The organism is Rhodovastum atsumiense (assembly GCF_937425535.1).
In the GTDB taxonomy this organism is placed as follows: domain Bacteria; phylum Pseudomonadota; class Alphaproteobacteria; order Acetobacterales; family Acetobacteraceae; genus Rhodovastum; species Rhodovastum atsumiense.
Genome location: NZ_OW485601.1, coordinates 57,358 through 110,000, shown reverse-complemented (window position 1 = coordinate 110,000; position 52,643 = coordinate 57,358). Strand labels below are relative to the sequence as shown.

Annotated in this window: 47 protein-coding genes, 1 tRNA gene and 2 rRNA genes (2 of these 50 only partly in view); 31 read left to right on the top strand and 19 right to left on the bottom strand. The window is 67.3% G+C overall.

Going from position 1 to position 52,643, the window contains the following annotated elements:
* The 3 genes from NBY65_RS00495 to NBY65_RS00485 all read left to right on the top strand — a co-directional run.
* Positions 1–2,639: ribosomal RNA gene (locus tag NBY65_RS00495) — 23S ribosomal RNA — on the top strand; it begins 98 nt to the left of the window's first position.
* Positions 2,640–2,766: 127 nt separating this feature from the next.
* Positions 2,767–2,881 (top strand): 5S ribosomal RNA (rrf, locus tag NBY65_RS00490).
* A 65-nt stretch (positions 2,882–2,946) separates the two neighbouring features.
* Positions 2,947–3,023, top strand: a tRNA-Met gene (locus NBY65_RS00485).
* Positions 3,024–3,084: 61 nt separating this feature from the next.
* On the opposite strand, the gene NBY65_RS00480 is transcribed toward NBY65_RS00485, so the two are convergent.
* The 13 genes from NBY65_RS00480 to NBY65_RS00420 all read right to left on the bottom strand — a co-directional run bounded on the left by NBY65_RS00480 (position 3,085) and on the right by NBY65_RS00420 (position 13,286).
* Positions 3,085–3,678, bottom strand: a complete 594-nt coding sequence (locus tag NBY65_RS00480) for a magnetochrome domain-containing protein (protein WP_150045748.1) — start codon at positions 3,676–3,678, stop codon at positions 3,085–3,087.
* The gene (locus NBY65_RS00475; RefSeq protein ID WP_150045747.1) at positions 3,675–4,259 is read right to left on the bottom strand and encodes a hypothetical protein; all 585 of its coding nucleotides are present in this window, start codon (positions 4,257–4,259) and stop codon (positions 3,675–3,677) included. The genes NBY65_RS00480 and NBY65_RS00475 overlap by 4 nt, the downstream gene beginning before the upstream one ends.
* Entirely contained in the window at positions 4,256–5,176 is a 921-nt protein-coding gene (gene mamB, locus NBY65_RS00470; RefSeq protein WP_150045746.1) for a magnetosome biogenesis CDF transporter MamB, read from the bottom strand. The genes NBY65_RS00475 and mamB overlap by 4 nt, the downstream gene beginning before the upstream one ends.
* Entirely contained in the window at positions 5,173–5,424 is a 252-nt protein-coding gene (locus NBY65_RS00465; protein WP_162530920.1) for a helix-turn-helix domain-containing protein, read from the bottom strand. The genes mamB and NBY65_RS00465 overlap by 4 nt, the downstream gene beginning before the upstream one ends.
* Before the next feature lie 38 nt (positions 5,425–5,462).
* The gene (locus NBY65_RS00460) at positions 5,463–6,323 is read right to left on the bottom strand and encodes a LemA family protein (RefSeq protein ID WP_150045744.1); all 861 of its coding nucleotides are present in this window, start codon (positions 6,321–6,323) and stop codon (positions 5,463–5,465) included.
* A 44-nt stretch (positions 6,324–6,367) separates the two neighbouring features.
* Positions 6,368–7,018, bottom strand: coding sequence for a tetratricopeptide repeat protein (locus NBY65_RS00455; protein WP_150045743.1), 651 nt, complete (start codon positions 7,016–7,018; stop codon positions 6,368–6,370).
* Positions 7,019–7,044: 26 nt separating this feature from the next.
* Entirely contained in the window at positions 7,045–7,920 is an 876-nt protein-coding gene (gene mamP, locus NBY65_RS00450) for a magnetosome magnetite formation protein MamP (RefSeq protein ID WP_150045742.1), read from the bottom strand.
* 54 nt (positions 7,921–7,974) lie between these two features.
* Positions 7,975–8,163, bottom strand: coding sequence for a hypothetical protein (locus tag NBY65_RS00445; protein WP_150045741.1), 189 nt, complete (start codon positions 8,161–8,163; stop codon positions 7,975–7,977).
* Positions 8,160–10,199: a ferrous iron transport protein B gene (feoB, locus tag NBY65_RS00440; protein ID WP_150045740.1), complete on the bottom strand. Its 2,040-nt coding sequence runs from the start codon at positions 10,197–10,199 to the stop codon at positions 8,160–8,162. Before feoB ends, NBY65_RS00445 begins: the two co-directional genes overlap by 4 nt.
* Positions 10,200–10,256: 57 nt before the next feature.
* Entirely contained in the window at positions 10,257–10,544 is a 288-nt protein-coding gene (locus tag NBY65_RS00435) for a FeoA family protein (protein ID WP_162530919.1), read from the bottom strand.
* 186 nt (positions 10,545–10,730) lie between these two features.
* Positions 10,731–11,060: a hypothetical protein gene (locus tag NBY65_RS00430; RefSeq protein ID WP_150045738.1), complete on the bottom strand. Its 330-nt coding sequence runs from the start codon at positions 11,058–11,060 to the stop codon at positions 10,731–10,733.
* Positions 11,061–11,063: 3 nt separating this feature from the next.
* On the bottom strand, positions 11,064–11,537 hold the full coding sequence (locus NBY65_RS00425) for a magnetic particle specific iron-binding protein (protein WP_250265607.1): 474 nt from the start codon (positions 11,535–11,537) through the stop codon (positions 11,064–11,066).
* 372 nt (positions 11,538–11,909) lie between these two features.
* Positions 11,910–13,286 carry an IS701 family transposase gene (locus NBY65_RS00420; protein ID WP_150045838.1) on the bottom strand — a complete coding sequence of 459 codons (1,377 nt, stop codon included), beginning with the start codon at positions 13,284–13,286 and terminating at the stop codon, positions 11,910–11,912.
* 147 nt (positions 13,287–13,433) lie between these two features.
* Between NBY65_RS00420 and NBY65_RS00415 the strand changes: the two genes are divergently transcribed.
* The 15 genes from NBY65_RS00415 to NBY65_RS00345 all read left to right on the top strand — a co-directional run bounded on the left by NBY65_RS00415 (position 13,434) and on the right by NBY65_RS00345 (position 30,564).
* Positions 13,434–14,075, top strand: coding sequence for a hypothetical protein (locus NBY65_RS00415; protein WP_150045837.1), 642 nt, complete (start codon positions 13,434–13,436; stop codon positions 14,073–14,075).
* Between the two features lie 587 nt (positions 14,076–14,662).
* Positions 14,663–14,944, top strand: coding sequence for a hypothetical protein (locus NBY65_RS00410; protein ID WP_150042969.1), 282 nt, complete (start codon positions 14,663–14,665; stop codon positions 14,942–14,944).
* Positions 14,945–14,996: 52 nt separating this feature from the next.
* A complete protein-coding gene (locus tag NBY65_RS00405) occupies positions 14,997–15,320 on the top strand; it encodes a hypothetical protein (protein ID WP_150042968.1) in 324 nt (107 codons plus the stop codon).
* A 15-nt stretch (positions 15,321–15,335) separates the two neighbouring features.
* The gene (mamH, locus tag NBY65_RS00400) at positions 15,336–16,703 is read left to right on the top strand and encodes a magnetosome biogenesis transporter MamH (RefSeq protein ID WP_150042967.1); all 1,368 of its coding nucleotides are present in this window, start codon (positions 15,336–15,338) and stop codon (positions 16,701–16,703) included.
* A gap of 32 nt (positions 16,704–16,735) precedes the next feature.
* The gene (locus NBY65_RS00395; RefSeq protein ID WP_162530721.1) at positions 16,736–16,897 is read left to right on the top strand and encodes a hypothetical protein; all 162 of its coding nucleotides are present in this window, start codon (positions 16,736–16,738) and stop codon (positions 16,895–16,897) included.
* 101 nt (positions 16,898–16,998) lie between these two features.
* Positions 16,999–18,999 (top strand): trypsin-like peptidase domain-containing protein, encoded by a 2,001-nt coding sequence (locus NBY65_RS00390; protein ID WP_150042966.1) that lies wholly within the window; start codon positions 16,999–17,001, stop codon positions 18,997–18,999.
* Between the two features lie 157 nt (positions 19,000–19,156).
* Positions 19,157–20,770 carry a hypothetical protein gene (locus NBY65_RS00385; protein WP_150042965.1) on the top strand — a complete coding sequence of 538 codons (1,614 nt, stop codon included), beginning with the start codon at positions 19,157–19,159 and terminating at the stop codon, positions 20,768–20,770.
* Positions 20,771–21,150: 380 nt separating this feature from the next.
* A complete protein-coding gene (gene mamK / locus NBY65_RS00380) occupies positions 21,151–22,248 on the top strand; it encodes a MamK family actin-like protein (RefSeq protein ID WP_150042964.1) in 1,098 nt (365 codons plus the stop codon).
* A gap of 126 nt (positions 22,249–22,374) precedes the next feature.
* Entirely contained in the window at positions 22,375–22,611 is a 237-nt protein-coding gene (locus NBY65_RS00375) for a LapA family protein (RefSeq protein WP_150042963.1), read from the top strand.
* A gap of 15 nt (positions 22,612–22,626) precedes the next feature.
* Positions 22,627–23,586: a magnetosome biogenesis CDF transporter MamM gene (gene mamM, locus NBY65_RS00370; protein WP_150042962.1), complete on the top strand. Its 960-nt coding sequence runs from the start codon at positions 22,627–22,629 to the stop codon at positions 23,584–23,586.
* A 2-nt stretch (positions 23,587–23,588) separates the two neighbouring features.
* On the top strand, positions 23,589–25,598 hold the full coding sequence (locus NBY65_RS00365) for a TSUP family transporter (protein WP_162530728.1): 2,010 nt from the start codon (positions 23,589–23,591) through the stop codon (positions 25,596–25,598).
* Positions 25,599–25,610: 12 nt separating this feature from the next.
* Positions 25,611–26,942: a magnetosome biogenesis transporter MamH gene (mamH, locus tag NBY65_RS00360; RefSeq protein WP_150042960.1), complete on the top strand. Its 1,332-nt coding sequence runs from the start codon at positions 25,611–25,613 to the stop codon at positions 26,940–26,942.
* Between the two features lie 412 nt (positions 26,943–27,354).
* A complete protein-coding gene (locus NBY65_RS00355) occupies positions 27,355–28,188 on the top strand; it encodes a hypothetical protein (protein WP_239002937.1) in 834 nt (277 codons plus the stop codon).
* Positions 28,189–28,648: 460 nt separating this feature from the next.
* On the top strand, positions 28,649–29,593 hold the full coding sequence (locus tag NBY65_RS00350; protein ID WP_150042958.1) for a protein phosphatase 2C domain-containing protein: 945 nt from the start codon (positions 28,649–28,651) through the stop codon (positions 29,591–29,593).
* Complete coding sequence (locus NBY65_RS00345; RefSeq protein ID WP_150042957.1) at positions 29,590–30,564, top strand: protein kinase family protein; 975 nt, start codon at positions 29,590–29,592, stop codon at positions 30,562–30,564. Before NBY65_RS00350 ends, NBY65_RS00345 begins: the two co-directional genes overlap by 4 nt.
* A 3-nt stretch (positions 30,565–30,567) precedes the next feature.
* Here the strand turns inward: NBY65_RS00345 and NBY65_RS00340 are convergent, their stop codons facing one another.
* On the bottom strand, positions 30,568–31,461 hold the full coding sequence (locus NBY65_RS00340) for an NAD(P)H-binding protein (protein WP_150042956.1): 894 nt from the start codon (positions 31,459–31,461) through the stop codon (positions 30,568–30,570).
* Between the two features lie 131 nt (positions 31,462–31,592).
* Between NBY65_RS00340 and NBY65_RS00335 the strand changes: the two genes are divergently transcribed.
* Entirely contained in the window at positions 31,593–32,549 is a 957-nt protein-coding gene (locus NBY65_RS00335; RefSeq protein WP_150042955.1) for an AraC family transcriptional regulator, read from the top strand.
* Here NBY65_RS00335 and NBY65_RS00330 read toward each other — a convergent pair.
* Positions 32,546–34,645, bottom strand: coding sequence for an Hsp70 family protein (locus tag NBY65_RS00330; RefSeq protein ID WP_162530727.1), 2,100 nt, complete (start codon positions 34,643–34,645; stop codon positions 32,546–32,548). The two genes, NBY65_RS00335 and NBY65_RS00330, sit on opposite strands and share 4 nt — an antisense overlap.
* Positions 34,646–34,716: 71 nt before the next feature.
* Positions 34,717–35,742: a hypothetical protein gene (locus tag NBY65_RS00325; RefSeq protein ID WP_162530726.1), complete on the bottom strand. Its 1,026-nt coding sequence runs from the start codon at positions 35,740–35,742 to the stop codon at positions 34,717–34,719.
* Positions 35,743–36,024: 282 nt separating this feature from the next.
* Here NBY65_RS00325 and NBY65_RS00320 point away from each other — a divergent pair, with 282 nt between their 5' ends.
* The 5 genes from NBY65_RS00320 to NBY65_RS00300 all read left to right on the top strand — a co-directional run bounded on the left by NBY65_RS00320 (position 36,025) and on the right by NBY65_RS00300 (position 43,700).
* Positions 36,025–37,014, top strand: coding sequence for a TRAP transporter substrate-binding protein (locus NBY65_RS00320; RefSeq protein ID WP_203330613.1), 990 nt, complete (start codon positions 36,025–36,027; stop codon positions 37,012–37,014).
* 21 nt (positions 37,015–37,035) lie between these two features.
* The gene (locus NBY65_RS00315) at positions 37,036–39,039 is read left to right on the top strand and encodes a methyl-accepting chemotaxis protein (RefSeq protein ID WP_250265606.1); all 2,004 of its coding nucleotides are present in this window, start codon (positions 37,036–37,038) and stop codon (positions 39,037–39,039) included.
* A gap of 234 nt (positions 39,040–39,273) precedes the next feature.
* Positions 39,274–40,161, top strand: a complete 888-nt coding sequence (locus NBY65_RS00310) for a hypothetical protein (RefSeq protein WP_162530725.1) — start codon at positions 39,274–39,276, stop codon at positions 40,159–40,161.
* A 4-nt stretch (positions 40,162–40,165) separates the two neighbouring features.
* On the top strand, positions 40,166–42,139 hold the full coding sequence (locus tag NBY65_RS00305; RefSeq protein WP_150042950.1) for an Hsp70 family protein: 1,974 nt from the start codon (positions 40,166–40,168) through the stop codon (positions 42,137–42,139).
* A 628-nt stretch (positions 42,140–42,767) separates the two neighbouring features.
* Entirely contained in the window at positions 42,768–43,700 is a 933-nt protein-coding gene (locus tag NBY65_RS00300; RefSeq protein ID WP_162530724.1) for a glycoside hydrolase family 16 protein, read from the top strand.
* 89 nt (positions 43,701–43,789) lie between these two features.
* Here NBY65_RS00300 and NBY65_RS00295 read toward each other — a convergent pair whose 3' ends face one another.
* The gene (locus NBY65_RS00295; RefSeq protein ID WP_203330614.1) at positions 43,790–43,954 is read right to left on the bottom strand and encodes a DUF6726 family protein; all 165 of its coding nucleotides are present in this window, start codon (positions 43,952–43,954) and stop codon (positions 43,790–43,792) included.
* Positions 43,951–45,762 (bottom strand): ABC-F family ATP-binding cassette domain-containing protein, encoded by a 1,812-nt coding sequence (locus NBY65_RS00290; RefSeq protein WP_150042948.1) that lies wholly within the window; start codon positions 45,760–45,762, stop codon positions 43,951–43,953. Before NBY65_RS00290 ends, NBY65_RS00295 begins: the two co-directional genes overlap by 4 nt.
* A 308-nt stretch (positions 45,763–46,070) precedes the next feature.
* Here NBY65_RS00290 and NBY65_RS00285 point away from each other — a divergent pair, with 308 nt between their 5' ends.
* The 6 genes from NBY65_RS00285 (at position 46,071) to NBY65_RS00260 (ending at position 51,537) form a co-directional block, all read left to right on the top strand.
* Positions 46,071–47,090, top strand: a complete 1,020-nt coding sequence (locus NBY65_RS00285; protein ID WP_162530723.1) for an ABC transporter substrate-binding protein — start codon at positions 46,071–46,073, stop codon at positions 47,088–47,090.
* 46 nt (positions 47,091–47,136) lie between these two features.
* Complete coding sequence (locus tag NBY65_RS00280; RefSeq protein WP_150042946.1) at positions 47,137–47,754, top strand: GNAT family N-acetyltransferase; 618 nt, start codon at positions 47,137–47,139, stop codon at positions 47,752–47,754.
* Positions 47,751–48,632 carry a carbon-nitrogen hydrolase family protein gene (locus NBY65_RS00275; protein ID WP_150042945.1) on the top strand — a complete coding sequence of 294 codons (882 nt, stop codon included), beginning with the start codon at positions 47,751–47,753 and terminating at the stop codon, positions 48,630–48,632. Before NBY65_RS00280 ends, NBY65_RS00275 begins: the two co-directional genes overlap by 4 nt.
* Positions 48,629–49,060, top strand: a complete 432-nt coding sequence (locus NBY65_RS00270; RefSeq protein WP_150042944.1) for a ketosteroid isomerase-related protein — start codon at positions 48,629–48,631, stop codon at positions 49,058–49,060. The genes NBY65_RS00275 and NBY65_RS00270 overlap by 4 nt, the downstream gene beginning before the upstream one ends.
* Positions 49,061–49,241: 181 nt before the next feature.
* A complete protein-coding gene (locus tag NBY65_RS00265; RefSeq protein ID WP_162530722.1) occupies positions 49,242–49,787 on the top strand; it encodes a peptidoglycan-binding domain-containing protein in 546 nt (181 codons plus the stop codon).
* A gap of 100 nt (positions 49,788–49,887) precedes the next feature.
* On the top strand, positions 49,888–51,537 hold the full coding sequence (locus NBY65_RS00260) for a Na/Pi cotransporter family protein (protein ID WP_150042942.1): 1,650 nt from the start codon (positions 49,888–49,890) through the stop codon (positions 51,535–51,537).
* 9 nt (positions 51,538–51,546) lie between these two features.
* Here NBY65_RS00260 and NBY65_RS00255 read toward each other — a convergent pair whose 3' ends face one another.
* Positions 51,547–52,467 (bottom strand): LysR substrate-binding domain-containing protein, encoded by a 921-nt coding sequence (locus NBY65_RS00255; protein WP_150042941.1) that lies wholly within the window; start codon positions 52,465–52,467, stop codon positions 51,547–51,549.
* A 124-nt stretch (positions 52,468–52,591) separates the two neighbouring features.
* On the opposite strand from NBY65_RS00255, the gene NBY65_RS00250 reads away from it, so the two are divergent.
* On the top strand, positions 52,592–52,643 hold the 5' portion of the coding sequence (locus NBY65_RS00250; protein WP_150042940.1) for an ABC transporter substrate-binding protein. It continues 992 nt past the right edge of the window; only the first 52 of its 1,044 coding nucleotides appear in the window; it begins with the start codon at positions 52,592–52,594; the stop codon falls past the right edge of the window.

Below are 52,643 nucleotides of genomic sequence, written 5' to 3'. Positions count from 1 at the left end.
GTTGATCCGTGGATATCCGAATGGGGAAACCCACCCTTAGGGGTATCCTGAACTGAATCCATAGGTTCAGGAGGCAAACCCGGGGAACTGAAACATCTCAGTACCCGGAGGAAAAGACATCAACAGAGATTCCGCTAGTAGTGGCGAGCGAACGCGGAACAGGCCAGTGGCCTGGCGATTGTAAGCAGAAGGGTCTGGAAAGGCCGGCCAGAGCGGGTGATAGCCCCGTATGCGTTTAGATCGTTGGGTCCTTGAGTAAGGCGGGACACGTGAAATCCTGTCTGAACATGGGGGGACCACCCTCCAAGCCTAAATACTCCCTGGTGACCGATAGCGAACAAGTACCGTGAGGGAAAGGTGAAAAGCACCCCGATGAGGGGAGTGAAATAGACCTGAAACCGAATGCCTACAAGCAGTCGGAGCCGCATCTGCGGTGACGGCGTACCTTTTGTATAATGGGTCAGCGAGTTTCTGTTCGCGGCAAGCTTAAGCCGATAGGCGTAGGCGCAGCGAAAGCGAGTCTGAACAGGGCGTTCAGTCGCGGGCAGAAGACCCGAAACCGAGTGATCTAGCCATGGCCAGGCTGAAGGTGGGGTAACACCCACTGGAGGGCCGAACCCACGCCTGTTGAAAAAGTCGGGGATGAGCTGTGGCTAGGGGTGAAAGGCCAATCAAACTCGGAAATAGCTGGTTCTCCGCGAAATCTATTGAGGTAGATCGTCGTGTGATCACCCTCGGGGGTAGAGCACTGGATGGGCTAGGGGGTCCCAAAGACTTACCAAACCTAACCAAACTCCGAATACCGAGGAGTGCAGCGCGGCAGACAGACGGTGGGTGCTAAGGTCCATCGTCGAGAGGGAAACAGCCCAGACCGCCAGCTAAGGCCCCCAAATCGTGGCTAAGTGGGAAAGGATGTGGGAATTCCAAAACAACCAGGAGGTTGGCTTAGAAGCAGCCATCCTTTAAAGAAAGCGTAATAGCTCACTGGTCTAATAGAAATCCTGCGCCGAAAATGTAACGGGGCTCAAGCCACGTGCCGAAGCTGCGGGTGCAGAGCAATCTGCGCGGTAGCGGAGCGTTCCGTAGGCCTGCGAAGGGAGTGGGGTGACCCCTCCTGGAGGTATCGGAAGTGCGAATGCTGACATGAGTAGCGACAAACAGTGTGAGAAACACTGTCGCCGAAAGTCCAAGGGTTCCTGCGCAAGGTTAATCCGCGCAGGGTGAGCCGGCCCCTAAGGCGAGGGCGAGAGCCGTAGTCGATGGGAACCAGGTTAAAATTCCTGGGCCTGCTGGAAGTGACGGATGTGAAACGTGGTGGGGGCTTATCGGATTGTCCCTGCGGCCGGAACATCCCGGGAAACAGCTCCAGCGTATAGACCGTACCCGAAACCGACACAGGTGGACTGGTAGAGTATACCAAGGCGCTTGAGAGAACGATGTCGAAGGAACTAGGCAAATTGCCCGCGTAACTTCGGGATAAGCGGGACCCGGCTGTGGGCAACCATGGTCGGGTGGCACAGACCAGGGGGTAGCGACTGTTTAGTAAAAACACAGGGCTCTGCGAAGTCGAGAGACGACGTATAGGGTCTGACGCCTGCCCGGTGCCGGAAGGTTAAGAGGAGGTGTGCGAGCACTGAATTGAAGCCCCGGTAAACGGCGGCCGTAACTATAACGGTCCTAAGGTAGCGAAATTCCTTGTCGGGTAAGTTCCGACCTGCACGAATGGCGTAACGACTTCCCCACTGTCTCCGGCATCGGCTCAGCGAAATTGAATTCCCCGTGAAGATGCGGGGTACCCGCGGTCAGACGGAAAGACCCTATGAACCTTTACTGCAGCTTTGCAGTGGCATTAGGAGAGCACTGTGTAGGATAGGTGGGAGGCTTTGAAACCGGGGCGCCAGCTTCGGCGGAGCCAACCTTGAAATACCACCCTGGGCGCTTCTGATGTCTAACCGCGATCGGTCAGCCCGATCCGGGACCCTGCATGGCAGGCAGTTTGACTGGGGCGGTCGCCTCCCAAATGGTAACGGAGGCGCGCGATGGTGGGCTCAGGCCGGTCGGACATCGGCTGCTGAGTGCAATGGCATAAGCCCGCCTGACTGCGAGAGCGACAGCTCGAGCAGAGACGAAAGTCGGCCATAGTGATCCGGTGGTCCCGCGTGGAAGGGCCATCGCTCAACGGATAAAAGGTACTCTAGGGATAACAGGCTGATCTCCCCCAAGAGTCCACATCGACGGGGAGGTTTGGCACCTCGATGTCGGCTCATCACATCCTGGGGCTGGAGCAGGTCCCAAGGGTTCGGCTGTTCGCCGATTAAAGTGGTACGTGAGCTGGGTTTAGAACGTCGTGAGACAGTTCGGTCCCTATCTGCCGTGGGTGAAGGAGACTTGCGAGGAGCTGTCCCTAGTACGAGAGGACCGGGATGGACGCACCTCTGGTGAACCGGTTGTCGCGCCAGCGGCACCGCCGGGTAGCTATGTGCGGACAAGATAACCGCTGAAAGCATCTAAGCGGGAAACTTCCCTCAAAACCAGGTCTCCCCGAGGGCCGTGCAAGACCAGCACGTCGATAGGCCGGATGTATACGCGCGGCAACGCGCTCAGCTAACCGGTCCTAATCGCCCAACAGGCTCGATCATCTCCCCCATCACGCACAGCAGTCATCCACACCAACCGCCACTCAGGCCTCACCACGCACACACACCGACGCAAACACCAGAACCTGCCCCCACACCCTGACACACACAATCAGGGTGGGTTTGACGACCTGGTGGCTCTGGCGGGGTCCCCCCACCCGATCCCATCCCGAACTCGGCCGTGAAATACCCCAGCGCCCATGGTACTGCGTCCTAAGACGCGGGAGAGTAGGTCGCCGCCAGGTCTTCAAACCCACCCTGACCCCACCACACCAACAATACCCATACACCCCTCAGTCGACAGCTTCACCGCGGGGTGGAGCAGCCCGGTAGCTCGTCAGGCTCATAACCTGAAGGTCATAGGTTCAAATCCTATCCCCGCAACCACCACTCCAACCGCCGCCAACGCACACGCGTCGGCGGCGGTTCGCGTTTGCGCCCATCCCTGTCAGTATTGCCAGATGAAATGGCTCACGTTCGGATCGATGGGTTGTTTCACGACGATGTCGTGGCACTTGATGCAGCGACCGGCTGGCGGATGAGGCATCCGGGCATCGGGCCAGATCGGCGGGCCCAGTTTGTGCAGCCGTGACAGTTCTTCAATGATCGCACCGACCGGTGTCTTGTATTGCGATCCCGGACCTGGCCCTCCGACATAAAGATGACAGTTGGTGCAGGGGCCAACATAGGGATGCGGCATTCCGGATCCTGCCTGGACCGGTGGGATGCGACGAATCCTCATCAGCTTGTAATCGGCGTCCTGATGGAACAGGCGCAGGACCGGGTCGAACAGCGCGGGGTCGACCGGGTGGGGCAGGGTACCGAGGTATCCACCGCTGATGACCCGCAATGACTCGTCCCGGGGCGGGCTGAAGATCGCTCGGCCGAACGTGAAGAAAAACAGCCCCACCATCACGATCATCAGCCCGGTAACGAGCGAAACCGTCAGCCAGCCTTGGTGTCGTTGCCAGTGCTGCTGGACTGCCTTGCCGAAAGCCGAGCCCGTCAGCCGAAGCCAGCCAACTCCTTCCCTTGGGATCACCGAGGCTGTCCAAGCCGATTGGACCACAAGGCAATCCCTTCATCCGAACGCAGTTGGCAGGGACGCCCGTTCACGCTGACGCTGCGCGCGTAGATCGGAACATCGGGGCCGACCGCATCGAAGCGGAACGCCAGGCCCGAGATGCGGTCATTGGGCGCCACGGTGCAGCCAAGGTGCAGCAGGAACCAGGTCGGCGCCAGCGACACCAGGGACGTGTCGCGCCGGGCCTCGTCGACGATCTGCACATGGACCTGTCCCCAGCCGATATCGCTCCCCAGCGTGTTGACCTCGACCACGCGCCCGGAAAAGCGCTCCGTGCGGGCCGTGGAGAACGGCACCAGGCCCTGCATGGCCACCGTCTGCATCTGCGCGCCGGCGGCCGCCTCGGCGGGCAACTGGGGCGCATTGAGGCCAGGCGTGCCGACCCCGGCTCCGGCCCCGACCGCCTCGGCGATCAGCCGGCCGGAGGGATCGAAGTCCGGGTCGTCGTCCAGCACGTCGTCGCTGACGATCACCGCCGCCAGCAGCACGGCGATGCCCAGGGCGGCCCCGACCAGGAGAACCAGTTTCTCGGCCTTCATGGCACGCTCCCCGGCAGGGCCTTCGCGATCCTGGTCGTCCGGCGTACCGGTGCAGGCGTCACGCCGACGCGCACCTCCCGCACATGCTCGACAGTCGCGAAAACCTTGTCGCGAATGGCCGAACAAATGAAATCCGACTCGAAGACCCTGCACTCGGCATCGAGGTAGACATTGATTTCAAGATGGATGTCCTGGCCGATGTTGCGACCCCGGATGAAGCGGATGCCCTGCACATGCGGTGTCGCCGCGGTCAGGCGATGAACCGTCCGCAGCGTCTGGGGGTCCAGCGAGGAGTCCATCAGCCCCCTGACGGCCGAGACGTTCAGGTCGAGCCCGATCTTGGCGACCATCAGGGCGACGAAGATCGCGGCGACGGCATCTGCAATAGGGAAGCCAAGGATCGCGACGACAATGCCGATCAGCACGCCGACCGAGGAGATGGCATCGGAACGATTGTCCCAGGCCACCGCGATCAGGGCCGGGCTGTTGTTCTTGCGGCCGGCACAGGCCTCGTAACGATACATGATCTCGTTGGTCACGATCGATACCAGCGCGCCCACCACTGCCAGCAGTGACGGCGCCTCCTGCGTGCCGCTGACGATCTTGCCGAAGGATTCGTAGATCCATGCCACCGAGCCGACGAACAGGATCAGGCCCACCACGGCCGATGAAATGAACTGGATGTTGCCAAGGCCGTACGGATAGTTCTCCCCGGGCTGCCGCTTCGAGACCCAGACGCTGGCCAGGGTCACCCAATCGGCGACCACGTCGGCCGCGGAATGCATCGCGTCGGCGACCAGCGCGGCACTGCCGCTGACCAGGCCCAGCACGCCCTTGAACACCATCAATGTGGCGTTCGCGGACATGCCCCACCAGACCACGCGATCCCCACAGGCCCTGCACTGGTTGCTTGTCATCGCTTGAGGAAATCCAACAGGCTTTGTCCCAGGACACGGTAATGGCCGCTGACCTTCATGCCGGGGATCGTCCCTTGCCGGATCAGCCGAACCAGGGATCTTCGCTCCAGGCGCAGCAGCCGGGCGGCTTCATCCACGGAATAGATCCGGTTCGGACGGATCTCGCGATAGAACTGGTCGTAAAGTTCGAAGACCGCCAGCGCGAGGGATGCGACCGCGCCGCCGCGCAACACCGCTGTCCAGATCATGGGTGCAACCGCTCCGCTGCGTAAAACGACTGTCCAGATCATTTGCGATCCCCCATGGTGCGTACCAGCGGGACCAGTTGCTGGAACAGCTCGGGTGTGATCTCCGTTGCGGTCATCGCGGATGCTGTCGCTTGGTTGTACTCGATCCGCCGGAAATTGCCCGCCATGGCCAGGTAGCGCCAGGGAAACGACGTCACTGCCGTGTTGTACTGGCGGAGCGCGCTATTGAATTCGATCCGGCGTTCGGTGATCCGGTCCTCCATCTCCACCAGCGCGGTCATGAGCTGCTTGTAGGTTTCCGAAGACTGGATGTTGGGATATTGCTCGGCCATCGCCAGCAGGCGGCCCATCATCCCTTCGAGCCCCTTGTCCCCGGAAAGGGTTTTCAGGATGTCCGGCCAGTTGGCATGACCCGGATCATCGGGCTTGTCAGAGCCGGGGGAAGGGGCTGTCGGCACGGCGGTCGATTTGCTGCCTTCGCGGATGAGCGCTTCGACGATGGCTTCGGGCAACTGGCCGTTCCTGGCGAGTTCCGTGCGCATCTCGGCGGTGTGCGAGAAAACCGCATGCTCCAGCGCCGCATGATTGAGCGTGAGCTTGACCAGATTGGCGAGCAGGTTGCTGCGCCGCTGCAGGGCCGCATCGAGATTGGCCGAGCGGGAGAGCGTTTCCTCCCGCAGGGTGATGAAGGAATTGATCATGTAATACACGACGCTCACCGCGACGGAGACGGTGATCAGCGAGATGACCAGCAGCGTCCGCACCCAACGGACCGGGCGCTGCGGCCGCTTGGCGGGGGGGCGATAGAGTTCGGACAGCAGCCGCTCGGAACGCTGGAGGCGATGCAACTGGATCCCGAACGTGTCGTCGTTCGATGGGTCCGGGGGAGGTTTTGCCATGGTTCAGGTTCCAGATGCGTCGGGCATGCCGGGACGGCGGCCTCTCAATCGGTCCTGGTGTCATCAAGCCGGTCGGCCTGACTGAAATAGCTCATGGCCTTTTCCCGTTCTCCGAGCTGCTCATGGGCATAGGCGAGGCGGCGCATCACCTTCACCGCATAGGGCCGCAACTGCAGGGCGCGCTCGAAGCCGGGGATTGCCTCGGCGTACCGGCCGAGCTTGTCCAGGGTCGATCCCAGGCGAAACTGCACGCTGAAATTGTCGGGGAAAACTTCCGCAGCCAACGCCAGCAGCGGCAAAGCGCGCTCGTGCTCCTCGATCTGCGCATAGGCAATGCCGAGGATCTTGGCGATGGCGGGATCGCTGCCTGCCCGTGTCCGGGCCTCTTCCAGCAACGCCATTCCCGCCTCCTTGCTGCCGAGGCGCAGCAGGCACAGGCCGCGGTACAACATGATGGTCGCATCTTCGGGCTGGATCCCGGCCACGACGTCCAGCAGCGGCAAGGCACGGGCGAACCTGCCTTCCCTGGCGTGCTCGATGCCCCGTTGGCGGTAATAGGCAAAGCGGGTGTCGTCATCGATGGAGAAGGCCGACTGGAATCCGGCGATCAGGTGGTTGGTCCACCGGCTCACCAGCGTCGAGGAGTAGTCCCAATAAAGACCGACGGCATCGGGAAATGGTATCTTTGGGCTCATGGGCTCCCTCGTCTGGGCGGGCGTCGTCACCGGGTGATCACGTGGCAGGCCTCGCAGGGGCCGCGATCCTCGTGGGGGCGATTGCTGCCGGCAGCGAGACGCGAGGAGATCGGCGGCGGCGGCAAGGTGATCAGGTCGGGGTCGGGGCGCAGTTCGAAGCCGGTGCCGATGTTGTGGCACTGGGTGCAGGGGCCGCGGCTGGCATGGGGCCTGGGATCCCCGGCCTTGATCATCGGGGCCCCTTCCGCCTGGGCGAATCCCAGCTCCCGGTCGCCGACGATCATCAGCGTCTGCCGGACCATCGTGAAGCGGTTGCTCGCCGGCTCTGTCGACCGGGTCTTGCGGAGGAACGTCACTGTCGTCTGCTTCAGGTTGGCAATGGCACGGGTCGCGTCCTGGAAGCCGGCGAGCGTGGTGACCGGCTGGCCGGCGACGGCGATGATGACATCGCCCCCGAGCAGGCCGGCCCGTGCCGCCGTGAGCGTCACTTCACCCACCAGGATTCCCTCCAGTCCCTGGGGGTAACGCAGCTTCCGGCGCAGCTCGGCGGTCAGCTCGCGCCCATCCAGTCCCTGCCAGTGCACTTCGAACAGTTGCACCGTGGCGGGAAGGTAGTTGGGCGCGACCTGGGACGATGGCGTGACGTCCGGATCAAGCGGCAGGGCCACCGGAACGGGAACTGCCGCCGCCATGACCGGGGGCGTGGCGTTGACCGCGGCAACCGGCACGGCGCGCCGCAGCCCCTCGAGGCCCAGACCGCCGCCCAGCAGATCGGAGGCGGTTCCCTGTGCCGATGGGTCCGTCGCACGCCGGAACCAGCCGAAGCCCTGGGTCCCGACGCCGATCACCACCAGCGTAGCCACCGCGAGCATTGTCACACTGATCAGTTTCTCCTGTTTCACGCTGCAGACTTTCCAAGGGACGTGCTTGCCAGGCGTCCTGGCACCACCGGGGCGTCAGGCCTGGTCGGGCCGACCCGGCATGGTTCTGGCGGTGCCGCAGGCTTTCGCGCAGCCGCAACCGCGGGCGCAGCCATTGGCGCGCGAGGTCAGGAAGATCAACCGCAACCGGCGCAGGATCAGGCCCAGGCATCCCAGGCCGATCACCGTCAGCCCGGCCACGTCCCACCAGGATTGCGACATCATGGCAAAATCCATCCTCCGATGGTGCTGGCGGCGAAGGCCAGCGTCCAGGCGATCACCAGCGAGGCCGCCAGCGAGAGGCCGGCCCAGCGCCAGCTTCCCGATTCCCGGCGGATCACCGCGAGCGTGGTCAGGCACGGCGTATAGAGCAGCACGAAGACCATGAAGGCGAGCGCCGTGGCCGGCGACATGCTGTGGCTGATGGCCTGGCGCAGCCCGTCCGATCCCTTTTCCTGGGCGTTCAGCACGGCGAAGGTGCTGACCACGGTTTCCTTGGCGACCAGGCCGGTGAGGATGGCCACGGTATCGGTCTGGCCGAATCCCAGAGGTGCGAGCACCGGGGAGATCGCCGCGGCGATCCGGCCGAGATAGGTCGTGGCGAAGCGCGCCTGGCCGGAGACGGATTCCGGCACGGTCGGATATTGCTGCAGGAACCAGATCGCCACCGCCCCGATCACGATCACGCCCCCGACCTTGCGCAGGAAATCGAGCGCGCTGTCCCAGACCTGGTAGCCCAGCACCGCCAGGGCCGGGCGTCGGTACGGGGGCAGTTCCATGGTGAAGCTCTCCGCTTCGCCTGCCACGATCAGGCGATCGAACATCACCGCGGCCCCCAGCGAGACCAGCATGCTCAGGCCATAGAGCGCGAACACCACGCTTCCCGCCCAGCGATCGAAGAAGCTGCCGGCGAACAGCACGAATACCGGCAGCCGGGCCGAGCAACTGACATAGGGGGCGGCCAGGATGGCGATCAGGCGGGAGCGTGGCGTCTCGATGGTGCGCGTCGCCATGACCGCGGTGGCGTTGCAGCCGAATCCCATGATCAGGGGGATCATGGCCTTACCGTGCAGGCCGAAGGCCCGCATGGCCCGGTCGAGCAGGAAGGCGATCCGGGCCAGGTAGCCGGTCTCGCTCAGCACCGCCATGAAGAAGAACAGGATGACGATGTTGGGCAGGAACACGATGGTTCCGCCGATTCCGGCGAGGATGCCGTTGCAGATCAGGTCGTGCAGCCGGCCGGGCGGCAGGACGTCTTCCACCAGGCCGGTCGTCCCCTGCACCGCATCGCTGATCCAGCCGCTCGGGATCGCGCCCAGGGTGAAGGTCGCCTGGAACATCATCCACATCAGCATGGCGAGGATCGGCAGGCTCCACCACCGGTGCAGCAGCAGGCGGTCGAGATACTGGGCCAGGTGGGCGAAGGGTGGCGGTGTTGCGGTGGTGCGCTCGACCTGTTGCAGCGTCTCGTCGATCCAGCGGAAGCGGGCATGGGCGATCATCGCGGCGCATTCCTCGCCCTGCTCCCGCTCCATGGCGGCACAGAGATCGCGCACCAGGGCGATCAGCGCGGGATGGTCGCCTTCGCGCTCCAGCAGGGCGCTGTCGCCTTCCAGCAGCTTGACCGCCAGCCAGCGGCTTTCCTGCCGCCCCAGTGAGGTGGGATGGAGCTCGGCCACCGTGGCGGCGATGCGGTCGATGGCGGCTTCGAGGGCAGGGGGATAATGGACCGGCGTGGCCGGTGCCGACGGCGGCTGTCCGGCCACCGCCATGACGGCGTCGAGCACTTCCGGCGTGCCGGCGCCGATGACGGCGATGGTTTCCACCACCGGTCCGCCCAGCGCTGCTGCCAGGGCGGCGGTGTCGATGATGATGCCGCGGCCGCGCGCCTCGTCGCACATGTTCAGCGCGAACACGCAGGGCCGTCCCATTTCCAGCAGTTGCAGGCTCAGGAACAGGCTGCGCCGCAGATTGGCGGCATCGAGCACGTTGACCACCACATCCGGCCGGTCACGCTCGATGGCCTCGCAGGCGGCGCGCTCTTCCGGCAGGCGGCCATTGAGGGTGTAAAGCCCCGGCAGATCGACCACGCGCAGCGTCAGGCCGCAGTGCCGCAGCCTGCTCGCAAGCGGCGTCACCGTCACCCGCGGGTAATTGGCCACCATCCCGCGCGCGCGGGTCAGGTGGTTGAACAACGCGGTCTTGCCGCTGTTGGGATTGCCGGTGAGGGAAACAGTGATGGATGCAGCCCCGCCGTCCATGGACTCCTCATGACCGCATGCAGGAAACGCGCTGGCGGTACCCGATCGTCGTGGCGGTCAGGGCCTGTGCAGGCGGGGCGTGTGCGGGCGGGGCACCGGCTGCCACGCGGCCGACAACAGCACGTTCCGGGCGTCTTCGTTGCGCAGCGACAGGCGATAGCCCCGCAACCTGTAGGCGCAGGGATTGCCCATCGGCGCGACCCAGTCGAGCACGATCTCGGCGCCGCGGATCATTCCAAGCGCGGTCAACCGGCGCTTCAATGTTTCATTTTCCCTGGTGATGCCGAGTACGACGCCGTGTTGACCCGGCTCGAGGTCGGCCAGGGTCAAAGGCAGCGGCAACAATGTTGGTAATTCCCGGGCATCACGATTGAACCATGACATCGTGGAAGGTCCTTACGGGGCGGCGGGACGGAAGAGAGCGAGGCGGAAAGATCCGGCATTCCGCCTGGCCTCGATCGAGGTCTGCCTGCAAGGAATTTTCATTCGCAACAACCTCCCGACCACCCCGGTGAGCCCGGCGCGAAAGCGTCACAACTTCGCAGCCAGATCGTAAATCAGGGGAAACTTCCAGGTTTTTCCCAACAGAACCGAAATCACGCCGGCGACCGACAGGATCAGGATCAGGTTGGCGGAAAAGTGGAAGAACCAGCCGCCGAATCCGGGCAACGACAAAGCCATCAGGGCAAGCACGCCCCACGCCCAGATTACCAGGCCCTGGCGTGCGTGGAACTGAACGAAGGGAGAGCGGTTTCCGAACAGGAGCGGGATGAAGCAGAGAATGCCCAGATAGCTCATGATCGCCAGAAGTATGGGCCGGGTCGCTGCCGTTGGTTCGGCATCCTCCTCACCCGGGATCATGGTTCAGCTCCGGGACAGCGTGGGTTCGTCATCGGAGAAGGCATCGTTCAGCTCTTCGCCTTCCTCGCCCGGTTCCGCATGCTGTTCGCGCTGCTTGTAGTATTGGACGCAGCCATAGACGATGGCGGCTCCCCCGGCCAGGACCAGCAGCGGGCCCATGGCCCCGAGGCCGATCCCCAATCCGAGGCTCAGTCCCTTTCCGGTCCAGATCGTGCCGCCGGTGGCCAGGGCCTTGGCGCCGGTCAGCGCCGATCCTCCCGGTGCCGCGGCATGGCCGACCAGCCCGGTGCCCTTGCCGGCGACAATGGTGGCGCCTTTGCCGGCGGCCCCCCCCAATGTCTTGGTGCCAGCTATTTTTGCACCCGCGATATTAGCGCCGCCGGTTCCTTTTGCGGCCGCCATCTGGCGGGCAACCTCATTTTCCACTTCGCCGACCGGAGGTACGGCTGCTGCAGCCGCCGTTTGAGGGGTGGCCATCGTTATTGTTCTCCTCGGCTTCAGTCTGGGGGGTGTTGCCCAAAACTGGTGATTTCACGATCTGCATGCGTTCGCAGCCGTGTCGGATCATGAGCCGGTAGGTTCAGCGGAAATTAAGGAAGAACAATTTCATTGGAAAGTCAATATCTATCAGAAGTTATCCCAGTTAATTGTTAATATCGCGTGAGGGTCAATTATGTGCTTTGTTCAATTCGAGCGTTGGTCGGGTTCTAATTTATGCAGTTAATATAATATAACGTGATCAAAACCTAATGTGGCAAATTTTCTACAAACTTTTGATGCATGCGCATTCGTTCTATGAGTGACGAATCACCGATAAAGGTGTGTAGCCTTAGCTGGACATTCGCCATTTCAAGCGGCGTAGCAGGCCAAGTCTATCAAGGTGTTGAGTGTGGCTGCAGGAATTTTTGTCGGATCGAACATCTGCCGGGACCCTCGTAAATTGCCATGAGTCCATAGCTGCCGCCGCACGGCGGCAAGGGCGTCGCTGAAGGTTGGCAGTGATTTCCGGTACCAGCTCGCGAGCCGAACCGCAGGTGGGCGCGTGGCGTACAGGTTATTGGCCCACAGCGTGACCAGCGAAAACAAGCTGAGCAGGAACGGCGTGGTACGGGCGATCGCCAGGTCGGACCACTGCCGTTGGGTTTCGACGCCGAGGTGACGACGGACCTCGGAAAAAGTGACCTCGACCGACCAGCGGCGAACAAACCAACGGAGGATGTCGAGCGGATCAGCCTGGAGGTCGGTGCAGAGGAACGCTTGCGGCTCGAGTTTGCCCTTCGGGTCGCGCACCAGGACGTAGCGGATCGGAACGCGGTGGCCGGGCTTGTGCCATAGGGCGGTGCCGGAGACGATCTCGAGGGTTCTTTCGCCACGACCATACCATCCGGTCACCTGCAGAGGACACCAGCGTGTTCTCGGGTTGGCGAGGCGTTGCTTCAATGTGGGTTGGCGCTTGCCGACGAGGCGCGGGCGCCCGCGCTGGCCGGGCCTTCGCCGCGGTGGTGGGTGGTAAAGTCCGGCGTCGAGCCGCAGGCGGGTGATCATGGTGACCCAAGGGCGCACGTCGTTGAGCAGCTCGATGGCAGCGAAGCTGGCGTCGCCGACGCCGATGACGCGCCGGTCCGGGAGCCAGAGGGCCGCCTGGATCAGACCCTGCCGCGCCCAATCGGTGAGCTTTTTGTACTGGCGCTCTCCCGGCCTGTGCGTCTGCCAATACCGCAGCGAGGGGGCCAAGATGGTCAGGAATGGCAGCGCCCAGACGCGCCCGGCCCACGGGATCTCAGGCAGCACCATGAACGAAAGCCAGCGCAGGCCGCTCGCCTTGACGAAATGGCCGCGTGAGGAGCGTACCGGATCGCGGTAAATGCCACGTGCCTTGATTTTGATCCCCCATCGCCGCTCGATCGTGTCGTCGGGGCCGATCACGACCGGCTCGCCCTTCGGGACGAAGGTGTCGACGAGGAGGCGGAGCAGGCAGCCAGACAACCAGCGGTCGGACCATGTGTTGCGGCTCAGCACGCGGTGGTAGTTGCTGAAGCGTCGGACCTGGCCCAGTCCCATGACGCGCAGCACGGACGCGATCGTCCGCCGACCCGGGACGAGGATCGCGCCCGCCACCAGGACCAGCACGCGCTGCCAGGTCGGCGCGGTGAACGCCGCCTCGAATGGCTGCATCCAGGTTCCCAGCCTGCCTGCTGCGAACCCCCCGGCGTCAGTTGCCGACATCTGGTTCTCCCCGTACGACGCGCTGGCAAGCTTCGGCACAGACGGGCTGGCGGGGAATCCCGGCGTCTCTCAAAATCGGGTCACCGGCGTTGCGCCGTCCTGTCGCGCCGGTCGCGTTGCGTGAGCTTGTCGCCTCGGGAGGCAGGAATGACACGCCGGGAAATCCTCCATCGGTATCGCCGCCTGCGCGCGATCACTACCGACCATCACAGGGCCGCGCTGCGGTTCCTGGCCGCGGACACGATGCTCGACCAGGCGCGGCGCCTGGGAATGCGGGCCGGGCCATCGCTGGTTGTCGACGACGTCAAGGAGCTCTCGGTGCTCTACGAGTTTGCTCTTTACACTGCCAGGGCAGGTCGTTCGCGCGCCATCGACCGCTACGCGCGTGCCACCCCGCTGCCGGTCGGTTCCGATGAGGCACTCACGCTCGAGGCATTGCGTCTGGCCCGCTTCTCGCTTTGGCGTGTCGAGCGCCGCCACGACGTCACCGGCCTCATGGTGAGCGATCTTCGGAATGGATCCGCGCTGTGGCTGATCGACGAAGGCATGCAGGCGAGCGTTGCAAACGGCTGGGTATTCGCCGCCCGGATCTTGCAGCCAGACTGCTTCGCCATGACCAATGGCTTGATCGTGCCGGTGCAGCAGCAGACTATCGACAAGCTGGTCACCGGCGGGCAGGTCTCATGCCGGTCGGATCAGGCAGGCGCAGCCGACGAAAGCCGCTTCGCCGCCGAGGTCTACCGTGACGCTCTCGACAACCGGCTTCTGGATCGCGTCGCCTTCAAGTGACCCCATCCGTCAGCCGCAGCGAGCATCCCGAAAATGGCGAAAGTCGAGCTTAGTTCCGCGCTGGTGTGAGTGGTTCAATGTAATGCGTGTTCAGATTTGATATATGTGACATCTTGTTGGCGGGATCTCTATTTGATGCTTTCGGTAGAATTTTAATCGGACGAAATAATCATTCTTCATCAGCGTTATTATCTTGGTGCGATTATCGCCTAGCATATGCATGATAATGAGGAGAAATAGAAATATATTTTGGCAATACAGCTCTGTTGAGTGCGGCGCCGTAATAAAGCCCTTGCTATCTCATTGGTTTCGCGGTGATGAAATTTTGCGAAGCGCCCCGCAACTGTTATATTAAATGTGGCGTAGTATATTTTTGATTATTTGGTGACTATCTTGATTTTGTTGAAGACGTTTTGATAAAATCTGGACGGTGATAGAATAGAAATACGTTTTGCCAGAATATCCGATCTGGTAATGCGGCTGGCAACGAGATCTGCATTGAGTGTGATGTCCGGGGTGGAACGCCGGCAGGGGCTTTCGTCGCCGGGTTCGCACCGGGCAAGGGTGCGTCGGAAGGCGTTGCAGCAATGATCGAAATGGCGGGACCGCTGGCCTCGGCCGGTAGGATGACGCATGGCACAGCCAAGGCGGCAATGACCAAGGGGGCGATTGCCAAGGGTGTCGTGGCCGGGGCCCCATGGCTCGGGGGCAAGGGACTCTGCCTTGGTCTGGGGATCGGCCTGGGTGTCTGGGGGCCGCTGGCACTGGTCGGGCTGGGGGCAGCTGCGGCCTACACACTCTGCAAAAGCCGTCATGCTGCAAAATCGTTGGAAAATCATAATGAATATGTCCCCGAGGGCGCCGGGTGAGTCAAAGGGCGTGCCGGCGCCTGGGCATATTCCCTCATGAGGAGGAGCAGACATGGATTCCGCTTCGATCGGGACGTCAGGCGGCTTGCGGTCCCGGCTTCTGGCAGCCCTGAGCTATCTTGGAATCCTGTGCTTCGTGCCCTTGCTGTTCAGCCGTGACGACGAATTCGTCCAGTTTCATGCCCGGCAGGGCCTGGTGCTGTGGATGTGGGGCGTGCTGGCGATCTTCGCGCTCAGCCTGCCGGGAATCGGGCGCTGGTTCTTCAGTTTTTCGAGCATGGTGATCATGCTGCTCTCGGCGATCGGGCTGATCTCGGTGCTGCTGGAAAAGGCCTGGCGGCTGCCGTTCATCTATGGTCTCGCGGCGCGGCTGTGATCCACGCATGACGCGATGGCCGGATCCCGCACGGCAGGCTCCGGCATGGTGATCGCCCCGCATCGCTGGAACGCGCTTTATCTGCTGGCGGCCATCACCATGCTGTTCATGACCCTGGCCACGGCCATGCAGCCGCTGTACTTGCGCAACGTCCTCGGCATTTCCTTCAGCAGCGCCGGCGTGATCAATGCGAATGTCCAGGTCGTCACCGAAGTCCTGACCCTGGTGGTGATCGGTTATCTCGGCGTCCTGTCCGATCGCTTTGGCCGGGTGCCGATCGTGGTGGTGGGCTTCCTGGTCGGGGCCGTGGGGGGCGTGCTGGCGCCGTTCAGTCGCGAACTGGGGGCACTGATCGGTATCGGCGGTCTCGTGCTCTACTACTTCGCCCGGATCGTGATGGCGATCGGCAGCAGTGCGGTCTGGCCCCAACTGGCAACCCTGGCCGGTGACTTCACCACATACCAGAACCGGCCGCAGCAGATGGCCAATGCCGCCTTCATGATGGCATTCGGCAGCACGCTGGTGTTCGCGGTGCTGATGCAGCTTCCCGGCCATGCCGGGATCGTCCCCGTCATGCTGCTGAACGGCGCGATCGGGGCGATCGGGGCGATGCTGGCCAGCCGGTTCCTGGCCGACGTGGCGCCCCGGCGCCACGGGCAAGCGCTGCCATGGCGCAGCATCCGGCTCCTGTTGCAGCAGGAGCCGCGATTGCGGATCGCCTTCGCCGCCGCGCTGTTCTCGCGCAGCGATATCATATTGATCGGCCTTTTTTTCATGTTGTGGACGATCTATTTCGCCGATCTGGTGGGGCTGGACCAGGCCGCCGCCGCGGCCCATGCCGGCAGGATGATCGGGCTGGTGGGGCTGGTGGTGATGGTGACCACATTGCTGTGGGGGCAGTTGATCCAGCGCCTCGGCCGGGTCAATGCCATCATCGTTGCCCTGGCCGTCTCCGGCGCTGGTTTCGTGGCGATGGGCTTCGTGGTCACGCCGTTCGGCTGGTACGTCTTCGTGCCGATGGTGGTGATGGCGCTGGGCCAGGCCGGGGCGTTGCTGGCGCCGGATATCCTGGCTTTCGATCTGGCCCCCGACGACCTGCGCGGCGCCGTGATGGGGCTGCTCAATGTGATGGGCGGAATCGGCCTGGTGATCATCCTGCAGGTCGGCGGCATCCTCTTCGATGCGGTCGGGCCTTATGCGCCCTTCGTGTTCGCGGGATGCGGCAATCTGCTGGTGGTGGCCTATGCGCTGTTCCTCTCATACCGCCATCGCGGTGCCGCCATCGTGGAGGGTCCCGCCCGTGCCGGTGGCGACGAGGGGATGGAGGAATTCGGCCCGGACGTCGATGCGCGCGGCCGTTTCCTGAACGGTGGTCGGGCCTAGGTGTCAAGGGAGGGACAGGAATGCCAAGTATCATGATTGGATTGCTCGCGATTGCCCTCGGGCTGGCGGGACTGAGTGCCTGGTGGTGGTCGGTGGTCGAACTGATCCGTGGCGTGCTGCCGCTGCTCCTGGTGGCATTCGGCGTCCTGGCGCTGGCGGCGGGCCTGTCGGCGGCGCGCCACGAATCGCTCTGATCCTGCCGGGCGCGCGGCGGCCGGCGTGGAGGGTTGCCCCGGTGAGCTGCCCCCGTGAGGGCGGGCACCAGGCCCAATGAGGAGCTGTCAGGCAGACGCAGATGGCACCCGACGAGACCGATATCGACATCGAGGACAACGAGCAGACTCCGAAGGACTGTGCCCGTGGATTAAGGAAATACCTGTTCCTCATGGCGTTCGTGGTGGTTTGCACGCTCGTCGGAATGGCCTGGTACCAGCTTCGGACCCCCGGGCCTCCGGGCTTTGCCGCCGGGCGGGGCGGACCTGTTGCGCGGCCCGCCGCGGGCGCGGGCGCGGGCGCGGGACCGGCACCGCTGGCCGGGCCGCCGGCACCATTGGCGGAGCCCGGCCAGGGGCGCCGCGCCGAGGTGATGGCAAGGCCGGTGGCTTTCGCCGGGACGCCTGGGGATTTCGCGACGATCGCGGCGCAGTTGCGCGGCAGCATCGTCGCGATCGGGCGGGCGCAGCCGGATATCATGGCCGGGCGGGTCGCCGGCGTGCCGGTGGATCCGGCGCCTGCCGCGAAGGACGCCGTGCCGGCTTCGCCCCCCGACGGTGCGTTGCAGTTCGCCACGCCGACCGTGGGCGCGATGCTCGACAGCATCGGCACCGGCATGGTGGTGCGCAACGACGGCTACATCCTGACCAACTACCATGTCGTGCGCGGCGGCAACGCCATGGTCGTGACCGTGTTCGACGAGACCGGGGCCGTGCGCTATCCGGCCGAGGTGATCAAGCTCGATGCCTCGGTGGATCTGGCGCTGGTCAAGGTGCAGCCCCAGGCGCCGCTGGTGCCGGTCGTGCTCGGCGACAGCGACCAGGTCAGGATCGCCGAGGAGGTGATCGCCATCGGCAGCCCCTTCGGCCTGGACATGACGGTCAGCCGCGGCATCGTCTCCGCCAGGCGCAAATCGCTGGTGATCGAGGGGACCACGCATCGGGACCTGCTGCAGACCGATGCCGCGATCAACCAGGGCAATTCCGGCGGGCCGCTGGTCAACCGCGCCGGCGAGGTGATCGGGGTCAACACCGCCATCTACACGCCCACCGGTGCCTTTTCCGGGGTTGGCTTTGCCATTCCCAGCAACCAGGCCCGTCGGTTTCTGCTCGATGAGCTGGACCGGCTGCCTGAGGCCGCGGCCACGGCGGTCGGGGTGCCTGCCGCCTTGCCCGGGCCGGCGCCCCGGCCTGGCGTCGGCATGGCCGGGCCGCCGATCCTGGCCGGGGTGACGCCGCTGCACCGCGATGGGCGCGAGACCATGGACTGCGCCATCTGCCACCAGATCATTCCCCGTCCCGGGGCGGCGGCCCAGGGCAGGCCGGTGGCGGGGGGCGGCGTCAGCTTTGCCCGGCCTCCGGCCAGCGCGGCCCTGAACGTGGCCATGCCGTCCCTGCCCGCCGCGGGCGAGCCGGCCGGGGCGGGGGGCGGGGGGATACGTGTCCTGGGGGCCGCCATCCTGCCGGTCACCGCGGCGATGGCGCCGCAGCTGGCGCAACCCGAAGGCAAGGGGGTGGCGGTGACGGAGGTGACGCCGGGGACGGAAGCGGCCGATGCCGGTTTGCAGGCCGGGATGGTGATCGAGAAGGTCAATGGCCGGCGCATCCGCGCCCCGCGGGATCTGTGGGCCATGGTGCAGCGCTGCCGGGCCGGCGAGGGGCTGCGTCTGTCCGTGGTGCAGGGGGGCACGCGTCAGGAGCTGCGCCTGCCGGTGATGTCCCGGCCGGGGGCGCCCCTGTCGATGCCGGTTGCCGGAACCGGCCCTGCGGTTGCCGCTCCGGCGCCGAAGGTGCCGACGGAGTTCAGTTGGAAGGGCCTGGAAATCGAAACCTTTGCCCCGTTCCTGCCGCCCGGGGCGCCGGCAGGGTCCCGGTTGCAGGGGGCCGTGATCGCTGAAGTGGTGGCCGGCTCCCCGGCCCAGCGGATTGGCCTGCAGGCGGGCGACATCGTGCTTGAAATCGGGGGGTGGCCGACTGCGTCCGCGGCCCAGGCCAACCAGGCCATCCAGGCGCAGACCGGAAAGGTCGAGATACCGATGCGCATGGCGCGCAACAATCGGGAGTTTTTCGTTGTAATGCCATAATATACGACTGCGTGATGCAGCTATCGTATTATCTTGGTAGTTGGATTGTCTTCAGCAAAGACTATAATCCGGCACGAGGATAACGATGGCAAAACGGAAAAGGGCCAGGATGTTGCCTCCCGATCTCGCTTCGGGTGCCTCTGAACGGAGAGCCGAGGTGGAACCGGAGCCCGGGTTGACCGATGGCGAGCCGGAGGCCGGGGCTGAGTCGATGTCCCGGGAGGAAGACCAGGATTCCGGCCCCGTGGAGCCTGTCGCGTCACAGGAGGCGGTTGCCGCCGCCACGGAAGCTGGTCCGGCGGCCGGATTGCAGGCGCAGAGCTGGGCCGATGTGCTGGCCGCCACGTCGGCGTCCACGGACGAGGGGGGCGGCAACACCGGCAACAAGGACGATCCGGCCGGGGCTGCCTCCGGGCCGCCGCAACAGGCCGCGGTGCGCCGGCGCGAGACCGTGCAATCGCCGTTGTCCGACGCGGAACTGGCCCTTTTATGCGCGCTGCCCCCTCTTCGTGCGGCAGTGAGTGCGGGGCCGCCTCCGACAGAGCCAGCCCCCCTTCCTGCCACGGCGACCGATCATGCGGCGGCATCTCCGGCCGTCGAGGCGGAGGCGATGCCGCCCGAGCCGGCGGAGGGGCCCGCGTCATCCCCGGAAGACGGCAATGCCGTGGCGGCGTCAGGGCCAGGGGAAGCGGCCGTGACGGAGGGCGCGGTGTCACCGGAGCCCACCATGCCCGTCCCGTTGCCTGAGGCCGAGGCAAGAGCGGCGCCTGAACCGGAAGAGGTGACGCCGGATGTCGAACCGGTGCCCGAAGCCGTGGCGGTGGCGGCGGAGGAAGCTGTAACGCTCGTGGAAGACGGGACGGCGACGGCGGCATCTGTCCCGGAAGAGGTAACGGCGGAGGTCTCCACGGCCGGGTCGGCGCCTGAAGCCGAGGCGACGGCGGCGTCCGCATCGGAGGAAGTGGCGGAAGAGGTTCAACCACCGCCGGAGGTCCCCACGGCCGGGCCGGTGGCGGAAGCCGTGGCGGTGGCAGCGGAGGAAGCTGTACCGCTCGTGGAAGACGGGACGGCGACGGCGGCATCTGTTCCGGAAGAGGTAACGGCGGAGGTCTCCACGGCCGGGGCGGCGCCTGAAGCCGAGGCGACGGCGGCGTCCGCATCGGAGGAAGTGGCGGAAGAGGTTCAACCACCGCCGGAGGTCCCCACGGCCGGGTCGGCGCCTGAAGCCGAGGCGACGGCGGCGTCCGCATCGGAGGACGTGGCGGAAGAGGTTCATCCATCACCGGAGGTCCCCACGGCCGGGCCGGTGGCGAAAGCCGTGGCGATGGCAGCGGAGGTGGCTGTACGCCCCGTGGAAGATGGGACGGCGGCCCGGCCAGCGGCGCCGGCTTCCCGCGCACGGTCGCGGAGCAATGGGGTGAAGCCGACCCGCAAGGGGCCCCCGGCGTCCCGGGTGCGGTCGTCGTATCCGTCGGGTGGGACGCGCAAGTCCCTCCCTGTGCGTCGGATCCCTGTCGAGGGCATGCTCCGGGGCATGGCGATGACAGTCGATCACGGCCTGCACAACGCCTTGGCCCTGATCCGGGGCATCGGCATCAGCATCGCCGAAGGCGCCAGGGCGGTCCTGTCCGGGGCAGGGGCCCCGAAAGCGCCGGGGAAGAAGCCGGGCCGCGAGGGCTGGCGCGGGGAGATGCGTGGCAAGCCCGGGAAGTCCTCTCACCATCCAAGGGAGCGCCCGGCATCGCCGCAGCCGCCTGGGAGGCCGACATGAGCCGCTCCCCCCGGCGGCGCGTGACGGGCCGTCCGGCCCACCACGATCCAGCATGCGACAGAAGGAACAGACGCCAAGCTTCGGCCTGACTGCGTCCGGTGACGTTTCGGAGATGTCGTCCGCATCTTCGTCGCGGCCTGCCTCCGGACCGCTGCGTCAGCCCCCCGCATTCCGTCCGGCGCTGATGTTCGCCCGCACCGCGCCTTGCCGTCCCGGGCCCCGCCCGGGAGAAGCCGGCGGTCCGCCCCGACCGCCATTCCTGCAGTCCTGCCTTGCCCCTCGCCGCAAGGCGCGTCGGGTGCCTGCGCCGGTGCTCTCGTTCGGATGAGCCGATTCCGACCGCCCCGCGCATCCGACAGGAACCTTAGGAGGATGTCGCCATGAGTGATGAACAGACCGACATTGCCACCCGGGATGCGGCTGGCGAGTCAGGCAAGGCCACGGGAGATGAGGCAAGCCGGCTGATCCTCGGCATCGACCTTGGCACCTCGCGCACGTCGGTTGTTTCCAGTCGCGGTGAACGCAAAATATTCCACTCCGTGGTTGGCTATCCGCGGGATGTGATCGGCGTTCGCCTGCTGGGCGCGCCCTTCGCCGTTGGCGACGATGTGCTCGAGAAGCAATCGTTTCTGGAATTGCGCTATCCCCTGAAGGATGGCGTGATCAACGAGGCCAATCCACAGGATCTCGTGGCGGCCCGGCAGATCCTCAAATTTGCCGTGGACGCCACCGCCCCCCAGCCGGGCCAGGAGATCCGCGCCGTGATCGGCGTGCCCGCCCGCGCGAGCCTGGGCAACCGGTCGGCGGTCCTGCAGATCGCCAAGGAACTCGTCAATGCGGCAGTGGTGATTTCCCAACCATTCCTGGTGGCCTATCATTATGGCAAACTGGTCAATGCAATGGTCATCGACATCGGAGGCGGGACGGTGGACATTTGCGTGCTCAAGGGCATGATTCCATCGCCGGACGACCAGGCCACCATCAACAAGGCCGGCAACTACATCGATACCCTGTTGGCCGAGGCGATCATCCAGCGCTATCCGGATGTGCGGGTCAGCCAGACCACGGCGCGCACGATCAAGGAGGCCCATGCCTTCGTGGGCGAGACGCCGCGCGATCCGATCCGGGTGGAACTGCGCGCCAATGGCCTGCCGGTCCAGTGCGACATCACCGAGGAAATACGCCAGGCCTGCGAGGCCATCGTTCCCGATGTCGTCGAGGCGGCGGATGTCCTGATCAGGCGCTTTCCCCCTGACGATCTGCCGAAGCTTCTGCAGAACATCCTCCTCGCCGGGGGCGGGTCGCGCATCACCGGGCTTGCCGGAATGATCGCTCACCGTCTGCGCGCCTATGGCGATGTCAAGGTGACCGTCGCGCGTGACGCCGATTTCGACGGTGCGGCGGGGGCGCTGATGATGGGACAGGAACTGCCGCTGCAGTTCTGGGACAAGCTCGGCGATGTCGTCGGCAAAGACTGACGCCGTGCCGCGGCATCGCCATGAAGGTGGCGGGAACGCGTGGCGGGTTGCGGCCACGCCGGCGCCGATGCCGTGCGCGGGTGGATCGGATCGGCCCCCCCGTCCCGCGGCGGGCCGGAAGGCGGCATGCCGATGCGGGTAATCTGGATCCTCGTCGGCTTCCTGATTTTCCTTTTCATCTCGCAAAATCTGAACTTTGTGGAAATATCGCTGCTGCTGGGGCGGCCGGTGGCTGTTCCGCTGGCCCTGGTGATCCTTGCCGCCTTCAGCCTGGGCTTCCTGGCCGGGCTTGGCATCCTGGCCAGAAGGCGCCGTCGCAGGCAGGCGGCGTTCGAGGATGGCGACGTGGATTTTGGCCCATGACGGCGGACCGATGCGATGAGATACCGGAATTGCCTGACGTGCTCGAAATACATTGGCTGGTTTGGTCTGGCGGGCAACTTCGCCCTGTTCCTGATGAACCTGCTCGTCGGCCTGGTGGCAGGGTCGCAGGCGCTGGTGGTCGGGGCGATGTACGCGCTCAAGGACATGGCGACCTCGGTCTTCGTCGTGGTCGGCGTCACGCTTGGCCGCAAGCCGCTCGACCGTGAACATCCTTATGGACACGGCAAGATCGAATTCATCATGTCGCTGGTGTTCGGCCTGGTGCTGCTGTTCCTGGCCGTGTACCTGCTGTATCATGCGGTCAACACCCTGCTCGTGGTGGAACACCACGTGGCGCCCCGGTTGATCGCGGTCTGGGCGGCGTTCGTCTCGGTCCTCGCCTATGTCTACGGATTCTACTACGCGAGCTGCGTCGCCATCGAAAGCAACAGCCCGGTGGTGCGCATCATGGCCCGCCACCACCATTCCGACGCCATCACCGCGGGCGTTGCCGGGCTGGGCATCGTTGCCGCCCATCTCTTCGGCCTTCCCTGGATCGATACCGTGGTGGCTTTCTTCGAGGCGCTCGACCTGAGCCTGCTGGGCTTCAAGGTCTTCTGGGATTCTTCCAAGGGATTGCTCGATCGGGGCCTCGATCCCGGGATGCGCGCGGTGATCCACGGCGTGGTCGGCGCCACCGAGGGGGTGCGTGAGGTGAAATCGCTCAGGACACGGCTGGTGGGGCACCAGATCTGGTCGGAGATCGTGATCGGGGTCGATGCCGACATGACGGTGGAGCAGGCGCACGGCATCTGCGAACAGGTGAAGCGACGGGTGGCCGAGCGGGTGCGCCATATCGGGTCGCTGACCGTCGACGCCGAAATCTGCGAGGCCGAGATCGGGAAGAATCGCGAGCTCCATTCGCAATGGCGGTCCGGCCTTGCCCGGTTGCCATCCGTCGCCGGCGAGGGATGAGGATGCAGCACGAATCGGTCGCGGAGGGCGAAAACCCGATTGTGTTCTGCCAGCGGCCCTGGCGCATTCTCGGTGCCGCGATTGTCGCGCTGATGGCGGTGACGGTGCTGTGCGGCGTGCTGGTGCTGGGCAACTACCAGGACGACGATCGCTTCGGTGACGAACACCATCTCTCGGTCACCGACTTCATGATGCGCAACGTGGCGCTGACCGGGTCGATGTCGCTGATCGACGCGATCGCGCCGGCGGTGGTCGGGATCGAGGGCGGCCGGGTCAATGGCGGTGCCGTCGCTTCCGGGGCGATCATCGGGGCCAGCGGCTATGTGCTGACCACGCTCCACGCCGTCGAGGCGCTGCGCGAGATCAATGTCCAGGTGCGCACGGCCTCGGGGCTGCACAGCATGCCGGCGCAGATCGTCAAGCGCGCGCCCACCCACGACCTGGTGCTGCTGAAGATCAGGTCGCCCGACAGTTTCCTGTATCTGTCCCTGGCCAACACCACGACCGGGCTGGGCGGCCAGCCGGTCTTCGTCTTCGGCCAGGGCGAGCAGGGCACGCCGGTGTACCGGATCGGCACGATGTCGGCCCTGCCGACCGAGCTTTCGATCGACGGCGTGACCATCGCCCATCTGCGTCCGACCGATGCCGTCACGTCCTGGGAACAGGGGGGTGGCCCGGTCATCAACCGGGATGGAGCGCTGCTGGGGATCGCGCTGGCGGTCCAGGAGGCCGGCGGCGCGGTCCGCGGCTATGTCGTGCCGGCCGACGTGATCGACGCGCATTTCCAGGATGTCGTCAGGTTCAGGATGGCCGGGGCGGCGGGCATGGTTCCGGCCGCCTCCGCCACGCCTGGGCCGGCCGTTGCGGTCGCGACGGCCGGGGCGGGCCAGGGACCGGGCGTGCCGGATCCGGCGGGACGCCCGGCCCTGGGCGGGGCAGCGGCCTGGTGGCTGCGCGCGGCCAATCAGGTCGCGGCCGAGCGGGCACGGGCCGGGGGCGGGAAGGAAGGCGGCCCCATCGCCGCGGGCAACATCGCCGCGGGCAACGGGCCGCCGGGAAGCGGTGCCCTGGCGGTGGCGCCGGGCCTGCTGCCCTCGCCCGATCGCGCCCATGCCCTGGGCACGCGGATCGCCGGGTTCGCGCTCCGGGACCTGCTCGGGCTGATGCTGCTGGCGATCGTCAAGGGGGTGATCGGCGGGATGATGACCATGGGCGGCGGCGTGTTCCTGGTCGCCGGCATGATGATGTTCTTCGGCTACGGCCTGTTCCTGATCCGGCCGGTGGCCTACCTCACCAACATCTTCGTCTACGGCGCCTCGACCCTGAAGCATGACCGCAATGGCCTGATCATGTGGGACAAGGTCCGGTCATTGGCGCCCTGGGCGATGCTGGGGGTGGTGGCGGGCTACTTCATCGGCAATGCCATCGGCGATCGCCTGGTCGAGGTCCTGCTGGGGATGTTCGCGACCCTGATTGCAATCAAGGGCGCGCATGAGGCATGGTCCAACTCCCCCGACGAGCTGCTGCTGTCCCGGCAGGGGGCGGCCCAGGCGGCGGCGCCACGCCCGGGTGCCGAGGAGGATGACGAGCCGCGCGAGCGGACATCCGGCCTGTCCGGCCTGGGCGCGGGAGAGCTGGCGCCCTCGGCCCTGCTGGGGCTGCCCATGGGGGTGATCAGTGGCATCCTCGGCATCACCGGCGGCGTGGTGGAGGTGCCGCTGCAGCATTACATCAGCAAGGTGCCGCTGAAGAACGCCATCGCCAACAGCGCGGCGCTGGTGTTGTGCGCCTCGCTGACCGGCACCATCCTCGGCTTCTCCCACGGTGTCAGCACCGGCCTGATCGACTGGGCGGCACCGCTGACCCTGGCGCTGGTGCTGATCCCGGCCTCGTTCATCGGCGGCATCGTCGGCGCGCATCTGACCCGGCTGGCGCCGCGCCGGCCGTTGAAGGCGATCTTCTCCGCACTGATGCTGGCGGTGGCGGTGCGGATGTTCATCGGCGGCCACTGATCCGGACAGGACATGGCGTATCCCTCCCTTCCGGCGACGATGCCTGCCGATCCGCAGGCGCTGCCGACCTCGCGGCAGTGGAACGCGCTCTATCTGGTCGGCGCGGTCGCGATGATGTTCATCACCCTGGCGACGGCCATGCAGCCGTTGTTCCTGCGCCGGGTGCTCGGCGTTTCCCTCGACAGTGCCGGCATGGTCAATGCCAGCCTCGCCGTGGCCGCCGAAGTGCTGACGCTGCTGGTGGTGGCGGGGGCGGCGGCCCTGTCCGACCGCTGCGGCCGCGTGCCGGTGCTGGTGGGCGGCTTCCTGGTCGGCGCCGCGGGTGCGCTGCTGGCGCCGTTCAGTGCCACGCTCGGGGCGGCGCTGGGGCTCGGGGGTGTCGCCTGCTATTTCGTCGCGCGCATGGTGATGGCGCTGGGCGGCTGCGCGATCTGGCCGCAACTGGTCATTCTCGCCGGGGATTTCACCGATCGGGAGGGCCGGGCGCGGGGCATGTCCAATGCGACCTCGATGATGGCCTTTGGCAGCACCCTGGTGTTCGCCGTGGTGATGCAGATGCCGCGCCATGCCGGAATCACCCTGGTGATGCTGTTCAACGCCGCGCTGGCCCTGGCCGGTGCATGGCTGGCCGCCGGCCTGCTGGGCGGCATCGCGGCCGGGCCGGACGGGCGCGCCGCGCCACCGCGGCGGGGGGGCTGGCACCTGATTCCCTGGCAGGCGCTCGGGGATCTGGTGCGGCACCGGCCGCGCCTGCGGGTGGCGCTGGTCGCGGCCCTGCTGGCACGCGGCAACGTCGCCATGGTCGGCTTGTTCACCATGTTGTGGACCATCTATTTCGCCGAACTGGCCGGCAGGAGCCAGGAACAGGCGGCCGCCCATGCCGGCCTGGTGCTCGGCCTGCTCGGTCTGCTGCTGATGCTGACCAGCCTGGGCTGGGGGCGGGTGGTCGATCGCCTGGGGCGGCTGAATGCCATCGGCATCGGGATGGCGGTCTCGGCGGTCGGCTTCGTGTCGATGGGGCTGGTGGTCAATCCCTTCGGCTGGCTGGTGCTGCTGCCGATGTCCCTGATCGCCCTGGGGCAGGCCGGCGCGCTGCTGGCGCCGGATGTGATCGCCTTCGACGAGGCGCCGCAGGACATGCGCGGGGCGGTGATGGGGGCGCTCAATGCCGTGGGGGGGCTCGGCATGGTCGTCCTGCTGGAAGCGGGCGGCGTGCTGTTCGACCGGATCGGCCCGTTCGCGCCCTTCGTCATGATGGGCGCCTGCAATCTCCTGGTCATGGCGTATGTCCACCAGGTCGCCCGCGGTGAGCAGGCCGGCGGAGGCTGTGTGCTGGAGGACTGATGCCGCCGCGCGGTATCGGCACGCGGCAGGGGCAGCTTCCGGGACTATCTTTCTCTGGCGCTGCGCCAGATTCTTAAATAATTACCAAACATCATAAACAGATTACCGAGTCGGTAGCAAATTTTCGTCGGTTTTTTGCGTCAAGGTACATGTTGTGCGCCAGGAGGAACGGAATCATTGGGGTCAAGGGCGCTCCAGAACCGTGGTTATTGCTCAAAAAATAGCCAAATCTCATTATCAGAGGTGAGGTGACTTCTTGTCTTTTGTCAGCATCAGATGATAGTTTGCCGGCGGGAAAACGAGAATCGACCCCGGACCGGTATGGTTGAAGTGGTGACATATGGCATATTCACAGGAAATTAGCCGCGATCGTCGCGGCGTCTTTTTGTTTTTGATTGATCAATCGAAATCGATGGGCCAGACGTTCAGCCATGACGACAACGATGGCGCGCTCAGCCGGGCCACCGTGGTCGCCGATGCCCTGAACGCCACGCTGGAGGAACTGGTCAACCGCTGCATGCGCGACGAGGGTGTGCGGGATTATTTCGATATCGGTTTGATCGGCTATGGCCGGACCACGCGCCCTGATTTCTGCTGGCAGGGCCGCCTGGCCGGCAAGCGGCTGGTGCCGATCTCCGAAGTGGCCGAGAGCGCCCAGGCGGTGGAAAAGGAAGTCTCGGTCGATGTGCGCGGGCAACTGGTGAACGAGCGCATCACGGTTTCCCGATGGGTCGAGCCGATCGTCGGCGAAAGCACCCCGATGAATGCCGCGTTTCGCCTGGCGACGGTGACGCTGGAGGAATGGATCTACGAACATCCCACCTCCTTCCCGCCGGTGGTGATCAACATCACCGACGGCATGGCCAACGACGTCAACACCGAGGAGGAATTGCTGGCGACCACGCGCCGGCTGACCGCCCTGAAAACCAGCGACGGCCAGGCTCTGTTGATCAACTGCCACATCTCCGGCGGCGGCGATGCGCCGGTGGTGTTCCCTTGGAACCCCATGCAGTTGCCCCGGGCCCCCTATGCCAAGTTGCTGTTCGAGATGTCGAGCGAGCTGTCGGATCGTCACCGGGCGATCATCTGCGAGATCTTCGGCCGTGATTTCGAGAAGACGCCGACGATGCGCGGCATGGCCTTCAATGCCGATGCGGTGGCGCTGATCAAGCTGCTGGACATCGGCACGCGCCAGGCCTTCACCTTCGTGGCGCCGGAACGGGGGCGGGCGGCACGCCCCTATTGATGCGCCGCGTGGGCAGGACAGGGCTTTGCCCCGGACCGATCAAGGGCGGCCCCGTCGTTCGCTTCGCCACCCGGGCCGGATTGCGCTTCGCCGCATGGTGAAGGGGTCCCGGATGCCGGCGTGCCCCCGTCGGCCTGCCGCGGCAAGGCAATCGCATGTTGTTCCGGGGGGGGCGCGAGCGCGGCCTCGGCTGCGGGCGCGGCGTGATCCGGTGCGGCCGGATGATGCCCGGGGGCTGATCGCCGGCACCGGACCCGATGCCTTCATGTCACCCTCGGTCACGGGGGGAATGGCCGTGACAAAGGAACCGGTGTCGCCGGAACCGGACAACGGACCTGTCGTGACCGGTGGGACTGCTCAGGCCGGTGCGCCGGTGACGCCAGCCCCCGATCCGGCGACGTTCGGGGGAGAAGGAGACAACGCTTTGGATCGCTCTCTTGCCGGATCCGGAATTCGCCGCGTGCGAGGCCAGTCCGTGGTCAAGCCGCGCAACGACAGCTTCACCCACGGGCAGAATACGGTCTGGCGGCAGAACGAAGATCGTTTCCGCCTGTCCTCCGGCAAGCACGGGATGCTGGCGGCGGTGGCCGACGGCGCCGGCGGGTCCGGGTTGTTCTGCGGCCCCTGGGCCGAGACGCTGCTCACCCGGCTGCCGGATCAGCCGCTGACCGGCATCGCCGCGCTGAACCAGTGGCTGGAAGGGTTCTGCCTGGAGTTCCAGCGCAGCTTCTCCGAACGTGCGAAGGCGGAGCCGCGCAAGCACAGCAAGTTCATGCGCGAAGGTTCGTTCGCGACGTTGACGGCCTGCTGGCTGGAAGAATCCGATCAGCACGGGGTGTCCTGTCGCTGGACCGTCTATGGCGACAGCCCGATGCTGGTGTTCGATCGCACCGGGCCGGGCTGGGCGTTGCTGGTGGGTCACCCGGGAAGCCTGCGGGCCTTCGACCAGGACCCGTCATTGCTGAGCTGGAAGATGCTGCCGACCGCGGCGGCGCTCAGGAGCGGTTCGCTGCAACTGCCCGCGCGCGCCACCGTGGTGCTGGCCACCGACGGCGTCGGGCAGTTCCTGTTCCTGCGCTATCTGGCCGCGCTGGATCGTGGCCTGGCCGGGGCCACGCTGTCCGAACCGGCCGCGGCGCTGCTTGACGAGTTCCGCTCCCTGCGCACCAGTCCGGGCAGCCGGGTCGGGGCTGCGATCGGCCGGCATCTGGCGCGCTCGGTGCCATCCTTCGCCGAGGAAATGGACACGCTGGCGGACAGCCTGGCGAGCGAAGCCGGGTTCGCCGCCGTGGTGGCGGCACGCCATGGCGAGGGCGTGCTGGCCGATGATGATTCCACGCTGATTATGATCGACATCGCGCCGTCCGATCCGTCTTCCGGATCCGGTGCCGGGGAGGGATTGTGAGCTTTCCCTTGATTACCGACTATCGGAAGGCGCTGGCCAATGCCAAGACCCGGTTCACCACTCTCGAGATAACCCCCGAGCTCGACCAGTTCCAGCAGCCGTTGTTCTTCGCTGGCAACTTCGCCGGCGTGTTCAGGGTCCGTGACCTGCAGGGCCACCCTTTGGCGCTCAAGTGCTTCACCCGGGCGATGCCGGAGCTGGAACGGCGTTACCGCGCCATCGCCCGCTACATCCGCACCAACCGTCCTGCCTGCATGGTCGACCTGAGCTACCTGCCGCGGGAGGTCTACGTCACCTCCACCGTGGCCACGTCCGGCGACTACCCGGTGGTGACCATGCCCTGGCTGGAGGGAAGGTCGCTCGGGGCGGCGATCCGGACGATCTGCAGCAAGGGAAACCGTCAGGCGCTGGCGGCCCTGACCAGGGCCTGGGCGCGGCTGTGCCTGGACCTGCTGGAGCGCGGGGTCGCGCATGGCGACCTGAAGCATGACAACGTGATCATCGTTCCGGGCAGCAAGCTCAAGCTGATCGACTACGATTCGATGTTCCTGCCCGAAATGAAGGGGCTGGCGGCGAACCTGCTGGGTGGCGTCAACTTCCAGCATCCCGCCCGCAAGCCGAGGCATTTCAATGCGACCCTCGACCACTTCTCGATGCTGGTGATCCTGCTGTCGCTGCGCGCGCTGACCTTCGATCCGGATCTGTTCGAGGCGCATCACAACGGCGAAAACATCATCCTGAGCCGCGATGATTTCCTGGATCCGGATTCCTCGAAAAGCATGCTGCGGCAGTTGCTGCGCACCCGTGACCGCTACACGCGGGAATGCGCGATGGCGCTGATCAAGTCCTGCAAGCAGGAAGGCATCATGATCCCGGGGATCAGGAGCATCCTGACCGCGGGGCTGCGCGTTGATACCGTCGAGCGGGCGGCGGAACCTCCCCGGCTGTTCAGTTTTCTCCCTCTCCGGTAGCGGTCAGGGCGCAGGGTCCGTCACGGCGGGCCTGAGCGTGTCCTCGCACCACTGGCGGAAGCGCGTCGGCGTGGAATTTTCCGGCGTTCTCGGGACAGTCAGGTCGATGCCGAGATCCTTGGCCCGGGCCATGTCGGCCATGCCTTGCGCCATGGCGCCGGACAGGCCGGACTGCAGGAAGCGGGCCTTGTAGGCGTCGAAGCCGATCTGCTGGAAACGGATCGGCCTGCCGAGCACCTCCGACATGATCCCGGCCATCTCGTTGAACGAGATGTCTTCCGGGCCAAGGATCGCCACGTCGCCCTGGCCGCTCCAGCCATCGTCCAGAAGCCAGCGCGCCGCGACCGCGGCGATGTCGCGGGTGGCGCAGCCCGGCAGCTTGCGATCGCCCGAAATCGGCGAGAAGAACCTGCCCTGGTCCCGGATGGCCGCCGCCTGGCGGAGGATGTTGTCCATGAAGGACGGCATAGCCAGTGCCCGGAAGGCGACGCCGGTGCTGGCGATCAGGTCGTCCATCGCCAGTGAGCCCGTCACGTGGCCGGCCTTGTCGGCAAGCGGGCTGCCCCGGCCGAGGGCGGTGATCCCGACGACGCGGCGGATCCCCCTGGCCTTGAGGGCGGCGGCGGCCGGCCGGGTGAAGTCGACATAGGCGGCCGTCACGGAGGATGCCGCGGGATCCGGCGGCGCGAGCCAGAACAGCGCCTCGGCCCCCCTGAACGCCTTCTCCACGACGGCGGCCTCGCCATGCGAGCCTTCCACCACCTCGATCTTGTCGCGAACCTTGTCCGGCAGATGCCCTGGATTGCGTGCGATGACGCGGATCGGCGCGCCGGCCCTGAGCAGGATTTCGAGGACCTGGTGCCCGATGTTTCCGGTCGGGGCGGTCACGACGATCATGGTGGGCTCCTGTGCGCGTCCCGTGCGCGCGACGGCGTCGGCGTTCGTGTTCGGGCGGCAGGGTAGGTGGGCGTTCCAGGACGATCCATGCTAGATGATCCGCAATACCTTCGCGATCGTCCGAAATGCCGATGGATCCGCTGTCCGACGTTCTGTCGCTGCTCAGGCCTCATGCCTATGTGTCGTCCGGCTTCGAGGCCGGCGGGGACTGGGCCGTCCGGTTCGGTGACCAGCACCGGCTCATCAAATGCTACGCGGTCGTGTCGGGGGGCTGCTGGCTCGCCGTGGCGGATGCCGGCGAACCGGTACGGCTGGAGGCCGGGGACTGCTTCGTACTGCCGGGCGGACGTCCCTTCCGTCTGGGCAGCAGCCTGGACGCGCCTGCGATCGAAGCCCATGAGATATTCCCGCCCGCGCGCCGGGGGGGCGTGGTCAGGATCAATGGCGGTGGCGGAATGTTGCTTGTGGGAAGCCGCTTCGGCGTCAGCGGCAATCACGTCGACATGCTGCTGGATCTGCTTCCCCCGATCGTGCACATCCGTGGGCGATCCGAACAGGCCGCGCTGCTATGGTCGGTCGAGCAGATGATGAAGGAACTGCGTGAAGGGCGGCCCGGCAACGCCCTCGTGGTCCGGCATCTGGCCCATCTGATGCTGGTGCAGGCGCTGCGCGTTCACCTGGACATGGGCGAGGGCCGACGCGCCGGCTGGTTCTTTGCCCTGGCGGACAGGCAGCTCGGTGCCACGATCACGGCGATCCATGCCGATCCCGCCCATCGCTGGACCTTGCAGGCGCTTGCCGGGATCGCCGGCATGTCGCGATCGACATTTGCGCTCCGGTTCAGGGAAAGCGTCGGTGAGCCGCCGATGCAGTACGTGACGCGCTGGCGGATGCTGCTTGCCTGCGAGAGGCTGGAGAATACGGGCGATTCCGTGTCCGCGGTCGCTGTCTCGCTCGGATATGAATCGGAAAGCGCGTTCAGCACGGCGTTCAGGCGGGTCATGGGGTGCTCGCCACGCCGGTATGGACGCGGATACAAGGCCGGGCCTCGGCGCATCGGCGCCGTGGCCGGCTCGCCTTCAGTCTAGCCGGGCGCGAGTTCCGCCATGCGCGGCGCCCCGCCCGGCGCCAGTTGTTCGAGCACGCCCAGATCCGCGATCGCCTGCGCCACCACCGCGTCGAAGGCCGCGGCGGCGGCCTTGACGATGCCGTCCTTGCCCTCGCCGCGGCCTTCGAGCCCCTCCATGATCTTGTGGCTCAGCTCGCGCTGGGCGGCGGCGCGGCCCTCGGCGAGCTTGCGGATGAAGGCGCTCTCGGACATGGCGATGTGCAGGATGCTGCGGCTGGCCAGGTTGAAGTCGTGGTTCCGGACGGTGCTTTCGATGGCCGAGCCGACCGCGGTGCTGAAGCCGAGCCAGGCCGCGAGCGTGCCGAGCCCGGCCACCACCGCGAGCACCGGATGGGCGATCGCGAGCAGCACGACCACGTGGAGGTGGATCGCGGCGATGATGAAGGTGCCGATGCCCGCGGCGAAGGTTGCCATGTCCGCCGCGAAGCCGCCCAGTTCCGCCGCGATCCGGTCGCCGGCGCTGCCGCCGACGCCGATCAGCGACACCGCGGTGATCGAATCGGGGATGTAGCGCGCCACGTCACGGCGGATTTCATGCGTCTGCAGGAAATCCAGCAGGTGGTCGCGCAGGAAGCGCAGCAGGTCGGTGTCGAGCATCCGCCAGGTGGTCTCCACCAGGCGGACCGCCTCGGGCTCGAATTCGGTGCAGATCCGCGTGGTTTCCTGCTCCACCGCCGTCAGCGTGCCGCCCTGGTGGTACCAGGTGCGGAACACCTCCTCGATGCGCGGCATGATGGCGGCGACGGTGGCCTGCGCCACGTCGTCGGCGAAACGGTCCAGCCGCACCGAGACCGCGGCGGCGAATTCCTCGCGCGCAGGGGGGGCGGCGGCGGCGATGCCGGCGCGCCGTGCCTGGTGGCGCGCCCGCAGCGCGTTGTAGAGGGCGAGCCCGGCGCCGACCGTGGCCTCGGGATCGTCCGAGCGCAGGATGCCGCTGCGCGGATCGACGCCGAAGGCGCGGGCGGCGAGGTCGCGCATGAACGGCCATTCGGAACTGCCGCCGGTCAGGATGACCTTGCTGAACCGGCCCTGCATCGTCTCGCCCCGGACCGCCTCGTCCTGTCCCTCGTGTTCCAGCGTGCGGCGTATCCAGTCGAGCAGGTCGATCGGCCGGCCCGAGGCCAGCGGGGCCGGCAGGCCGAATTCCTGGAAGTAGCGCAGCGCAAGGGCGCTCGGACGATAGCCGCGTGCCCGGGCGATGAACTCGGCCACCGAGGCGTTGCGCAGCGTCTTGCGGCTCTCGCCCACGTCGATGCGGTAGCGGAAATCGGCCATGCCATCGCCGAGCATGCTCCAGCGCCGGGAGAAGCTTTCCTTGAGCTCGCGGCATTCCTTCTGCCAGACCGCCATGGCCTCGCGCTCGTCGACCTCGAAGGCGCCGTTCTGGTCCTGGATCCATTGATAGAACAGGTCGTCGAACAGGCGCCCCCCCAGCACCGGGTCGCCCCAGGGCGCGCGCAGCCCCTGCTCGGCGTCGACCAGGGCGAGATCCATGGTGCCGCCGCCGAAATCGACGACGACCACGCCGCCGCGCGCCTCGGCCGGGCTGATGCTGCCGTTGTTGAGATGGTAGGCCAGCGCCCCGAGCGGCTCATCCACGCAGATGGCCTTGCCGAAGCCGGCCTCGCGCGCGATTTCGCCCGTCTGGTCGCGATGCTCCTGGTCGATCTCGGCCGGCACGCCGATCACGACCAGCCCGTCCCGCACGGCGGCGGGCTGCACGGCGACGCTGGCTTCCTGCAGCTTGCCGAGGAAGGCGACGGCATCCGCCCTGGCGCGGGCGGAGCGGCCGATATCCGGCTTGAAGCCGTAGGCGATGCGGTGCTGCGCGCGGTCCTGCGGCTCGAACTGGCTCCAGGTTTCGACGGCGACGGTGCCGAAGGCGACGACGGCGGGTGGCGCGCCGGGCGGGCAGTGCCACAGCACGCAGGTCGCGACCGAGGTGGCGCCGCCGAGGCGGATCGGCAGCGCCGTCAGCGGGCCTTCGCCCGGGTCGTGGCAATAGGCGACATGGGAGTTGCTGGTGCCGAAATCGATGCCGAGATAAGTGGGCATGAATGGCTCCGTCCTGACGTTGCGATGCCGGCCCGTTTGCCTTGGGGGCGGCGGCGTTAGGCTCGTCGGCTTCAGGCCCGGCGGACCTCGCCCTTCTGGATGATCTGCCCCTGGCGCGCGATCGCCGCCCGGCGCGTGCGCACGGGCTGTCCGGGGGCGATGGCTCCGAAGCTGTCGAAGGTTCCGACCAGCTCCGCCGTGTAGGGCTGGCCGCGCGGGACGAAGCGCCATTCGTAGCCGTCCTCCTCGAAGCGCTGGAACAGCTCCTCGCAGGCGGCGGCGAGCTCTTTGTCGGGCTTGCCGCGCTGCCATTCCGTGCGCAGGCGGGAAATGGCGAGCCAGACCGCGCCGGTCAGGGCCTCGGTCCCGCTCCGGACGGCGGGCGGCCGCGGCGACAACCGGTCCGGGTGTGCCCAGCACACGGCCAGCGCCAGGTCGGCCAGATGGGTGCGGTCGGCTTGCCGCAACCCTGCCCCCGGCCGCGATGGGCCGGCGCGGAGCTGCGTCATCTGCTTCTGCAGCAGGGTCAGCAGCAACGGGGCGACCGCCAGCCACATGACGGAGCGGAACAGGCCGATGGACTGGCCCCGGATCGCCCGCCACACGCCGCCCACGACCATGCCCCCGCCGGAGAGCGTGGCCGCGGAGCGCACGGCCGCGACCAGGGCGGGACGCTCCAGCAGCATCGCCAGCCCCCGGACCGCCAGGTAGGCGCCGAGGGTCGCGCCGATGAACAGCCCGATCGCCCGGTTGCCCAGCCAGATCCAGGTCAGCGGCGAGACCAGCAGCGCGCCCAGGGCGGCGCCGCCGGCGGCCGGAACCGCCCAGGCCGATCCCGCGACCTCGACCCGCTCCGCCGGCGCCGTGGGCAGCGTCAGGTGATGCAGGGCCGCCAGGATTTCCGCCTCCACCCGGGCCATGTCGGCATCGGTGTTGGGCCAGCATCCGGCTGCGGCCATCCAGCTCAGGCAGGCGGGGCCGAGGCGGGCGAAGGCGGCGTCCGGGGCGGCGGTTGGCTCCTGGCCGGCCGCCAGCAGGGATTGCGCCTGGGCGCGCCAGGGGGGGAGGGCGTCCTCGAATCGGTGGAATTTCGCCATTCGCCCCCCTGAGCTGTGTCGGCCCGCGGCTCGGTCCGTTCTGCCCAGCCCCTAAGGCCTCATGGCGGACCGTGGTTCCACCGATCGGCGCGGGTGCCGGTGGGCCGGGCGGGCCTTGCCCGTTATCACGCAATCGTGAGATAGGCGGTCCTGCGGTCAGGGCCGGGCGGGACGGCGGCGATTTGCCACGATTCCCGCGAGAGGTGGCCCGCGTCGTTATCCGGTCCTTCAGATCCTGCCCCGATGCTGTGTGGCGCAACAGCGGATGGAGCACGTACCCCCATGGTTTCTCGCAGGCATCTTCTGGCCGCCGCCGCGACCGGCGTGGCGGCGACGGCGGCTGGCGGCATGCGCCGTGCCCATGCCGCCCGCACGCTCCGGCTTGGCCATATCTTCGCGGCTGATTCCCATCTCGCCGCGGGGGCGACGGCCTTCGCCGAGGAAGTGGCGCGCCGCACCGGCGGACGGATCCAGATCCAGCAATTTCCCAATGCCGTACTTGGCGGTGACGTGGAGCTGGTCAAGGCCGTGCAGCTCGGCACGGTGGATTTCGCCTTCATCACCGGGGTGGGCCTGCCGAGCATCGTGCCGGAAACCGATGTCGTGCACATCCCCTTCCTGTTCCGCAACCTGGCGCATGCGCATGCGGTGCTCGATGGCGAGCTCGGGGTCGAGTTCGGCCGCCTGCTCGCGGCCAAGGGCGTCACGGCGCTGGCCTGGGGCGAGAACGGCCTGCGCCATGTCACCAATTCCCGCCTGCCGATTGCCACGCCGGGCGACTTCAAGGGGCTGCGTATCCGCGTGCCGCAGTCGGAGGTGATGCGGATCGGCTTCGAGGCGTTCGGCGCCACCGCCAGCCAGTTGGCCTTTCCCTTGCTGTTCGATGCGCTCAAGACCGGCAAGTTCGACGGCGAGGAAAATCCGATCGCGGTCATCCGGGCCTCGCGCTTCGACCAGGTCCAGCGTTTCCTCAGCCTGACCGGCCATGTCTACGACCCGGCGGTGCTGGCCGCGTCCCCCGATACGCTGGAGGAACTGTCGCCCGAGGACCGCACGATCCTGGCGGAGGCTGCCCGCACCGGCGCGCGTGTGTCGCGTGAGGCTGCCGGGGCCGCGGATGCCTCCGGCGTGGCGGCGCTGCGCCAGGCCGGCATGCAGGTGGTGGACGGGATCGATCGCGCCGCCTTCGGCCGGGCCCTCGCGGCGGTGATGCCGGAATTCGAGAAGCGCTTCGGCCGTGACCGGATCGAGCGCATCCGCCGCGTCGCCTGAGATCCCAGGAAAGGACATGTGATGCGGTTCGTCCCGTTTGCATCCTGGCCCGCTTCGGTTTCGCTGCGGGCCCGGATCTTTGGCGGCTTTGCCGTCATCCTGGCGCTGCTGCTGGTCCTGATGGCCGTGCAGTTGCGCAGCACCCTGGCGGTGGAGGACGGGGCGACGCGTGTCGGCCGGCACACCGCTGATGCCTCGACGGCGATGTCCGTCGCGCTGGGCGTGGCCGAGGCGCATGCGCGCCTTGCGCAATACGCCCTGTCCCCGACCGTGCTGAACCAGCAGGAAGCCGAGGCGAGCATTACCCGGCTCGACGAGGCGCTCGCGGGGCGCGGCCAGGCCGACGCGGCCCGGCTGGGCGGGCTCATCGCTGCTTATCGCCAGAGCGCCAATGGCACGTTCAAGGTCGTGCAGGAACTGCGTGACGCGACGCAGCGCGTGCAGGCGGCGGCGATCGAGCTCGGCACCACCACCTCGGCAATTGCCGAGCAGATGGCCGGCCAGAGCGAGCCGGAGATGATCCGGGCCGGCCTGGACGTCGCGCTCGGTTTCCAGGAAGCCAATTCGGCCGTCCAGGGCTTCCTGCTGTCGCGCAACCCGGCCGATGCCGGTGCCGCCGGGCTCACGCTGCAGACGCTGCGCGAGCGCATCACCCGCTTCGCCGGCCTGGCCGAAGGCAACCGGCGCCTCAGGAAGTTCACCGCGGCCCTGGCGGCGCCGCTGCAGAGCTACGCCGATGCCTTTGCCGAGCTGATCGGGACGGAGGGGCGTCTGCGGGCCGCCTCGGCGGCCCGCGAAACCGCGACCAAGGCGGTGATGACGGCGGTGGCCACCGAACGCGAGCGCAGCCTGGAAGCGTTGCACGGCGCGGTCGGCGAGATGCGGGAAACGGTCGATACCAGCCGCCAGACCGGCTTCGTCACCGCGGCGGCGGCGATCGGCCTGGGGGTTCTGCTCGCCTGGGCGATCGGCCGTAGCATTGCCCGGCTGATCCTGGTCCTGACCCGGGCCATGGGTGAACTCGCCGATGGACGGCTCGACGTCGTCATTCCGCATGAGGGCCGGGGCGACGAGCTGGGCCGGATGGCCCGGGCCGTCAGCGTGTTCCGCGAGCATGCCCTGGCGGTGCAGCGGCTGGAGACGGAGCAGGAGCAGGCCCGCGGGCGCGCCGAGGCGGAGCGGCACAACCTGATGGTCCGGCTCGAGCAGGAATTCCGTGCCAGCGTGCAGGATCTGGTGGCGGGCCTGAAGGATGGCGTCGCCGGGCTGCAGCAAAGTGCCGGGACGATGCGCCGCGCCTCCGGGCAGGCGAAGAGCAAGGGCGAGACGGTGGCCGGGGCGGCGGGCCAGACCTCGGCGCATGTCGGATCGGTCGCGGCCGCGGCCGAGGAACTGGCCGCCTCGGTGCGCGAGATCGCCCGCCAGGTCACCGAATCCGCCGAGGTCGCCCGCCAGGCCGTGCAGCAGGCGGGTGAATCGGCCGATACGATCGAGACGCTCGCGCAGGCCGGGCAGCATATCAGCGAGGTGGTGGCGATGATCGACGCGCTCGCCGGCCAGACCAACCTGCTGGCGCTGAACGCCACCATCGAGGCGGCGCGGGCCGGGGAGGCCGGCAAGGGCTTCGCCGTCGTCGCCACCGAGGTGAAGGCGCTGGCGGCGCAGACTGCCAAGGCGACCGAGGGGATCCGCCAGCAGGTGAATGCCATCCACTCGGTGACCCAGAGGACGGCGGCGGCGATGCGCGACATCGGCGGCACCATCACGCGGATGCGCGACATCGCCAGCGCGATCGCCGCGGCGGTCGAGCAGCAGGGCACCGCGACCGAGGATATCGCCCGCAGCATCCAGCAGGCGGCACAAGGGGCGGCGCTCGTCTCGGCCGGCACCGCGCCGTTGCTGGCGGCGGCGGAGGAAACCGACCGCTGTGCCGGCGACGTCGTCGCCACCGCTGAGGCGCTGCATGGCCATTCCGACCAGTTGGAAGCTTCGGTCGGACAATTCCTGGGGGCCATGCGGGCCTGACCGGGCATGGGAACGGCTGCGTGCCATCCTGGCACGCAGCCGGTGCCGCGACCTCGCCGACACGACACCGCCGCGCCATCCCGGGTGCGGCGGTGTCGTGTCGATTCCAGGTTGCGGCGCCCGTAGTGCAATTCCACCATTCCCCGGGGCGCGGGAGGGGGGCAGATTGCCGCGATCCCTGGCACAGGTTAAAGATGAAACTATTGCGGCCCGTGCAGCCGTTCGAGGTGTTTCATGCCGACACTTGCCGAACTGTTCGATGCCGACAGCCTGAGTCGGGCCATCCGGGCCGAGCCGACGCCTGACCGTGCCGCTGCCCTGACCGCCGCCGCCATCGATCAGGCGGCCAAGGCCTACAATGCTCCCGGGCTGGAAGCCCGACGCCTGGTCGAACAGGCTGCCGCCGCCCTGATCGCCACCGTGGATGTGCTGCTGGGCTGCGAGCTGGCGCCCCCCGCGCCGGTGGTGCCGGTCTGGCAGCCGCCGCCTTCGCCCCCCCTGTCGCCCCGGCCGGTCGCGGCGACCCCGGATCTGGTGCCGGCCATTCCGCTCGGCTGTGCCCTGGCGGCCCTGCCGTTCCAGGGCGGGCTCTTCGGTACCACGCTGGTGCTGGGCGCCGCGGTCGCGTCCGGTGTCGTGGCCTGGCGCAGCTTCCGCGCCTATCGCCTCCAGGCCGAGCCGCCCCGGCCGAGCCAGCCCGTGCCGGTGCCACCTCCGCCGCCGCCACCGCCATCGCGCGGCGGGAGCCTGCATCCCGAACCAATGGTCGCGGCGGTGCGGCGTGCGCTGGCCGAGATCGATACGCTGGTCGAGCACGCCGAACGCCGGCGCGCCGCCCGCTCCGAACCGACGCCGCTGAACGACACCACGCTCGATTTCCTGCAGGACCTGCTGGAGGCGGTGACCCGCTCGCGCGCCGAGTTCGCGCTGGCGAAGGCCGAGTTCCGCCTGCCCGCGGTGCTGGAAGCCTGCGACCTGCAGGCGGTTGACTATGCGCCCGAAACCGCTTCCCACTTCGACATCGACGGCGCCCCCGCCCGTGCCCGCACCCGGCGGCCCGCCATCCTGCATGGTGGGCGCTGTCTCAAGCGCGGCCTTGCCTACGAGCTGCCGGAGGGTTGACCGCATGCCCGAGAATCTCGAGATCATCGGCTTCGACCTCGGCCATGGCGAGACCGCGCTCGCCCATACCACGCTGGCATCCGCCAACGAGCCGGAGGCGCTGGCCATCCACAACCGGCCGACCGTGCTCAGCGTGGTCGGGGTGGATCACGACGGGCAGGTCGCGATCGGTGACCATGCCATCCGCCAGAGCGAACGCCTGGTCGAGATGTTCGTCCGCTTCAAGTCGCTGCCGCCCGAGGATGGCCCCTGGCCCGGGGAGCGCGCGCTGACCTTGTTCGTCGGCGGGCTGGTGCGCGAGCTGGTCGACAGCCGGCAGGTGCCGCAACTGGAGCAAGCGCGGGTCTTCGTCGGCGTGCCCTCCGGCTGGACCACCGCGCGCGACGGCATCCACCGGCTGCGCCGCTATCGCGAGGCGCTGGAAGCGGCGGGGCTGGGCCAGGTCGAGTTCGTGCCGGAATCCCGTGCCGCCTTCATGCATGCGCGCGAATCCGGCGAGCTGCAGGTGCAGATCGACCAGCTCTATGGGCGGGTCCTGGTGGTCGACCTTGGCTCGTCAACCGCCGATTTCACGCTGGTGCAGGACCTCAATCCGCTGCCGCTCGATTTCGGCAACAACGCCCTGGGGGCGGGGCTGATCGAGCAGACCCTGCTGGCGCAGGCGGTGGCGCGGCACGAGGACGCGGCGAAGCTGCGCGCCTTCTACCAGAAGCATCCGGCCCGCCACGCCTTCGACGAATTGTCCTGGCGCACGTTGAAGGAGGAATATTTCAACGCTGAGGCGAGCGGCGTGCCGGAGCCGAAGGCGCGCAACATCTTCGACTACGAGCTCGGTCGCGGCGAGGAAGTGCTGCTGCGCGCCGTGATCGATCGCCCGGCGATGGAGGCGGCGTTGGCGGCGCCTCAGCCCCTGCTCGACGGGCTGGGCTGGTCCGACGCCTATCGCACCACGCTGGACGCGGCCCGTGGCGTGATCGAGGGCGATCCGGATCTGGTGCTGTTCACCGGCGGGGCGTCCCGCATGGGGTTCGTCACCCGAATCGCGCAGGAGATCTTCCCCCGTACCCGTGTGCTGCGCGGCAAGGCGCCCGAGCTCGCCATCGCCAAGGGGCTGGCCTGGTGGGGCCGCAGCAAGTTGCGCGCCGCCGCCTTCACCCGCGAGGTGGAGGCGCTGTGCGCGCCCTCCTTGCTCGACCGGCCAGGGGCGTCGAGCGCCATCGGCGAGATGGTGCGCGCGGAGTTGCCGCGCCTGCTCGATGCCCTGGCTCCCGTCCTGGCCGAGCGCATCGCCGAGCGGGTCATCCTGCCCTGGGGCCGTGCCTGGCGGCTGGGTCAGATCGCGACCTTGCAGGATTTCGAACGCCAGACCGAGGTGGCGGCGGCGGCCTGGGTGGATTCGGCCGATGGCCGCCAGGCGATCGCCGAGGTGGCGCAGGCCTGGCTGCCGGGGCTGGCGCAGCGGCTGGAGGCGTTGACCGACCCGATCTGCGACCGCTACCGGCTTTCCCGCCGCGCGCTGGTGATCGAGCCGACCACGCAGGTCTCGGGCGAGTTGTTCGCCGGGCGCACGGCCGATGCGATCGATTTCAGCCACGTGCAGGGGTTCGCCACCGTGGTGAACCTGATCACCGCGGTGGTGGTGGGCACGCTGATGGGGGGCAGCGGCAAGGCGCTGCTGATTGCCGGGCCGATCGGCTGGGTGATTGGCTTCCTCGGTGCAGCGATCCTGTTTTTCATCGGACAGGAAGCGGTGAAGGAACGGGTGCGTGGCTGGGTCATCCCGGTCATGCTGCGCAAGGCGGTGATGTCGGAGGAGCGGCTCAGCAGCCGGTTGCGCGCGGGCGTGGACGAGATGGCCGGCAAGTTGCGGGCCGATCTCGCGGCGCGGTCCGCCGACGACCTGGCCGTTGCGATCGAGGCGCGCATCAAGGCGGCGCTGCTGTCGCGTGCCGAGGATGCTCTGGTCCGCCTCGGGTAGAGGCGCGCGCGCGGCGGGGATCGCATCGATCCAGGCACGACCAGGGGGGCGGGCAGGGCGCCTCTGTCGGCGCTCTGGCCGTGTCGCCCCTGCTGCCCTGGTCCGCAGGCATCCTGCTGCGGTACCGAACCGGCGTGACGTGGGCGGTCAGGGGCAGAGTTCTGTCCTGGCATTGCACCGTTCCTGACCGCTCACCAGGTCGGCAATACCTGCATAATATTTTGTAATATCGTTATATTCTGCTCGCCTGATGGTTTCTGGCCGCCACCGGGGGCAGGCCCGACGGTTTCGGGGGCGTCGCCTGCACGAAACCGGTTCTATTTTTGCCGGAAGATGAGGAAAAGTCCGGAAAACTAGCTATGTAAGCATTAATGAAGTTGTATCGATCAGACTTCATAATATAACTTTATGCGTAATGAAGCGTTAAAAATTTTAACGCAAATATAGAAATTCAGGATGTTTTCCTAATTCATGCCTCATGTCATGGCCCAAGAATGAATATTCACGCCCAAGCGGCACATTGCGGTTTGCAGGTTCTGGTGGGGCTGCTAGCGGGCGTTCCGATGCACGCCTCCGTGTAATTAGGAGACTGCATTGCCTCATTTTGAACCATCTGGAAGGAATATGGATGGCTTATCTCAACTCTGCAAACTTTCGCTCTGTCCAGGGTAACAATTTTGCTGAGGATAAATCGCTCAATAACTTCCCATTGTTTTGGGCAGCGAATGGCGATGCTAAATTTCACGACGATGGCGTCACATTATCCGCTGGTGGAGGCGGACGGGTCGGGTTTCTGGGAACCACGCCCAACACCTATGGGCTTTACCAGGTGACCGCGCGGCTTGATCCCGGCCAGGGGAAAGGGGCGTGTGTCGTGTTGTGGCCGGCGGACAATGCCTGGCCGGGGCATGAGATCGACCTGCTCGAAAGCGCCGACCCGTCCCGCCAGAGCATGTTCACCACCATTCACTGGGACAAGGGGGGCAGGGATGCGTTTCACCATCGTACCATGCAGGTCGATACCACGCAGTGGCACACCTATGCTTACAACTGGCAGCCGGGACGCCTGACCTACTACATCGATGGGGAGGAAATGTTCTCCACCACCGAGCGTGTCCCCAACGAACCGGTGATTTTCGGCGCCCAGGTCACCGATGCCTCCGGCCGGGTGAACCTGCATGTCAGGTCGATGAGCATTTCCAAGCCGGTGGATGGGGGGGACGCGCAGGTGCCGGCGAGTTCCCTGACCGGCAAGCTGCTTGACGCCGCAACCTCGCCGGTATTCCAGAGGGTCTCGCTCAACGACAAGCAGTCGCGCGTCACGGCCAATGGGCAGAAGCCGTTCCTGGTCGCCTATGGCGGCGGCTCCGGGCGCAGGGAGGTCGACAAGTTCTCGGTCGACCGCGGCGACATGGTGCAATTGCCATCGTCGATGAAGTCCTCTCTGCAGCAGGATGTCAGCGGTGGCGACACCATCCTCAGCGGCGGGAGCGGCGGCGGCGAACTGGTTCTGCACGGCGTGACATCGTTGCCGTCCAGCGCCATTCATTTCTCCGGCTGACCGGACGCCGGCCGTCCGGGAGTCATCGGGTTCCGCCGGCCCGGGACGTTTCCCGCTCCGGCGGAACCGGCCGCCCGAGGCAAATCCGCCTACGGATCGATCGCTTCGGCGCAGGCATCCGTGGGGGCCGCCACCGGATGCCCTACCACCGGCACGATTTTCAGCACGGCGGAGGTCACCCGGCACGGAGCCGCGGCCAGGCCGCAGCCGGACAGGCTGATCGCCACCAGCAGCAGGCAGGCCATCGCCTTCATCGCCCCTCCACCTCCTCGCGCAGCATTTCCAGTTCCAGCCAACGTTCTTCCGCGGCCGAGAGGTCCGCGGTGGCCTTCGCCAGGGCGTCCGACAGCCGCGCGAATCCGGCGGCATCGCGCCGGTACAGGTCCGGATCGGCGAGCGCCGCCTGGTGCCGTGCGATGTCGGCCTGCAACGCTTCCATGCGCGCCGGCAGGGTCGCCAGCGCGTGCTTGTCCTTGAAGGACAGCTTGCGTGACGTCGCCACAACCGGTTCGGCACTGCTGCGCGGGCGCGGTTTCGCGGCGGCAACGGGTGCTGCCGCCGCGCCACCGATGCGTCCGCCCTGGGCCAGCATGTCGGAGAACCCGCCGGCATAGTCCACCCAGCGCCCGTCGCCCTCGGCGTTGATCACGGATGTCGCCACGCGGTCGAGGAAGTCGCGGTCGTGGCTGACCAGCAGCACCGTGCCGGGATAATCCGCCAGCAATTCCTGCAGCAGGTCGAGCGTTTCCAGGTCCAGGTCGTTGGTGGGTTCGTCCAGCACCAGCAGGTTGGACGGCCGCGCCAGCGCCACCGCCAGCGCCAGCCGCCCGCGTTCCCCGCCCGAAAGCGTGCCGACCGGCGTGCGCGCCTGCGCCGGCTGGAACAGGAAGTCCTTCATGTAGCCCATGACGTGGCGCGATTGCCCGTTCACCACCACCGTCTCGCCATGCCCGCCGGTCAGGGTGTCGGCGAGCGTGGCGGCGGGATCGAGGCTTTCCCGCCGCTGGTCCAGCGTCACCATCTGCAGCGAGGCGCCCAGCTTCACCGTGCCCGCATCCGCCTCGATCCGCCCGGTGAGCAGCCCGAGCAGGGTGGTCTTGCCCGCGCCGTTGGCGCCCACGATGCCGACCCGGTCGCCGCGCAGGATCTTGGTGGTCAGCCCGCGCACGATCGGGCGCCCGTCGAAGCTTTTTGCCAGGTCGCGCGCCTCGATGACGATGCGCCCGGAGGTCTCGCCCTCGGCGGCTTCCAGCTTCACCGTACCGACCGGCCCCTGCGCCGCGCGGTGCCGTGCCCGCAGCTCGTGCAGGTTGCCCAGGCGGCGCACGTTGCGCTTGCGCCGCGCGGTCACGCCGTAGCGCAGCCAGTCCTCCTCGGCGACGATCTTGCGGGCGAGCTTGTGGCGGTCGCGCTCTTCCTGTTCCAGCACCTCGTCGCGCCAGGATTCGAAGGCGGCGAAGCCCCGTTCCATGCGGCGCGTCTCGCCGCGGTCGAGCCACAGCACCGCGCGCGACAGCTTCTCGAGCAGGCGGCGGTCGTGGCTGATCATCACCACGGCCGCGCGGGTGGTGGCCAGTTCGGTCTCCAGCCATTCGATCGCCGGCAGATCGAGGTGGTTGGTCGGTTCGTCCAGCAGCAGGATATCCGGTGACGGGGCCAGCACCCGGGCAAGCGCCGCCCGCCGCGCTTCCCCGCCCGAGAGCCGGGCCGGGTCTTCCTCGCCGGTCAGGCCCAGTTCCTCCAGCACGGAGCGGGCGCGGTGCGGGTCGTCGCCCGGTCCGAGCCCGGCCTGCACGAAGGCCAGCGTGGTGGCGAAGCCGGACAGGTCCGGCTCCTGCGTGAGGGTGCGGATCGTGGTGCCGGGCTGCAGGAACCGCGTGCCGGAATCCGGGGTGAGCAGCCCCGCGGCGACGCGCAGCAGCGTCGACTTGCCGGAGCCGTTGCGCCCGACCAGGCAGAGGCGTTCCCCCGGCCCGACCGACAACTCGGCGGAGCGGAGCAACGGGGTCGCGCCGAGCGTCAGCGCGATGTTCTGGAGCAGGAGAAGGGGAGGTGGCGCCATGGCGGCGTTCCTAGCACGGGTCCCCTGCGCCGTCGCCTTGCCCAGGGTCGCGTCGCCGCCTCGTTCCCCCTCCGCGCGCCGCTGGCCACCGCGGCCGGCCCGTGTCCTGCCAATCACCTCGGCGCGATTGCGCCGCGCCGGGCGCGATGGCGGCATGCACGGTGTTGCCATGACCCATGCGCATTTTGGCCACTTTCGGACCGTGACCATCGGTTCGTGCCCGGGCGCCCCGGTGCCGAGTCAGCGCCCGCTGGCCGCACCGCCGCGACTGTGGCATGTGCTCCGCCCGGATCCAGAGAGACAGACCCATGCCTATCGGCCGCCGTGCCGCCCTGCTGCTGCCAGCCCTCGCAGCCTTCGGTGCACCTCGGGCACAGGCCGTCGGCCCGGTGCGGCTGGGGCTGCTGCACACCTTGTCCCCGGCACCGTTCTATCTCGCCCAGGCGCACGGCGCCTGGGCGGCCGAGGGCGTTGCGGTCGAGTTCCGTTTCTTCGATGCGGCGCAGCCGATCGCCGAGGCCGCGGTGGCCGGCGATATCGACCTGGGCGTGACCGGGCTGACCGCCGGTTTCTTCTCCCTCGCCGGACGGGGCGCGCTGAAGGTGATCGGTGGCGGGCTGCACGAGCAGAAAGGCTTCGGGCTCACCGCCCTGCTGGTGTCCAACCGGGCCTACAACGCCGGCCTCACCGATCTGCGCAAGCTGCCCGGCCACAGTTTCGGCGTGACCCAGCCCGGCAGCTCGTTTCATTGCATGCTCGGCCGGCTCGCCCAGGCGCGTGGCTTCGCCTTCAATTCGGTGACGGTGCGCCCGCTGCAGACCGTTTCCAACATGCTTGCCGCCGTGCGCAGCGGCGAGGTCGATTCCATCATGGCGGTTGCCTCCGTTGCGCGCCCGCTGATCGAGGCGGGGGAGGTGAAGCTGCTCGCCTGGGTCGGCGAGGCCGTGCCGTGCCAGGTCACCGCCCTGTTCGCGCGGCGGGCCATGCTCATGCCGGCCCGTGCCGATGTGCTGCGCCGTTTCTGTCGTGGCTACCAGAAGGGCGTGGCCGAATACCGCCAGGCCTTCCTGCGCGTCGGGTCCGACTTCAAGCCGGTCCATGGTCCGGCCACCGAGGCCGCCATCGCCGCCATCAAGCCGTATGTGTTTCCCGGTGATCCGAAGGCGGCTGAACGGATCCGCGACGGCGCCGGCTGGTACGACGAGGGGGCGGCGCTCGACGTCATCGATGTTGTCAGGCAACTCGACTGGTTCATCTCGCAGAAGCTGGTGAAAGGTCGGATCGATGCCAACGATATCATCGATACGCGCTTCCTGCCGACGCGTTGACGGCGCGCCCTTGCATCGTCGATTGGCGCGGCCCTAGATCCGGGTCATGGCCACTTCATCGATCGTCCTGAAGACCCTCGGCGGTGCCGAACTGCTGCCGCTGCTGCCGGCGCTCGCCCGCCTGCGCATCACGGTGTTTCGCGAGTATCCCTATCTCTACGACGGTGACGAGGGCTACGAGGCGGAGTACCTGCGGACCTATGCCGCGAGCCCGCAGGCGGGGGTGATCGTGGCCTTCGACGGGACCACGCCGGTCGGGGCCGCCACCTGCCTGCCGCTCGCCGACGAGACCGACAACGTCACCGCGCCCTTCCGCGCGCGCGGCTGGGATCCGGCCCGGTTCTTCTATTTCGGTGAATCCGTGTTGCTGCCGGCCTATCGCGGCCAGGGGCTTGGCGTCGGTTTCTTCGCCGCCCGCGAGGCGCATGCCCGTGCCGTGTCGTCCTGCGACTTCGCCACGTTCTGCGCGGTGCGTCGCCCGGCCGACCATCCCGCGCGCCCGGCTTCCTGGCAGCCGCTCGACACTTTCTGGCGCCGGCGCGGCTTCTCGCCTGATCCCGGGCTGGCCTGCACCATGTCCTGGAAGGAAGTCGGCGAGCCGGCCGAGACATCGAAGACCCTGGCCTTCTGGGTGAAGTCCCTGAGCGGAGCCGACCTGCCGTGAGCGAGCTGCGCCTGGGCCTGCTGCAGTATCCCGTCGAGCCCCTCGCCAGCTTCGAGGCCTTCGCCGCCAAGCTCGACCGGCTGATCGCCGAAGGCGCCCGTGGCGCCGAGCTGCTGGTCATGCCCGAATATGCCTGCATGGAGGTCGCCGCTCCGCTCGGCGCGCCGACCGACCCCGCCGCCGAGCTCGACGCGGTCTGTGCCCGCGCGGCCGACGTGCTGCAGGTCATGCGCGCGGCGGCGCGGCGGCATCAGGTCTGGCTGCTGCCGGGCTCGCTGCCCTGGCGCGAGCAGGGCCGGGTGCGCAACCGCGCCCCGCTGATCGCGCCGGACGGGCGCGTGGCCTTCCAGGACAAGCGCGTCATGACCCGCTTCGAGGCGGAAGCCTGGGGGGTCGGGGCAGGTGATCCGCCCGCCGTGTTCGAAACGCCCTGGGGCCGGATCGGCATCGCCATCTGCTACGACCTGGAATTTCCCTCGCTGGTGCGCGCGCAGGTGGAGGCGGGGGCCTGGCTGATCCTGGCGCCGACCTGCACCGACACGTTGCACGGCTTCAACCGGGTGCGGCTCTCGGCGCGGGCACGGGCGCTGGAGAACCAGTGCTTTGTCGCCATCGCGCCCACCGTGGGCGTGGCGCCGCACCTGGCCACGCTCGACGTCAACCGCGGCTTCGCCGCCGTCTACGGCCCGGTCGATCGCGGCTTCCCCGAGGATGGCGTGATCATCGAGGGCGAGCCGGATGCCGGGCAATTTGTGTTCGCCACCCTCGATCCCGCCCGGCTCGAAGCCGTTCGCACTGATGGCGGCGTGCGCAATCACCGCGACTGGCCGGCGCCGCCGCCCCCCTGTCCCCTGCTCACGCCCCGGGAGATGCCATGAGCGCCGCCGTCCCCAATGCCACTGCCGATACGGCGCGCGTGATCCGCGCTTATTACGACGCCTTCAATGCCGGCGACGAGGTCGCCTTCCTCGCCCTGCTCACCGAGGATGTCGTGCACGATATCAACCAGGGTGGGCGGGAGGTCGGCCACGAGGCCTTCGCGCGCTTCCTCGCGCGCATGAATGCCTGCTACCGCGAGCGCATCGCCGATCTGGTGATCCTCACCGCGCCCGATGGCACGCGGGCCGCCGCCGAGTTCACGGTCCATGGCACCTACCTGAAGACCGACCCCGGCCTGCCCGAGGCGCAGGGGCAAAGCTACGTGCTGCCGGCCGGCGCGTTCTTCACCCTGCGCGACGGCCGGGTTGCCCGAATTTCCAATTATTACAATCTGCAGGACTGGCTGGCGCAGGTAACGCGCAAGTAAGGCCAGGGCTTTGCCCTGGACCCAGCGTCGTGCGCAGGCACGCTTACGCGTGACGGCCACAAGGCCCCTGCACCCCAGGTGCGCTGCGCGGCACAGAATGGCAACACCCTGCCAACCTGGGGCAAGAACCCGGGTGGCCCGGCCCGCGTTCGCGGCGGCAAGAAAAAGGAGGAGGGCCGCCATGATCCCACGTCCGTTCGTTGCCGCCTGCGCGCTTGCTTTGTTCGCTGCCCCGGCGCTCGCGCAGTCGCAACTGACCTATGACCAGCCGCTTGCGCCCGCCGCCGTGCGCTCGGTCCAGGATCGCCTGCGCCAGCTCGGGGCCTATACCGGAGTGGTGGACGGGATCTGGGGCGAGGACAGCGCCGCCGCGCTGCGGCAGTTCCAGCAGGGCCACGGGCTGCAGGCCACCGGCCAGCTCAACCAGGCGACCGCGGCGATGCTGAACCTTAATCCCGCCGAACTGCTCGCTGCCGCGGCCGCCGACCAGGACGCGGCCCAGGCACCGCGGCCACTGAGCAGCGTGGAAGTGCGCAACCTGCAATCGCGCCTGCGCGACCTCGGCTATTACCGGGGCAGCATCGATGGCGCCTGGGGGGCGGGCACGCAGGATGCGCTGCAGCGTTTCCAGCAATCCAGCGGCATCCAGGTCACCGGCCGGGTGAATCCGCAGACCGTCACTGCGCTGGGCCTCAATCCGGCGGATCCCGGGCAGAAGCTGCGCTGAGACGGAGCGGCAACCGCGACGCATGTGACACGGCGTGACTTCCCCCGGGGGTGCCATTGGTGGATCCTTATGGGTTCTGCCGCCCATCGGAGGAAACCGGATGGAATTTCCCCGCACGCTGCTTGAACTTGCCGGCTCGGTCGCCCTGCTGCTGTGGGGCGTGCACATGGTGCAGACGGGCGTGCAACGCGCCTGGGGCGCGCGGTTGCGGACAGTGCTCGGCCAGGCGCTGCGCAACCGCTTCGCCGCCTTCGCCGCGGGGCTTGGCGTCACCGCGCTGCTGCAGAGCAGCACCGCCACCGGCCTGATGGTGACGGGATTCGCCGCGGGCGGAATGGTCGATCTGGTGCCGGCGCTGGCGGTCATGCTCGGGGCCAATGTCGGCACCACGCTGATCGTGCAGGCGCTGTCCTTCGACGTGTCTTTCCTCTCGCCGGCCCTGGTGCTGGGCGGGGTGCTGGCGTTCCGCCGTGCCGATGCGGCCGCGACCCGCGATGTCGGGCGGGTGTTGATCGGGCTCGGGCTGATGCTGCTGGCATTGCGCCAGTTGCTCGACATCGTGACGCCGTATGAGGATACCCCAAGCCTGCGCCTGCTGCTCGGTGCGCTGGCGAGTGAGCCTCTGCTGGATGTGCTGGTGGGCGCGGTGCTGGCCTGGGCCGCGCATTCCTCCGTTGCCATCGTGCTGCTGGTGATGTCGTTGGCCGCCAAGGGCGTGCTGCCGCTGGCGGCTGCCTTCGCGCTCGTGCTCGGTGCCAACCTTGGCACCGCGATCAATCCGGTGCTGGAAGGCAGCGGCGCGGATCCGGTGGCGCGGCGGGTGCCGCTCGGCAATTTCGCCAGCCGCGTGCTCGGGGTGGTCGTCACCCTGGCGGTGCTGCCGCGGCTCGCCCCGGTGCTGGCGGCGATGCCGGGCGATGCCGCGCGGCTCGTTGCCGATTTCCACACCCTGTTCAATCTCGTGCTGGCGACGTTGCTGTTTCCGCTGCTGCCCGCCTATGCGCGGCTGCTCCGCCGCCTGCTGCCGGCGCGCGTCGATCCGGCCGATCCGGCGCGCCCGCTCTATCTTGATGCCGCCGCCCGCGAGACCCCGGTGGTGGCGCTCGGCGGCGCCGCGCGGGAAGCGCTGCGTCTGGCCGACGTGCTGGAAGCGATGCTGGCCGGCCTCGCCGAAGGGCTGGCCCGCGCCGATCGCCGCCGGCTTGCCGAGGCGCGACGGCTCGATGACGTGCTCGACCGCCTCACTGGCGCGATCCGCGGCTATCTCAGTGGCCTCGACGGCGAGGCGATGAGCGAGGCGGATCACCGTCGCGTCACCGAGATCCTGACTTTCGTCATCAATATGGAACATGCCGGCGACGTGGTGGACCGCAACCTGCTGGTCCTGGCCAATCGCGCGCTCAAGCGCGGCCGGCCGCTCACGCCGGCGCAGCAGGACGAGCTTGCCCAGGTGCTGCAGCGGGTGGGCGCCAATCTGCGGATGGCGGCGGCGCTGTTCCTCTCCGAGGATCCACGCCTCGCGCGCCTGCTCGCCGAGGAGAAACCGGAGTTCCGGCGCATCGAGGCGGAAGCGGCCGAGGCGCATTTCGCGGCGATGCGCGCCGGCGAGGCGACCGAGATCAGCGCGCTGCACCTCGATCTGCTGCGCGACCTCCGCCGGGTGAACGCGCATCTGGTGGCCGCCGCGGCCTATCCCGTGCTGGAGACCCACGGCGAATTGCTGCCGAGCCGTCTGCGCCGCGACGACTGAGCCCGGGCTTTATCCGGAGGGCGACACCAGCCACGGGCTGCCCGGCACGGCCAGCCTTTCTGCGATGAAGGCGGTGAACTTGTCGATCAGGGCGGACGGCGGCCGGCCGACCATCGTCAGCATCTCGATTTTGAAGCGGACGGTCGGCTGGATGGGCAGGGCTACCACCTCGGCGCTGTAGAGGGCGGGGGTGAGGGCATCCACCAGCGCGACTCCGGCGCCGCCCGCGACCAGCGCGCAGGCGGCCGAGGAAACATTGGTTTCGATGCTGATCTTCCGCTTCACCCGGTGGCTTTCGAACAGGCTGTCCACCAGGTCACGGGCCTCGTCCTCCCGCCCGAGCGAGACGAAGCTCTCGCCTTCCAGGTCCCTGGGCACCAGCGACGGGCGTGACGCCAGGCGATGGCCGCGTGGCAGCACGATCACCGCCGGGATTTCCATGAAGGGATGGCGCCCGACGCCGAGCGCGCCGCTGAGCGCCAGGGCGAAGCCGAGATCGATCTCGCCGGCGGCGATGCTGCGCGCGATCTGGCGCGAGGAGCGGATTTCCAGTGACGTGCGCAGGCCGGGATGGCGGCGGGCGAAGGTGGCGAGCCAGAGCGGCATGGTGCGGGCGCCAAGCAACGGCAGCGCGGCGATGCGCAACTCGCCCGGCCCGGCGGCGCGCAATTCGTTGGCGAGATGGTCGATGCCCGTGGCGGTGCGGAACAGGCGCTCCACTTCCAGGTGCAGGCGCGTGGCCTGGGGCGTGGGCAGCAGCCGGCGCCGCGAGCGGTCGAACAGCACCAGATGGGTTTCTGCCTCCAGCGCCTGCAGCAGCTTGCTGACCGCCGGCTGGGAGATCGACAGTGCCTCGGCGGCCTGGGTCACCGATCCGGTGCGCATCACCAGGTGGAAGGCGTGGAGCCGGCGCAGGCGTTGGGGGGTCATGGGCGAATCGGATAACCTGGAGGCATGAAACCAGAAAATATTAGCATTTGACGGAATGAGCGTCTGCACACAACCTGTGCAGTAACTTGATTTTCCCGGCGTAGCGCGGAGGTTGATCGGTTACATGAGCAAAAACTGGGCAATTGCTGCTGCCGCTGCCTTGATCGGCGCCACGG

Coding starts and splice junctions, on each gene's coding strand:
- NBY65_RS00475 (WP_150045747.1), bottom strand. CDS start 4,259: ATGAAGGCCGAGAAACTGGTTCTCCTGGTCGGGGCCGCCCTGGGCATC.
- mamB (WP_150045746.1), bottom strand. CDS start 5,176: ATGACAAGCAACCAGTGCAGGGCCTGTGGGGATCGCGTGGTCTGGTGG.
- NBY65_RS00465 (WP_162530920.1), bottom strand. CDS start 5,424: ATGATCTGGACAGCGGTGTTGCGCGGCGGCGCGGTCGCATCCCTCGCG.
- NBY65_RS00460 (WP_150045744.1), bottom strand. CDS start 6,323: ATGGCAAAACCTCCCCCGGACCCATCGAACGACGACACGTTCGGGATC.
- NBY65_RS00455 (WP_150045743.1), bottom strand. CDS start 7,018: ATGAGCCCAAAGATACCATTTCCCGATGCCGTCGGTCTTTATTGGGAC.
- NBY65_RS00445 (WP_150045741.1), bottom strand. CDS start 8,163: ATGATGTCGCAATCCTGGTGGGACGTGGCCGGGCTGACGGTGATCGGC.
- feoB (WP_150045740.1), bottom strand. CDS start 10,199: ATGGACGGCGGGGCTGCATCCATCACTGTTTCCCTCACCGGCAATCCC.
- NBY65_RS00430 (WP_150045738.1), bottom strand. CDS start 11,060: ATGATCCCGGGTGAGGAGGATGCCGAACCAACGGCAGCGACCCGGCCC.
- NBY65_RS00425 (WP_250265607.1), bottom strand. CDS start 11,537: ATGGCCACCCCTCAAACGGCGGCTGCAGCAGCCGTACCTCCGGTCGGC.
- NBY65_RS00420 (WP_150045838.1), bottom strand. CDS start 13,286: ATGTCGGCAACTGACGCCGGGGGGTTCGCAGCAGGCAGGCTGGGAACC.
- NBY65_RS00415 (WP_150045837.1), top strand. CDS start 13,434: ATGACACGCCGGGAAATCCTCCATCGGTATCGCCGCCTGCGCGCGATC.
- NBY65_RS00410 (WP_150042969.1), top strand. CDS start 14,663: ATGATCGAAATGGCGGGACCGCTGGCCTCGGCCGGTAGGATGACGCAT.
- NBY65_RS00405 (WP_150042968.1), top strand. CDS start 14,997: ATGGATTCCGCTTCGATCGGGACGTCAGGCGGCTTGCGGTCCCGGCTT.
- mamH (WP_150042967.1), top strand. CDS start 15,336: ATGGCCGGATCCCGCACGGCAGGCTCCGGCATGGTGATCGCCCCGCAT.
- NBY65_RS00395 (WP_162530721.1), top strand. CDS start 16,736: ATGATTGGATTGCTCGCGATTGCCCTCGGGCTGGCGGGACTGAGTGCC.
- NBY65_RS00390 (WP_150042966.1), top strand. CDS start 16,999: ATGGCACCCGACGAGACCGATATCGACATCGAGGACAACGAGCAGACT.
- mamK (WP_150042964.1), top strand. CDS start 21,151: ATGAGTGATGAACAGACCGACATTGCCACCCGGGATGCGGCTGGCGAG.
- NBY65_RS00375 (WP_150042963.1), top strand. CDS start 22,375: ATGCCGATGCGGGTAATCTGGATCCTCGTCGGCTTCCTGATTTTCCTT.
- mamM (WP_150042962.1), top strand. CDS start 22,627: ATGAGATACCGGAATTGCCTGACGTGCTCGAAATACATTGGCTGGTTT.
- NBY65_RS00365 (WP_162530728.1), top strand. CDS start 23,589: ATGCAGCACGAATCGGTCGCGGAGGGCGAAAACCCGATTGTGTTCTGC.
- mamH (WP_150042960.1), top strand. CDS start 25,611: ATGGCGTATCCCTCCCTTCCGGCGACGATGCCTGCCGATCCGCAGGCG.
- NBY65_RS00355 (WP_239002937.1), top strand. CDS start 27,355: ATGGGCCAGACGTTCAGCCATGACGACAACGATGGCGCGCTCAGCCGG.
- NBY65_RS00340 (WP_150042956.1), bottom strand. CDS start 31,461: ATGATCGTCGTGACCGCCCCGACCGGAAACATCGGGCACCAGGTCCTC.
- NBY65_RS00335 (WP_150042955.1), top strand. CDS start 31,593: ATGGATCCGCTGTCCGACGTTCTGTCGCTGCTCAGGCCTCATGCCTAT.
- NBY65_RS00330 (WP_162530727.1), bottom strand. CDS start 34,645: ATGCCCACTTATCTCGGCATCGATTTCGGCACCAGCAACTCCCATGTC.
- NBY65_RS00325 (WP_162530726.1), bottom strand. CDS start 35,742: ATGGCGAAATTCCACCGATTCGAGGACGCCCTCCCCCCCTGGCGCGCC.
- NBY65_RS00320 (WP_203330613.1), top strand. CDS start 36,025: ATGGTTTCTCGCAGGCATCTTCTGGCCGCCGCCGCGACCGGCGTGGCG.
- NBY65_RS00315 (WP_250265606.1), top strand. CDS start 37,036: ATGCGGTTCGTCCCGTTTGCATCCTGGCCCGCTTCGGTTTCGCTGCGG.
- NBY65_RS00310 (WP_162530725.1), top strand. CDS start 39,274: ATGCCGACACTTGCCGAACTGTTCGATGCCGACAGCCTGAGTCGGGCC.
- NBY65_RS00305 (WP_150042950.1), top strand. CDS start 40,166: ATGCCCGAGAATCTCGAGATCATCGGCTTCGACCTCGGCCATGGCGAG.
- NBY65_RS00300 (WP_162530724.1), top strand. CDS start 42,768: ATGGCTTATCTCAACTCTGCAAACTTTCGCTCTGTCCAGGGTAACAAT.
- NBY65_RS00295 (WP_203330614.1), bottom strand. CDS start 43,954: ATGAAGGCGATGGCCTGCCTGCTGCTGGTGGCGATCAGCCTGTCCGGC.
- NBY65_RS00290 (WP_150042948.1), bottom strand. CDS start 45,762: ATGGCGCCACCTCCCCTTCTCCTGCTCCAGAACATCGCGCTGACGCTC.
- NBY65_RS00285 (WP_162530723.1), top strand. CDS start 46,071: ATGCCTATCGGCCGCCGTGCCGCCCTGCTGCTGCCAGCCCTCGCAGCC.
- NBY65_RS00280 (WP_150042946.1), top strand. CDS start 47,137: ATGGCCACTTCATCGATCGTCCTGAAGACCCTCGGCGGTGCCGAACTG.
- NBY65_RS00270 (WP_150042944.1), top strand. CDS start 48,629: ATGAGCGCCGCCGTCCCCAATGCCACTGCCGATACGGCGCGCGTGATC.
- NBY65_RS00265 (WP_162530722.1), top strand. CDS start 49,242: ATGATCCCACGTCCGTTCGTTGCCGCCTGCGCGCTTGCTTTGTTCGCT.
- NBY65_RS00260 (WP_150042942.1), top strand. CDS start 49,888: ATGGAATTTCCCCGCACGCTGCTTGAACTTGCCGGCTCGGTCGCCCTG.
- NBY65_RS00255 (WP_150042941.1), bottom strand. CDS start 52,467: ATGACCCCCCAACGCCTGCGCCGGCTCCACGCCTTCCACCTGGTGATG.